Origin of the sequence: Heliomarina baculiformis, assembly GCF_019966545.1 — a bacterium.
Taxonomy (GTDB): domain Bacteria; phylum Pseudomonadota; class Alphaproteobacteria; order Rhodobacterales; family Rhodobacteraceae; genus Heliomarina; species Heliomarina baculiformis.
This window is the reverse complement of sequence record NZ_JAIMIC010000006.1, coordinates 341,035-398,098: the sequence shown is the minus strand read 5'-3', so window position 1 is coordinate 398,098 and position 57,064 is coordinate 341,035. Positions and strand designations below refer to the sequence as shown.

Annotated in this window: 51 protein-coding genes (1 of these 51 cut by a window edge); 35 read left to right on the top strand and 16 right to left on the bottom strand. The window is 62.8% G+C overall.

The genetic code is table 11. The annotated features are described in order from the left end of the window. Together MF268_RS16210 and rbfA are read right to left on the bottom strand one after the other, a co-directional pair. On the bottom strand, positions 1–26 hold the 5' end (the start) of the coding sequence (locus MF268_RS16210; protein ID WP_238371904.1) for a phosphodiester glycosidase family protein. 727 nt of this gene lie to the left of the window's left edge; 26 of the gene's 753 nt are visible here — the first part of the coding sequence; it begins with the start codon at positions 24–26; the stop codon falls past the left edge of the window. After that, complete coding sequence (gene rbfA, locus MF268_RS16205; RefSeq protein ID WP_238371903.1) at positions 26–421, bottom strand: 30S ribosome-binding factor RbfA; 396 nt, start codon at positions 419–421, stop codon at positions 26–28. Before rbfA ends, MF268_RS16210 begins: the two co-directional genes overlap by 1 nt. Positions 422–510: 89 nt before the next feature. On the opposite strand from rbfA, the gene dapB reads away from it, so the two are divergent. Together dapB and MF268_RS16195 are read left to right on the top strand one after the other, a co-directional pair. Beyond that, positions 511–1,320: a 4-hydroxy-tetrahydrodipicolinate reductase gene (dapB, locus tag MF268_RS16200; RefSeq protein WP_238371902.1), complete on the top strand. Its 810-nt coding sequence runs from the start codon at positions 511–513 to the stop codon at positions 1,318–1,320. Between the two features lie 127 nt (positions 1,321–1,447). Beyond that, positions 1,448–1,813, top strand: coding sequence for a dihydrodipicolinate reductase (locus MF268_RS16195; protein WP_238371901.1), 366 nt, complete (start codon positions 1,448–1,450; stop codon positions 1,811–1,813). A 145-nt stretch (positions 1,814–1,958) separates the two neighbouring features. On the opposite strand, the gene MF268_RS16190 is transcribed toward MF268_RS16195, so the two are convergent. After that, a complete protein-coding gene (locus MF268_RS16190) occupies positions 1,959–2,150 on the bottom strand; it encodes a DUF1674 domain-containing protein (RefSeq protein ID WP_238371900.1) in 192 nt (63 codons plus the stop codon). Positions 2,151–2,207: 57 nt separating this feature from the next. Here MF268_RS16190 and MF268_RS16185 point away from each other — a divergent pair, with 57 nt between their 5' ends. From MF268_RS16185 to MF268_RS16155, 7 genes are all read left to right on the top strand, one after another. Further along, a complete protein-coding gene (locus tag MF268_RS16185; protein ID WP_238371899.1) occupies positions 2,208–3,491 on the top strand; it encodes an RsmB/NOP family class I SAM-dependent RNA methyltransferase in 1,284 nt (427 codons plus the stop codon). 109 nt (positions 3,492–3,600) lie between these two features. Next, complete coding sequence (locus tag MF268_RS16180) at positions 3,601–5,343, top strand: heparinase II/III family protein (protein ID WP_238371898.1); 1,743 nt, start codon at positions 3,601–3,603, stop codon at positions 5,341–5,343. A 132-nt stretch (positions 5,344–5,475) separates the two neighbouring features. Further along, positions 5,476–7,065 carry a bifunctional phosphoribosylaminoimidazolecarboxamide formyltransferase/IMP cyclohydrolase gene (gene purH / locus MF268_RS16175; protein WP_238371897.1) on the top strand — a complete coding sequence of 530 codons (1,590 nt, stop codon included), beginning with the start codon at positions 5,476–5,478 and terminating at the stop codon, positions 7,063–7,065. Beyond that, positions 7,065–7,577: a signal peptidase II gene (gene lspA, locus MF268_RS16170; RefSeq protein WP_238371896.1), complete on the top strand. Its 513-nt coding sequence runs from the start codon at positions 7,065–7,067 to the stop codon at positions 7,575–7,577. The genes purH and lspA overlap by 1 nt, the downstream gene beginning before the upstream one ends. 86 nt (positions 7,578–7,663) lie before the next feature. Further along, positions 7,664–8,170 carry a DUF3035 domain-containing protein gene (locus tag MF268_RS16165; protein WP_238371895.1) on the top strand — a complete coding sequence of 169 codons (507 nt, stop codon included), beginning with the start codon at positions 7,664–7,666 and terminating at the stop codon, positions 8,168–8,170. Positions 8,171–8,284: 114 nt separating this feature from the next. Next, positions 8,285–9,628 carry a M16 family metallopeptidase gene (locus MF268_RS16160; RefSeq protein ID WP_238371894.1) on the top strand — a complete coding sequence of 448 codons (1,344 nt, stop codon included), beginning with the start codon at positions 8,285–8,287 and terminating at the stop codon, positions 9,626–9,628. Then, a complete protein-coding gene (locus tag MF268_RS16155) occupies positions 9,625–10,941 on the top strand; it encodes a M16 family metallopeptidase (RefSeq protein ID WP_238371893.1) in 1,317 nt (438 codons plus the stop codon). The genes MF268_RS16160 and MF268_RS16155 overlap by 4 nt, the downstream gene beginning before the upstream one ends. A gap of 30 nt (positions 10,942–10,971) precedes the next feature. Here the strand turns inward: MF268_RS16155 and MF268_RS16150 are convergent, their stop codons facing one another. Together MF268_RS16150 and deoC are read right to left on the bottom strand one after the other, a co-directional pair. Then, a complete protein-coding gene (locus tag MF268_RS16150; protein ID WP_238371892.1) occupies positions 10,972–13,305 on the bottom strand; it encodes an aldehyde dehydrogenase family protein in 2,334 nt (777 codons plus the stop codon). A 48-nt stretch (positions 13,306–13,353) separates the two neighbouring features. Then, entirely contained in the window at positions 13,354–14,343 is a 990-nt protein-coding gene (deoC, locus tag MF268_RS16145; protein WP_238371891.1) for a deoxyribose-phosphate aldolase, read from the bottom strand. Between the two features lie 130 nt (positions 14,344–14,473). Here deoC and mutL point away from each other — a divergent pair, with 130 nt between their 5' ends. Continuing rightward, a complete protein-coding gene (mutL, locus tag MF268_RS16140; RefSeq protein ID WP_238371890.1) occupies positions 14,474–16,348 on the top strand; it encodes a DNA mismatch repair endonuclease MutL in 1,875 nt (624 codons plus the stop codon). Beyond that, entirely contained in the window at positions 16,348–17,580 is a 1,233-nt protein-coding gene (locus MF268_RS16135; protein WP_238371889.1) for a DNA recombination protein RmuC, read from the top strand. Before mutL ends, MF268_RS16135 begins: the two co-directional genes overlap by 1 nt. 3 nt (positions 17,581–17,583) lie before the next feature. On the opposite strand, the gene MF268_RS16130 is transcribed toward MF268_RS16135, so the two are convergent. Together MF268_RS16130 and MF268_RS16125 are read right to left on the bottom strand one after the other, a co-directional pair. After that, positions 17,584–18,249, bottom strand: coding sequence for a ChrR family anti-sigma-E factor (locus MF268_RS16130; protein ID WP_238371888.1), 666 nt, complete (start codon positions 18,247–18,249; stop codon positions 17,584–17,586). 8 nt (positions 18,250–18,257) lie between these two features. Then, positions 18,258–18,770, bottom strand: a complete 513-nt coding sequence (locus tag MF268_RS16125; protein WP_238371927.1) for a sigma-70 family RNA polymerase sigma factor — start codon at positions 18,768–18,770, stop codon at positions 18,258–18,260. Positions 18,771–19,114: 344 nt separating this feature from the next. Here MF268_RS16125 and MF268_RS16120 point away from each other — a divergent pair, with 344 nt between their 5' ends. From MF268_RS16120 to MF268_RS16105, 4 genes are all read left to right on the top strand, one after another. Further along, positions 19,115–20,413 carry an NAD(P)/FAD-dependent oxidoreductase gene (locus MF268_RS16120; protein WP_238371887.1) on the top strand — a complete coding sequence of 433 codons (1,299 nt, stop codon included), beginning with the start codon at positions 19,115–19,117 and terminating at the stop codon, positions 20,411–20,413. A 12-nt stretch (positions 20,414–20,425) separates the two neighbouring features. Then, complete coding sequence (locus tag MF268_RS16115; protein ID WP_238371886.1) at positions 20,426–21,193, top strand: DUF1365 domain-containing protein; 768 nt, start codon at positions 20,426–20,428, stop codon at positions 21,191–21,193. Further along, positions 21,190–22,419: an MFS transporter gene (locus MF268_RS16110; RefSeq protein WP_238371885.1), complete on the top strand. Its 1,230-nt coding sequence runs from the start codon at positions 21,190–21,192 to the stop codon at positions 22,417–22,419. Before MF268_RS16115 ends, MF268_RS16110 begins: the two co-directional genes overlap by 4 nt. Before the next feature lie 70 nt (positions 22,420–22,489). Next, positions 22,490–23,221 (top strand): SDR family NAD(P)-dependent oxidoreductase, encoded by a 732-nt coding sequence (locus tag MF268_RS16105; RefSeq protein ID WP_238371884.1) that lies wholly within the window; start codon positions 22,490–22,492, stop codon positions 23,219–23,221. A gap of 142 nt (positions 23,222–23,363) precedes the next feature. On the opposite strand, the gene MF268_RS16100 is transcribed toward MF268_RS16105, so the two are convergent. Both MF268_RS16100 and MF268_RS16095 read right to left on the bottom strand, forming a co-directional pair. Continuing rightward, positions 23,364–23,978, bottom strand: a complete 615-nt coding sequence (locus MF268_RS16100; protein WP_238371883.1) for a glutathione S-transferase family protein — start codon at positions 23,976–23,978, stop codon at positions 23,364–23,366. Between the two features lie 31 nt (positions 23,979–24,009). Then, positions 24,010–24,663 carry a histidine phosphatase family protein gene (locus MF268_RS16095; protein ID WP_238371882.1) on the bottom strand — a complete coding sequence of 218 codons (654 nt, stop codon included), beginning with the start codon at positions 24,661–24,663 and terminating at the stop codon, positions 24,010–24,012. A gap of 228 nt (positions 24,664–24,891) precedes the next feature. Here MF268_RS16095 and fdhF point away from each other — a divergent pair, with 228 nt between their 5' ends. Together fdhF and MF268_RS16085 are read left to right on the top strand one after the other, a co-directional pair. Continuing rightward, positions 24,892–27,654 (top strand): formate dehydrogenase subunit alpha, encoded by a 2,763-nt coding sequence (fdhF, locus tag MF268_RS16090; protein WP_238371926.1) that lies wholly within the window; start codon positions 24,892–24,894, stop codon positions 27,652–27,654. Positions 27,655–27,791: 137 nt separating this feature from the next. Further along, a complete protein-coding gene (locus tag MF268_RS16085) occupies positions 27,792–28,988 on the top strand; it encodes a Zn-dependent hydrolase (protein WP_238371881.1) in 1,197 nt (398 codons plus the stop codon). A 152-nt stretch (positions 28,989–29,140) separates the two neighbouring features. Here MF268_RS16085 and MF268_RS16080 read toward each other — a convergent pair whose 3' ends face one another. Further along, positions 29,141–29,857: a response regulator transcription factor gene (locus MF268_RS16080; protein WP_088632861.1), complete on the bottom strand. Its 717-nt coding sequence runs from the start codon at positions 29,855–29,857 to the stop codon at positions 29,141–29,143. Next, complete coding sequence (locus tag MF268_RS16075) at positions 29,854–31,782, bottom strand: PAS-domain containing protein (protein ID WP_238371880.1); 1,929 nt, start codon at positions 31,780–31,782, stop codon at positions 29,854–29,856. Before MF268_RS16075 ends, MF268_RS16080 begins: the two co-directional genes overlap by 4 nt. Positions 31,783–32,019: 237 nt before the next feature. Here MF268_RS16075 and MF268_RS16070 point away from each other — a divergent pair, with 237 nt between their 5' ends. The 11 genes from MF268_RS16070 (at position 32,020) to MF268_RS16020 (ending at position 44,714) form a co-directional block, all read left to right on the top strand. Then, the gene (locus tag MF268_RS16070; protein ID WP_238371879.1) at positions 32,020–33,993 is read left to right on the top strand and encodes an AMP-binding protein; all 1,974 of its coding nucleotides are present in this window, start codon (positions 32,020–32,022) and stop codon (positions 33,991–33,993) included. A 91-nt stretch (positions 33,994–34,084) separates the two neighbouring features. Continuing rightward, positions 34,085–34,903 carry an ABC transporter ATP-binding protein gene (locus MF268_RS16065; protein WP_238371878.1) on the top strand — a complete coding sequence of 273 codons (819 nt, stop codon included), beginning with the start codon at positions 34,085–34,087 and terminating at the stop codon, positions 34,901–34,903. 77 nt (positions 34,904–34,980) lie between these two features. After that, a complete protein-coding gene (locus tag MF268_RS16060) occupies positions 34,981–35,967 on the top strand; it encodes a branched-chain amino acid ABC transporter permease (RefSeq protein ID WP_238371877.1) in 987 nt (328 codons plus the stop codon). Positions 35,968–35,969: 2 nt separating this feature from the next. Continuing rightward, positions 35,970–36,203: a hypothetical protein gene (locus MF268_RS16055; protein ID WP_238371876.1), complete on the top strand. Its 234-nt coding sequence runs from the start codon at positions 35,970–35,972 to the stop codon at positions 36,201–36,203. Continuing rightward, positions 36,200–37,276 carry a branched-chain amino acid ABC transporter permease gene (locus MF268_RS16050; protein WP_238371875.1) on the top strand — a complete coding sequence of 359 codons (1,077 nt, stop codon included), beginning with the start codon at positions 36,200–36,202 and terminating at the stop codon, positions 37,274–37,276. Before MF268_RS16055 ends, MF268_RS16050 begins: the two co-directional genes overlap by 4 nt. Before the next feature lie 127 nt (positions 37,277–37,403). After that, positions 37,404–38,687: an ABC transporter substrate-binding protein gene (locus MF268_RS16045; protein WP_238371874.1), complete on the top strand. Its 1,284-nt coding sequence runs from the start codon at positions 37,404–37,406 to the stop codon at positions 38,685–38,687. A 79-nt stretch (positions 38,688–38,766) separates the two neighbouring features. Beyond that, positions 38,767–39,603, top strand: a complete 837-nt coding sequence (locus tag MF268_RS16040; RefSeq protein ID WP_238371873.1) for an ABC transporter ATP-binding protein — start codon at positions 38,767–38,769, stop codon at positions 39,601–39,603. Positions 39,604–39,663: 60 nt separating this feature from the next. Further along, on the top strand, positions 39,664–40,881 hold the full coding sequence (locus MF268_RS16035; RefSeq protein ID WP_238371872.1) for a phenylacetate--CoA ligase family protein: 1,218 nt from the start codon (positions 39,664–39,666) through the stop codon (positions 40,879–40,881). 158 nt (positions 40,882–41,039) lie between these two features. Next, on the top strand, positions 41,040–41,762 hold the full coding sequence (locus tag MF268_RS16030) for an NAD(P)-binding domain-containing protein (RefSeq protein ID WP_238371871.1): 723 nt from the start codon (positions 41,040–41,042) through the stop codon (positions 41,760–41,762). 306 nt (positions 41,763–42,068) lie between these two features. Then, complete coding sequence (locus tag MF268_RS16025) at positions 42,069–42,956, top strand: sulfotransferase domain-containing protein (RefSeq protein WP_238371870.1); 888 nt, start codon at positions 42,069–42,071, stop codon at positions 42,954–42,956. 198 nt (positions 42,957–43,154) lie between these two features. Then, positions 43,155–44,714 carry an ABC transporter permease gene (locus tag MF268_RS16020; protein ID WP_238371925.1) on the top strand — a complete coding sequence of 520 codons (1,560 nt, stop codon included), beginning with the start codon at positions 43,155–43,157 and terminating at the stop codon, positions 44,712–44,714. Between the two features lie 249 nt (positions 44,715–44,963). Here MF268_RS16020 and MF268_RS16015 read toward each other — a convergent pair whose 3' ends face one another. The 5 genes from MF268_RS16015 to MF268_RS15995 form a co-directional block, all read right to left on the bottom strand. Continuing rightward, entirely contained in the window at positions 44,964–45,830 is an 867-nt protein-coding gene (locus MF268_RS16015; RefSeq protein ID WP_238371869.1) for a CobW family GTP-binding protein, read from the bottom strand. Between the two features lie 66 nt (positions 45,831–45,896). Then, positions 45,897–46,784, bottom strand: coding sequence for an adenylate/guanylate cyclase domain-containing protein (locus MF268_RS16010; RefSeq protein ID WP_238371868.1), 888 nt, complete (start codon positions 46,782–46,784; stop codon positions 45,897–45,899). A 228-nt stretch (positions 46,785–47,012) separates the two neighbouring features. Further along, positions 47,013–48,023, bottom strand: coding sequence for a Fe(3+) ABC transporter substrate-binding protein (locus tag MF268_RS16005; protein ID WP_238371867.1), 1,011 nt, complete (start codon positions 48,021–48,023; stop codon positions 47,013–47,015). 220 nt (positions 48,024–48,243) lie between these two features. Continuing rightward, positions 48,244–48,369, bottom strand: a complete 126-nt coding sequence (gene ykgO, locus MF268_RS16000) for a type B 50S ribosomal protein L36 (RefSeq protein WP_005850168.1) — start codon at positions 48,367–48,369, stop codon at positions 48,244–48,246. Between the two features lie 229 nt (positions 48,370–48,598). Further along, positions 48,599–49,105 carry an Lrp/AsnC family transcriptional regulator gene (locus MF268_RS15995; RefSeq protein WP_238371866.1) on the bottom strand — a complete coding sequence of 169 codons (507 nt, stop codon included), beginning with the start codon at positions 49,103–49,105 and terminating at the stop codon, positions 48,599–48,601. A 98-nt stretch (positions 49,106–49,203) separates the two neighbouring features. On the opposite strand from MF268_RS15995, the gene MF268_RS15990 reads away from it, so the two are divergent. The 7 genes from MF268_RS15990 (at position 49,204) to hglS (ending at position 57,024) form a co-directional block, all read left to right on the top strand. Further along, positions 49,204–49,431, top strand: coding sequence for a hypothetical protein (locus MF268_RS15990; RefSeq protein ID WP_238371865.1), 228 nt, complete (start codon positions 49,204–49,206; stop codon positions 49,429–49,431). Beyond that, positions 49,424–50,656 carry a thiamine pyrophosphate-dependent enzyme gene (locus MF268_RS15985; RefSeq protein ID WP_238371864.1) on the top strand — a complete coding sequence of 411 codons (1,233 nt, stop codon included), beginning with the start codon at positions 49,424–49,426 and terminating at the stop codon, positions 50,654–50,656. The genes MF268_RS15990 and MF268_RS15985 overlap by 8 nt, the downstream gene beginning before the upstream one ends. Position 50,657: 1 nt before the next feature. Beyond that, entirely contained in the window at positions 50,658–51,671 is a 1,014-nt protein-coding gene (locus tag MF268_RS15980) for an alpha-ketoacid dehydrogenase subunit beta (RefSeq protein WP_238371863.1), read from the top strand. A gap of 3 nt (positions 51,672–51,674) precedes the next feature. Continuing rightward, positions 51,675–52,970: a dihydrolipoamide acetyltransferase family protein gene (locus tag MF268_RS15975; RefSeq protein ID WP_238371862.1), complete on the top strand. Its 1,296-nt coding sequence runs from the start codon at positions 51,675–51,677 to the stop codon at positions 52,968–52,970. After that, positions 52,963–54,342 carry a dihydrolipoyl dehydrogenase gene (lpdA, locus tag MF268_RS15970; RefSeq protein ID WP_238371861.1) on the top strand — a complete coding sequence of 460 codons (1,380 nt, stop codon included), beginning with the start codon at positions 52,963–52,965 and terminating at the stop codon, positions 54,340–54,342. The genes MF268_RS15975 and lpdA overlap by 8 nt, the downstream gene beginning before the upstream one ends. 157 nt (positions 54,343–54,499) lie before the next feature. Next, positions 54,500–55,369: an NAD(P)-dependent oxidoreductase gene (locus tag MF268_RS15965; RefSeq protein ID WP_238371860.1), complete on the top strand. Its 870-nt coding sequence runs from the start codon at positions 54,500–54,502 to the stop codon at positions 55,367–55,369. A 269-nt stretch (positions 55,370–55,638) separates the two neighbouring features. Continuing rightward, positions 55,639–57,024: a 2-oxoadipate dioxygenase/decarboxylase HglS gene (hglS, locus tag MF268_RS15960; RefSeq protein WP_238371859.1), complete on the top strand. Its 1,386-nt coding sequence runs from the start codon at positions 55,639–55,641 to the stop codon at positions 57,022–57,024. Positions 57,025–57,064 lie beyond the last annotated feature (40 nt).

The following is a 57,064-nucleotide window of genomic DNA, read 5'->3' as shown; positions in this document are numbered from 1 at the left end:
AATAGCGCAGGCAGGGCGCGCGGCATCAGTCGTCGAGATCCCGGCGCACGGCGTCCTGCGCGAAGATGCGGCGCGTATCGTCCAGCCGGTCGAACGTCTCGTCCAGTTGGAAGCGCAGTTCCGGCGCGAATTTCAACGCGAGCTTCTTGGCCACGACCCGGCGCAGTTCGGCCTTGTTGCGGGCCAGCAGGCCGACGACCTCATCCTGTCCCCGTCCGCCAAGCGGCAGAACGTAGACCGTGGCCACCTTGAGATCGGGAGAGGCGCGCACCTCGCCCACCGTAATCGACAGCCGGTTCAGGTCCGGGTCGTGGATATCGCCACGGGCCAGCACCTCGGACAGGGTCCGGCGGATCAGCTCTCCGACGCGGAGCTGGCGTTGCGATGGTCCGGGACCGTCATGAAATTTGTTCTTGCCCATGATTGCTGATCTAAGGCGTCGGATCGGCTTTGCCAAGCGGGGCAAGAGCGGCTATCGAGCCTTTGGCGGCGAAAAGAAGGGAAATCATCATGTCAAACCTGCCTGGAATCGTTGTGACGGGGGCATCGGGCCGGATGGGGCAGATGCTTGTGCGCGTGGTCAGCGAAAGCGACCGGGCGCGTCTGGTCGGCGCGGTCGAGCGAAAGGGGCATGACTGGGTCGGGCGCGATATCGGGACGGCGATGGGCGGTGCCGAGCTGGGGGTGACGGTCACGGATGACCCGCTCGAAGCCTTTGCCAAGGCGCAGGCGGTGCTGGATTTCACCGCGCCGGAAGCCACTCTGGAATTTGCCGCGCTGGCCGCGCAGGCGCGGGCGGTGCACGTCATCGGCACCACCGGCATGAGCGAGGAACAGATCGCCAAGCTGGAACCGGCATCGCGCCACGCGGTGATCGTAAGGGCGGGCAACATGAGCCTTGGTGTCAACCTTCTTACCCAGCTGACCCGCCGCGTGGCCGAGGCGTTGGACGAGGAATTCGACATCGAAGTGGTCGAAGCGCATCATCACCACAAGGTCGATGCGCCCTCGGGCACCGCGCTGATGCTGGGCGAGGCTGCCGCCGAGGGGCGTGGCGTCAAGCTCTCGGACGTGTCCGACCGGGGCCGCGACGGAATCACCGGTGCACGCGAAAAAGGCCATATCGGGTTTTCGGCAATCCGGGGCGGTGACATCGTGGGCGAACATGACGTGATCTTTGCAGGCGCGGGCGAGCGTATCATCCTGCGTCACATCGCGACCGACCGGCTTGTTTTTGCCCGTGGCGCCTTGAAAGCCGCGCTTTGGGGGCAGGACAAGACACCTGGGCAGTATGACATGGCGGATGTGCTGGGCTTTTGATTCCGGCTTATCGTTAAAATCCTAGCGATTTCTTATCGTCCCGGTACGATCTCTTCCGTCCGAAAGTGATCCGATTGGCGCTTTCATGCGTTTACCTGACAGATCCCGGCGATTTCGGAGGTATGCCATGCGGATATTCAAAGAGTTTCTGCCAGCCCTGTTGCTGGGCGGCCTTGTCGCGGTTCCGGTACAGGCGGAATACGCCAAGATAGATAAATTGAGCGAATTCAACGAGGTGGTACAGGGAAAGACCCTGACCCGCCCGCTGATACGCCTTCAGGTTACGCCGTCGGGGGCGATCAAGGGGCGTGGCGCTGCATGGGACGTCACCGGCAGCTGGAGCTGGCGTGACGGGTATTTCTGCCGCGACCTGAACTGGGGCGGCGACGATCTTGGCTACAACTGTCAGGAGGTCCGGGTGAACGGAGAAAAGATCCGCTTCACATCGGACAAGGGCAGTGGCGATTCGGCGGAGTTTAATCTGAAACCGTGAATTTGGGGGGGTGTACAGGGGGTGATATCTGTACACCCCCTGTACACCCCCCGTGCATCGCAGGATGCGCCGAGACCGGGTGAGACACACGGATGTGCCACTGAGAGTTTCTGAAAAGTCTTGCCGCCCGTGGCTGGCGCAGCGATCAGAAATCGATGGCGAGGCCTTTTTTCTCCCAGTCGCCGTAGCGGACAGGTTCGGGACCGTCACGACCGCCAAGTTCCTTAGGGAGGTCAGGCTCGTAGGCGTCTGCTTTGCGGCGTTCCTCGGCTTCGGCGAGGGCGCGCAGCGCGGCGGGTGGCAGATCCTTGCGCGGGGATTCGGGGCTGTCGGTCATCGCTCTCTTCCTTTGCTCACCTGCTCTTGATATATGCGGGCCTTCGCCGGGGGCAAGATGCAGGAGTATGCAGGGTTGACCGATGCCACGACCGACGCGCGGCGCAGCGCGATCTATCTTCTCGATCAGATACTGGGTGACAATCGCCTGATGTCGGAATGTCTTTCGGCGGGGGCACTGGAACGTCTGTCGCCGCAGGATCGCGCCCGGGCGCAGCGGCTGGCCACGGAAACCCTGCGCGGGCTGGAACGGGCCGACCGGCTTTTGCAGAAACACCTGCGCAAGTACCCGCCGCTGACGGTGCGCAACGCGCTGCGGCTTGGCACGGTGGAGCTTGCCGGGGGCGAGGCCGCGCATGGGGTGGTCAACGCGATGGTCGAGATCGTGTCGCGGCACAAGCGGCACGGGGCGCTCAAGGGGCTGGTCAACGCGGTGCTGCGCAAGGTGGCCGATACTGCGCCCGAGGCTTGGGGCACGCTGCGCAACCCGCGCCTGCCCAAGTGGCTGCGCTCGCCGCTGGTTGCGGCCTGGGGCCCGGAAGCCGTGGCGGGCATGGAGCGCGCGCATTTCGCCGGGGCACCTTTGGACATTACTGTAAAGCCAGGCGCGAAGGTCGATCTGCCCGGCGCGGTCGAGCTGCCGACAGGGTCGCTGCGGTTAGCCGAGGCCGGGCAGGTGACGGCGCTGCCGGGATACGAGGCCGGAGACTGGTGGGTGCAGGACGCGGCGGCGGCCCTGCCCGCGCGGGTACTGGCGGCGCAGCCCGGTGAGAGCGTGCTCGACATGTGCGCCGCACCGGGGGGTAAAACGATGCAACTGGCCGCAACCGGGGCGACGGTCACCGCGCTCGACATCTCCGAGGGACGGATGCGCCGGGTAAGGGAAAACCTTGATCGCGCCGGTCTGGAGGCCGAGCTGGTGGTCGGCGACGCGCTTGAACACGAGGGCAGATACGACGCGATCCTGCTGGATGCGCCCTGTTCCGCGACGGGCACGATTCGCCGTCACCCTGATCTGCCCCATGCCAAGGACGGGGCGGAATTCGGCGGTCTGATCGAGCTTCAGGCGCAGATGCTGGCCCATGCCTGGAGCCTGCTGAAGCCCGGCGGGCGGATGGTGTTCTGTACCTGCTCGCTCTTGCCGGATGAGGGCGAGGTGCAGGTCGAAGGAGCGCTGGAAACCCGTAATGACATGAGCGTGGATCGCGAGGAGCTGATGCAGCCCGGAGTCGAATCGTCCTGGGTAACCGAAGAGGGCGGGTTGCGGCTGCGGCCAGATTTCTGGGCCGACAAGGGCGGGATGGATGGATTTTACATCGCCTGTCTGCGCAAGTCGGGCTGAACGCCACAGCAGCAGAGCGGTTTTGCAATTCCGGAAAAGATATCGGTGACTTGGGGCGTATGACGCTCTAACATGACTGCCAAACGCCATAGAGCGTGAGAGGCAGCGTATGTTCACCCCCGAGACCCTGACGGGCCGAAAAACACGGTTCATGAACCGGCTGTACGCCCGTCTGAGCCGGCGTCAGAAAAAGGCGCGGGGGTTTGTTTCGTCGCCGGAGCCGCGCACGGTCGGCAGTTTCGCCAAGGGGCGGCAGCTGATCGCGGGTAATATCCTCTTCGCTGGATACCTCGTCGAAAGCCCGGATACCGGGCTATGGGAGGTGGAGTCCCCCAGTGCCGGGTTCGACGATGAACGCCACGGGTTCGCATGGCTCGACGATCTGGCAGCGGTGGGCGACGGGCCCGCACGGGTCAAAGCCCAGCAATGGCTTTGGGGCTGGATCGACAATTACGGCAACGGGCAGGGGCCGGGCTGGACCCCGGCGCTGACCGGGCGGCGGGTCATCCGCTGGATCAACCACGCGATTTTCCTTTTGAGGGGGCAGGACAGTGCCGAAAGCGATGCGTTCTTTCGGGCGCTGGCGCAGCAGGTATGGTTCCTGTCGAAACGCTGGCATGCTTCGCCGCCGGGGTTGCCAAGGTTCGAAGCGCTGACCGGGCTGATCTATGCGGGGCTGGCGCTGGAGGGGCACGAGGATCTGGCCGATCCGGCGGTCAGAGCGCTGGCGCAGGAATGCAAGCTGCGCATCGATGAGCAGGGTGGGTTGCCGACGCGCAACCCCGAAGAACTGCTGGATGTTTTCACTCTGCTGACATGGGCGGCAGCCTCGCTACACGAGGCGGGACGCGGTACGCCGCAGCCCCATACGGCGGCAGTGGCGCGGATAGCCCCCACGCTGCGCGCGTTGCGCCATGCGGATGGCGGTCTTGCTCGGTTCCATGGCGGCGGTCGCGGGCTGGACGGGCGGCTGGATCACGCGCTGGCGGCCAGCCATATCAAGCCGGACCATCCCAAGAGCCTGTCGATGGGCTATGCGCGGCTGAGCGCCGGGCGCACCAGCCTGATCGTCGATGCAAGCCCGCCGCCAAAGGGCGATGCCTCGTATAATGCCCATGCCTCGACACTGGCGTTCGAGCTGACATCGGGGCGGCGGCCGCTGGTTGTCAGCTGCGGGTCCGGCGTGTCATTCGGTGCGGAATGGCGCCGCGCGGGTCGGGCGACTCCGTCGCATTCGACCCTCTGCCTCGAGGGCTATTCCAGCGGGCGGCTGATGCCCGTGGGCAAGACCGGGGCGGTCGAGAATCTGATCGAGACGCCAAGCCATGTGCCCTATGAGCTGGACGAAGATTCCGAGATGGTGCGGTTTCAGGGTGGGCATGATGGCTATCAGCGCAAGTTCGGGCTGACCCATGCGCGCACGCTTGAAATGTCGCACGACGGGCGCGGTCTGGTCGCCGAGGACATGCTGCTCGCGATGGAGCCTGCCGACAAGCGCAAGTTCGATCAGGCGATGGACAAGGTGGCGCTGGCCGGTCTGTCCTTTGCCATCCGGATGCATCTCCACCCGGATGTGGATGCGACCGTGGATCTGGGCGGCGCGGCGGTGTCGATGGCGCTCAAGAGCGGAGAAATCTGGGTGTTCCGGCACAACAGCAAATGCGAATTGTCGCTGGAGCCGAGCGTCTATCTGGAAAGCGGACGGCTGAAGCCGCGCGCCAGCCGTCAGATCGTGCTGACAGGGCGGGCGATGGACTATGCCACGCGGGTACGCTGGTCGCTGTCCAAGGCACATGACACGGCCATCGCGGTGCGCGATCTGGAACGCGACGAGTCGATGTACCAGCTCTGATCGCGGCTTTTCCGGGCATTTCGGGACAGATAGCGGCAAAGAGCCGCCAGATCGGTGCATTCGAGAGGTTCTATCCGGCGCAGAGATGTTCTATGCCCCGGCGCAACTGCTGCCAGATTCAGGAAAGTTGATATGAGCGATCTTCACCCCGTCAAACGTGCCCTTCTTTCGGTGTCGGACAAGACCGGCCTAGTTGAGCTTGGTCAGGCGCTTGCCGGGCGCGGCGTCGAACTGCTGAGCACCGGGGGTACGGCCAAGGCGTTGCGCGAGGCGGGGCTTGAGGTGAAAGACGTGGCCGAGATCACCGGTTTCCCAGAGATGATGGATGGCCGGGTGAAAACACTGCACCCCATGGTGCATGGCGGGCTGCTGGCGCTGCGCGACAATGACGACCACGTGGCGGCGATGAAGAAACACGGGATCGGCGGGATCGACCTGCTGGTGGTGAACCTCTACCCGTTCGAGGCGACCGTCGCCAAGGGTGCGGATTACGAGACCTGCATCGAGAATATCGACATCGGGGGCCCCGCGATGATCCGCGCGGCGGCAAAGAACCACGATTTCGTCACCACCATCGTCGATGTCGAGGATTACGACGCGCTGCTGACCGAACTTGACGCGCAGGACGGCGCGACGACCTATGCATTCCGTCAGAAGCAGGCGCAGATCGCCTATGCCCGCACGGCGGCCTATGATACGGCGGTCAGCACCTGGATGGCAGGCGCGCTGGGCGAGGCGACGCCGCGCCGCCGGTCCTTTACCGGCACCTTCAAGCAGGTCATGCGCTATGGTGAGAACAGCCACCAGTCGGCGGCGTTTTACACCGATGGCACCGGCCGTCCGGGCGTCGCGACGGCGACGCAGCATCAGGGCAAGGAACTGTCCTACAACAACATCAACGACACCGATGCGGCGTTTGAGCTGGTGGCCGAGTTCGATCCGGCCGAAGGGCCTGCGGTAGCGATCATCAAGCACGCCAACCCTTGTGGCGTGGCACGGGGCGAGACGCTGATCGAGGCCTATCGCAACGCGTTCGACTGCGACCGCACCAGCGCCTTTGGCGGTATCGTCGCGCTGAACCAGCCGCTGGACGAGGACACCGCCAAGGCCATCGTCGAGATCTTTACCGAGGTCGTGATCGCGCCCGGTGCCTCGGATGCGGCCAAGGCGGTGTTCGCGGCCAAGAAAAACCTGCGCCTGCTGACCACCGACGGTCTGCCCGACGTCAAGGCACCGATCACCACCTATCGGCAGGTGGCGGGCGGGATGCTCGTTCAGGACAAGGACACCGGCTATGTCGGGATGGATGATCTGAAGGTTGTCACCAAGAAAGCGCCGACAGATGAGCAGATGGCCGATCTGCTGTTTGCGTGGAAAGTCGCCAAACACGTCAAATCCAACGCCATCGTTTACGTCAAGGACAAGGCCACCGTGGGTGTGGGCGCAGGCCAGATGAGCCGTCTCGATTCTGCGCTGATCGCCGCGAAAAAGGCCGAGCGCATGGCCGAGGCGATGGATCTGCCGCAGCCGCTGACTATCGGGTCGGCTGTCGCGTCGGACGCGTTCTTTCCCTTTGCCGACGGGCTGATGGAGGCTGCCGCCGCAGGCGCGACCTGCGTGATCCAGCCGGGCGGGTCGATGCGCGATGACGAGGTGATCGCCGCCGCCGACGAGGCAGGCATCGCCATGGTCTTTACCGGCATGCGGCATTTCCGTCACTGATGGGCAGGCCCGCGCTGATCTGGGCCGCTCTGGTCGCCTTTCTGCTGGACCAGGGCAGCAAATACGCCGTCGTGCATGGCATGGAGCTGGCGCGGCGGCACTGGATCGAGGTTTTCCCGCCGCTTTTGACCTTTCGCTATGGCGAGAACCGGGGGATCAATTTCGGTCTGCTCGACGGCAATTCGGAACTCGCACGCTGGGTGCTGATCGTCTTTTCGCTGCTGGTGGTCGTGGCCGTCGGCTGGTGGGTGGTCCGCAACCATCGCGGCGTCTGGATGCAGGTCAGCGCGGGGCTGCTGATCGGCGGTGCGCTTGGGAATGTCGCCGACCGGCTGATTTATGGCTATGTGCTCGATTTCCTGAACATGTCCTGCTGTGGCATCAACAATCCCTTTGTTTTCAATGTCGCGGATGTGTTCATCTTTGCGGGTGCGGCGGGGTTGATCCTGTTCGACAATCGCGACAAACCGGGTGCGAGCCCGCGCCGGAAGCCGGTGAAAAAGGGATCGTAACGGAAAGAAGGGTCGCGAAAAACGTGTCGTGACCTGAGCGGCGGAATGGGGTAGAACCCCGACAAAGGACTGGCAGGAGAAGCGTCGTGCGGACAGCACTGGGGATCATTGTAGTGGCACTGGCGGTGTCGGGCTGCTCGCAGAAGGGTCTGATGAACCTGCGCTCGGACAGTTATGGGCCGGACGAATTCCTGATCCTGCCGAACAAGGAACTTGAGATCCCCGACAATCTGAACGCGCTGCCCGAACCGACTCCGGGCATGGGTAACCGTGTCGATCCCAATCCCAAGGCCGATGCGGTCGCCGCTCTCGGCGGCAATCCGGCGACGTTGGGCCAGACCGCCGTACCCTCGGGCGATGGCGCGCTGATTGCGCAGGCCAACCGCTATGGCACCCCGGGCAGCATCCGGACCGAACTGGCTGCCGCCGACGCGGAATTCCGCCGCCGCCAGTCGCGTGGCACGCGTATCCGCCTGTTCCCGGTGGACCGGTATCAGCAGGCCTATCGCCGCGAAGCCATCGACCCGTTCGAGATGAACAGCCGGTATCGCGCGTCGGGCTACATGACGCCGACCGCGCCGCCGGTCGAATAGGCCCGGGCGGATCATCACGATCCGACGAGAAAAGATTACAAAATCGCAAGGTGTCTTGAACCTTTCATCGCGATACACAGGTTCAGCCTACACCGCATGAAAGGACGTCCGAACATGTTGCGACATCTCGCGCCACTGGCTGCTGTCTTTGCGCTGGTTGCCCCTGCCTTTGGCGAAACCGCCGAAGAGCCGGTTACGACCTATACCCTTGATAACGGCATGGAAGTCGTCGTGGTCGAGGACCACCGCGCCCCCGTGGTGCAGCAGATGGTCTGGTACAGGGCCGGGTCCGCCGATGAAACGCGGGGCGTGTCCGGCGTGGCGCATTTCCTTGAACACCTGCTGTTCAAGGCGACGGACAATCTGGAATCTGGCGAGTTTTCCGAGGTTGTCGCGGCCAATGGCGGCGAAGACAACGCGTTCACCAGCTATGATTACACCGCCTATTACCAGCGCGTCGCCGCCGACCGGCTTGAGCTGATGATGGAGATGGAATCGGACCGGATGAAGAACCTCCGCCTGAGCGAGAGCGACATCCTGACCGAGCGTGACGTGATCCTCGAGGAACGCAACCAGCGGACCGACAACAACCCGCGTTCGCTGTTTGCTGAACAGATGAACGCGGCTCAGTTTCTGAACCATCGCTACGGCACGCCGGTGATCGGCTGGCGGCACGAGATGGAGACACTGTCGCTGGAGGACGCGCTGTCCTTTTATGGCACCTATTACTCGCCCAATAACGCGATCCTCGTGGTCTCGGGCGACGTGGTGCCCGAAGAGGTGCTGGAGCTGGCCAAGAAATACTATGGCGTGATTCCGGCGAATCCGGACCTGCCGGAGCGTATCCGAACGACCGAACCACCCCAGACCGCCGCGCGCCGCCTGACCTACAAGGATGCGCGGGTTGCGCAGCCCTATGTCTCGCGTTCGTACCTTGCGCCGGAACGTGACCCGGGCGATCAGGAACGCGCCGCCGCGCTGACCGTGCTGGCCGAGATGCTGGGCGGCGGGACGACGTCGTTCCTTGCCGAAAAACTGCAGTTCGATAACCCTACAGCGGTCTGGACCGGGGCTTTCTACAATGGCAAGTCGCTCGACAAGACCACATTCGACATGATCGTCGTGCCAAGCGACGGGGTCAGCCTGAGCGAGGCCGAGGCGGCGCTAGACGAGGCTCTCGCCGCCTTCATGGAGCGCGGCGTCGATATGGAGCAGCTTGAGAGGATCAAGATGCAGCTGCGTGCCTCGCAGATCTATGCCCGCGATAACGTGGATGGGATCGGCCAGCGCTATGGCAGCGCCCTTGCGATCGGCCTGACGGTGCAGGACGTTCAGGACTGGCCAGATGTGCTTCAGGCGGTGACGGCGGATGACATCATGCAGGCCGCGCGCGACCTGTTCCGCGAAGAATCCTCGGTCACCGGATGGTTGATGCGGGATACGGAGGTGACCCAATGAAACGTCTTTTTGTCTCGCTGATCCTGCTGATCGTCGCCGTCCCCGCATGGGCAGAGATCGACATTCAGAAAGTCACCTCGGAAAAGGGCATCACCGCTTGGCTGGTCGAGGAACATTCAATTCCTTTCACTGCGCTTGAGCTGCGCTTTCGCGGTGGTACCTCGCTGGATGAACCCGGCAAGCGCGGCGCGACGAACCTGATGGCCGCCCTTCTCGAAGAGGGCGCGGGCGATCTGGATGCGCGTGAGTTTGCCCGCCGCAAGGAAGAGCTCTCCGCCTCTTTCGGATATGGCGCAAGCGACGATTCCGTATCCGTCTCGGCCAAGTTCCTGAGCGAGAACCGCGACGAGGCGCTCGCCCTGCTGCGCACCACGCTGATGGAGCCGCGTTTCGACGAGGACGCGCTGGAACGGGTGCGGGCTCAGGTCATTTCCGGGCTCATGTCGGATGCGAAAGATCCCAACACCATCGCCGGGAACGCCTTTTCCGAGATCGCCTTTGGCGACCACCCCTATGGCTCTTCCGGCGACGGGACCATCAAAACGGTCACGGCGCTGACCCGCGAGGATATCCAGACCGCCTTCGACAATGTCTTTGCGCTGGACCGGATCTATGTCTCGGCGGTCGGGGATATCACCCCCGAGGAACTGTCGGCGCTGCTGGACGAGCTTGTTGGCGATCTGCCGGAAACCGGTGCGCCGATGCCCGGCCCTGCGGATGTCGCCATAGAGGGCGGGAATACGGTGATCGATTTCGATACGCCGCAGTCGGTGGCTGTCTTTGGCCAGAATGGCATGGCGCGCGAGGACGACGATTTCTTTGCCGCCTATGTGATGAACCAGATCCTGGGCGCAGGCGGTTTCGAGTCCCGGCTGATGACCGAGGTGCGCGAAAAGCGCGGGCTGACCTATGGCGTCTATTCCTACCTTTCGCCCAAGACATGGGGGCCGATCTATGTGGGCCGCGTGTCGTCGTCGAATGACCGCATTGCCGAGGCGGTGCAGGTGATCCGCGACGAATGGACCAAGCTGAAAGAACAAGGCGTGACCCAGAAGGAACTGGACGACGCCAAGACCTATCTGACCGGCGCCTACCCCCTGCAATTCGACGGCAACGGCCAGATCGCCAGCATCCTCGTGAGCATGCAGGTGAACGGTTTGCCCATCGACTATGTCACGACCCGGAATGCCAAGATGGAAGCGGTGACGCTTGACGACGTGAACCGCGTGGCGCGCGAGTTCCTCGACCCCGAGAACCTGCATGTCGTGGTTGTCGGCAAGCCCGAGGGTATGGAAGCGACCGCCGGGAACTGACATCGGCGGGGGCCGTCAAGGCCCCCGACCTTATTCGCCGTAGGGCACCCAGATATTCTGGATCTCGGTGGATTGCGCCAGCCATTCGGAACTGTCATTCGCGTACCAGTCACGCGCCTTGCCGTCATTCACCCACGTACGCTTGAGATTGCCGGCGCTGGCTTTTTCGATCACCGCCGATAGATCGGATGACGAAAAACTCCAGATCGCGTCAAGATTCAGATGCGCCGCCATCGGGGCCGCCAGATCCTCATGCGCGCCGGTCAGGATATTGACCACGCCGCCCGGCAAGTCCGATGTATCGAGGATCTGGTAGAAATCGGTCGCAGCCAGCGGATAGGGCTCGCTCGCGGTCAGCACCACCCGGTTGCCCATCGCAATCGCCGGGGCCATCACCGAAACAAGGCCCAGCAAGGGTGACTCGTCCGGGCAAAGCGCGCCGATCAGGCCCACCGGTTGCTTCATCGCCAGCGCCACGCCCCGGATCGGCACCCCGTGCACCTGCCCATCATACTTGTCGGCCCATGCCGCATAGGTGAACAGCCGCTCGATCGAGGCCTCGACTTCCTTCTCGCCCTTGCGTCCCGGCATCATCGCATCAATGCGGGCAGCGAATTCCGCTGCACGGGCCGATAGGTTCTCGGCGATGTAATAGAGGATCTGCGCCCGCAGATGGCCCGTGGTTTTCGCCCACCCGGCAGCACCGGCGGCGGCCTCGACCGCGTTGCGCACGTCCTTGCGGCTGCCCTGACCAACATGGCCGAGCAGCTTGCCCGACCGGTTGCGTACCGCCCGGGAATAGCCGGAATCGGGCCGCGCCTGCTTGCCGCCGATATACATCTTGGCGGTTCGGTCCAGTTCCCCGCCCGGCCCGCCTTCACCCTCGAATGGCGTCACATGTTTCAGCGCCGAAACCTTGCTTATGGATTTCGTGTAGGCCGCAAGCCCCTCCCAGCCCCCTTCGCGACCAAAGCCGCTTTCGCGCACGCCGCCGAATCCGGCGGCAGCGTCGAAGAGGTTGGTGGCATTGACCCAGACCACCCCGGCGGCCAGTTTCGGCGCGATGTCCAGCGCAAGGTTGAGGTTTTCGCTCCAGAGTGTCGCGGCCAGACCATAGCGCGTATTATTAGCCAGTTGCACGGCCTCCTCCGGCGTCCGGAAGGTGCAGGAAGCGAGAACCGGGCCGAAAATCTCCTCCTGCATCAGCGGGTCCGACGGGGCCAGCCCGGTGATAAGCGTTGGCGGGTAATAGCACCCGTTCTCAGGCACGTCGCCGGCCTGAAACACCTCGCCAGCCGTATTCGCGGCCACCATGTCGCGCACCCGGTGCAACTGTACCCGATCGACCAGCGCACCCACATCGATGGACTTGTCCAGCGGATCGCCGATGCGCAGCTTTTCCATCCGCGCGCGCAGCTTGGCATGGAACGCCTCGGCCACGCTCTCCTGCACCAGCAGCCGCGACCCCGCACAACAGACCTGCCCCTGATTGAACCAGATCGCATCGACCAGCCCTTCGACTGCGCTGTCGAGATCGGCGTCGTCGAACACGATATAGGGGCTCTTGCCGCCCAGCTCGAGCGTAAGTGCCTTACCCGACCCGGCAGTGACCTCGCGAATACGCCGCCCCACGGCGGTCGAACCGGTAAATGCGATTTTGTCCACGTCCGATCGTACGATCATCTCGCCGACACCGCCATCGCCGGTCACGATATTCACCACACCCTTGGGCAGTCCGGCCTGACGGCAGATGTCGGCAAACAACAGCGCGGTGAGCGAGGTGTATTCGGCCGGTTTTAACACCACCGTATTGCCCATCGCCAGCGCGGGCGCGACCTTCCATGCCAGCATCAAAAGCGGGAAATTCCACGGCACGATCTGCCCGCAGACCCCAAGGGCGGCGCGACCGGGCAGGACTTCTTCCATCAGCTGCGCCATGCCCGCGTGGTAATAGAAATGCCGCTGCACCAGCGGCAGGTCGATATCGCGCGATTCACGGATCGGCTTGCCGTTATCCAGCGTCTCCAGAACCGCGAACAGCCGCGCATGTTTCTGCAACAGCCGCGCCAGCGCATAGAGGTAACGCGCCCGCCCTGAACCACGCATCTTCTCCCATCCCGGCTGCGCCTTGCGCGCCGCTGCCACTGCTGCATCGACGTCGCCTTGCGTGGCCTGGCTGATCGTGGCCAGAACTTCGCCATTGGCCGGGTTGCGGCTTTCGAACCCGGCCCCGGGGGCGGTGAATGCGCCATCGATGAAATGGCCGAACCGGTCGCCCTGATCCACCAGCCAAGCCAATGCCTCGGCGGCGCTTTCCGGCGCGGGGCCATACTCCATACGCTCGAATCTTTCTTTAACGCTCATGGCTTCTTCTCGTCCCAAATACGGAATCTCCGACCTCTGCCGCAGGCGTCAGCCCATCGCATGGCGATACCCGGCGGAATAGGCGCCGCTCACATGGTGCTCAAGCTGCCGCTCGATATCGCCCAAAAGCGAAGACGCGCCAAAGCGGAACAGGTGCGGATCCAGCCAGTCGTCGCCCAGTTCTTCCTTGATCAGCGACAGGTAGACAAGCGCATCCTTTGCCTTGGAGATCCCTCCGGCAGGTTTGTAGCCCACCTTGATGCCTGTGCGTGTCTGGTAATCGCGGATCGCGCGGATCATCACCAGCGACACGGGCAAAGTGGCATTGACGCTTTCCTTGCCGGTCGAGGTCTTGATGAAATCCGTGCCCGCCATCATGCAGACCAGCGAGGCGCGAGCGACATTGCGCAAGGATCCAAGCTCTCCCGTGGCAAGGATCGCTTTCACATGGGCGTCGCCGCAGGCTTCGCGAAAGGCGCGCATCTCGTCATACAGCGCCTGCCAGTCGCCCGAGAGCACGTGGCGGCGCGAAATCACGATGTCGATCTCGGCGGCTCCGGCCTTCACGCTTTCGCCGATTTCGGCGAGCCGCAGGTGAAAGGGCGACAGACCGGCGGGAAACCCGGTGCTGACGGCGGCGACCGGGATGCCGGTCCCGTGCAGCGCCTCGGCGGCGGTTTCCACCATGTCGTGATAGACACAGACCGCGCCCACCGTGATCGGGTCCATGTCCATTGCCTCGAGCAGCGCAGGCGCCACCGGCTGGCGCGCCTTGGCACAAAGCCTGCGCACCCGTTCCGCGGTGTCATCGCCCGCCAGCGTCGTCAGGTCGATACAGGTGATCGCCTTGAGCAGCCAGGCGGCCTGATAGTCCTTCTTGACCGACCGTCGCCCCGGCAGGGTCGCGGCGCGCCGTTCGATGGCCGATGTATTGGCCTGCGCGGCCCGCACCCAGTCCATGTCGAGCGCCATGCCGGGATTGCGCGTTTCGGCGAGTTGCGGCAGATGCGCCGTGCTCTGCATCTCTTTGGTTTGCATCGATGGCTCTCGGCTGGTTTCTTGGGTGAGAGTCGCATGTGCCCGACCCCTTGGCAAGCAGTCGGAGAGGCGGGATTTTGCGCAGGAAGATTCTTTCAGAATCGCGGCATACCATGCTAGGTGTGGTAGTATGCAAAGCACGAACCCCAATATCAGCGAGATTCGCCCGGTCATTCGCCAGCTTGACGAAAGCGCGATCAATCGTATCGCGGCCGGTGAGGTTGTGGAACGCCCCGCCTCTGCCGTCAAGGAACTGGTGGAAAACGCGGTCGACGCGGGGGCGCGGCGCATCACCGTGGATATCGCCGATGGTGGCAAGACGCTGATCCGGGTGACGGATGACGGCTGCGGTATCGCGCCCGAGGATCTGCCGCTGGCGCTGGCGCGGCATGCGACCTCGAAAATTGACGGCTCGGACCTGTTGAATATCCACACCTTCGGCTTCCGGGGAGAGGCGCTGCCTTCGCTGGGGGCGGTCGGGCGGCTGTCGATCACCTCGCGCGCGTCGGGTCACGAGGCAGCGACGATCCGCGTGTCGGGCAGCCGGATGGAGCCGGTGAAACCCGCTGCGCTTCGCGCGGGCACCGTGGTCGAGCTGCGCGACCTGTTCTATGCCACGCCCGCCCGTCTGAAATTCATGCGCACCGACCGGGCCGAGACGCAGGCGATCACCGACGTGATCAAGCGGCTGGCGATGGCCGAACCGGCGATCAGCATCCACCTGAATGAGGTTTCGGACGGCAAGGAGGGGCGCAGCCTGTTCCGCTCGGATGCCGAGACCGGCGATCTTTTCGACGCGTTGCAGGGGCGGCTTGCCGGGGTTCTCGGCCGGGAATTCGCCGAGAACGCTCTGAAAATCGACGCCGAGCGCGAGGGACTGCGGCTGTTCGGCTATGCCGCGCTGCCCACCTATTCGCGCGGCGCGGCGGTGGCGCAGTTCCTCTTCGTCAATGGCCGTCCGGTGCGCGACAAGATGCTCTACGGGGCGCTGCGGGCGGCCTATTTCGATTTCCTCAGCCGCGACCGTCACCCGGCGGCGGCGCTGTTCATCGATTGCGACCCGACACTGGTCGACGTGAACGTGCACCCGGCGAAATCCGAGGTGCGTTTCCGCGATCCCGGTGTGGCGCGGGGGCTGATCGTTTCGGGCCTGCGCCATGCGCTCGCGAATGCGGGGCACCGGGCGTCTTCGACTGTCGCCTCGGCGACGCTGGGCGCGATGCGGCCCGAACCGGCCCCTGCCAGCGGCGGCGCGCGGATCTACCAGATGGATCGGCCCTCGCTTGGCGCGCGCGGGGCGTCCTATGCGGCGCAGGCACCGGCGCCTGCTCCGGCACCTGAACGGGGTTTCGCTGATCTGGGCGAAAGCTACAGCGCTCGGGTGGTCGAGCCTGAACCGGTGCGGACCGAAGAGCCGGTCGAGGCGCGTCCGCTGGGGGCGGCGCGTGGGCAAATGCATGAAAATTACATCATCGCCCAGACCGAAAACGGCATGGTCATTGTCGATCAGCACGCGGCGCATGAACGTCTGGTCTACGAAAAGCTGAAACGGCAGATGGCCGAAAACGGTGTCGCGGCGCAGGCGTTGCTGATCCCCGAGATCGTCGAAATGTCCGAGGGCGATTGCGCGCGGCTGATGGAAATTGCCGAAGACCTCACGCGCATGGGTCTCACCATCGAACCCTTTGGCGGCGGTGCGGTGGCGGTCCGCGAGACTCCGGCGATCCTTGGCGAGGTGAATGCCGAAGCGATGCTGAAAGACATTCTGGATGAGCTCGACGATCTTGGCTCGTCACAGATGGTGCAGGCAAAAATCGAGGCCATCCTGAGCCGCGTTGCCTGCCATGGCTCGATCCGTTCGGGCCGGCGGATGCGCGCCGAAGAGATGAACGCGCTGCTGCGCGAGATGGAGGCGACGCCTCATTCCGGACAGTGCAACCATGGTCGGCCTACTTACGTCGAACTGAAGCTGGCGGATATCGAACGGCTGTTCGGGCGGACCTGATGGAAAGCCTGAATGCGGTGATCGCCACGCTGAAAGAACAGGAGCCTGCCGTGCTGGCGGGCGGGGTCTTCGCGCTGCTGCTGGTGGTGCTTCTGATCTTTGCGATCCGCGCCTCGGGCCGGGCGGCGGCGGCTGTGGTGCCGCTGTCGCGGCAGATGGCCATGCTGGGGCAATCGGTGCAGCAGCTTGGGCAGGGGCAGGACCAGCTGCGCGGCGGTTTGCAGATGGTGTCGGACACGCAGGCCAATGCGCAGACGCAGGTGATCCAGACGATGGAGGCGCGGCTGGCCTCGGTCCAGCAGCAGATGAACGACCGGCTGGCCGAGAACGCGATGCGCTCGGCCCGGTCGCTGGCGGAAATGCAGGAGCGGATGCAGGAAAGCCTGCACGGCAACTCAAAGCGCACGGCGACCTCGCTGACGCAGTTGCAAGAGCGGCTTGCGACCATCGATAAGGCGCAGGACAATATCACCAAGCTGTCGGGCGATGTGCTGAGCCTTCAGGATATCCTGTCGAACAAGCAGACGCGCGGGGCCTTTGGCGAAATTCAATTGAACGACATTGTCTCCAAGGCGTTGCCCGCTGACAGCTATCGGTTGCAGGCAACGCTGTCTAACGGGCGGCGGGCCGATTGCCTGATCCACCTGCCGAATCCGCCGGGACCGATCGTGATCGACAGCAAGTTCCCGCTTGAGGCCTATGAGGCGCTACGACGGGCTGAGAACCCGCAGCAGGTCAAGGAAGCGCAGCAATTGCTGCGGAACACCGTGCGCAACCACATCAAGGCGATATCCGAGCGATACATCCTTGAAGGTGAGACCGCTGACGGGGCGCTGATGTTTCTGCCGTCCGAGGCCGTCTATGCAGAGCTGCACGCGAATTTCGCGGAGCTGGTACGGGAAGGCTTTGCCGCGCGGGTCTGGATCGTGTCACCGACCACCTGCATGGCAACGCTTAACACGATGCGGGCAATCCTCAAGGACGCGCGGATGCGCGAACAGGCAGGCGCGATCCGCCGGGAACTGGGCCTGCTGCACAAGGATGTGGACCGGTTGGGCGAACGGGTCGGCAACCTTGACCGGCATTTCTCGCAGGCGGCCAAGGACGTGTCTGAAATCCGCATCAGCGCCGAAAAAGCCGGTCGCCGGGCGCAACGTCTGGATAATTTCGATTTCGAGGAGGTCGAGCAGGACACGGGCAATATTGTGCCGCTCGGCCAGCTCGACCAGTAGGGTTTAGATCCGCAGGAACGGCTGAAGCATGCGGGGGATAACACCCTTGAATTTCAGAGGCGCGTCGGTGACGGCAAGGCAGATGCAATCCTCGGAAATATCCGCGACCGGCGTATGGGTCACATCCTGATCGGCGGTTTCCACGTCGCCGGGACCGAAACTGTCATATTCGTCCGAAAAGGCGCCCTTGAGCACCATGGTTAGCTCGGTTCCATTGTGGCTGTGGTCCGGCACGGCGGCGCCTGCGGGAATATAGAGCAGCCGCGCTGTGGCCCCTTTGGCGGTGGGCAGGATCGCCTGCTTGACGCCCATCCCGACCGGGCGCCATTTCACAGCGGCCAGATCGCCGCCGACGTAATCCTGCAGCGGCGCGGGAAGAACGTCATCCTTGCGGCGAGCGGCACGGGTTTCCTGCGCCGGGGCAAGGTCGATGGTGGCGAAAATCGCATCGATCGCGTCGGGAGACATGGCGACCTGCGGCACATCCGGCAGGCCGCTGCCTTCGAGGATGGCTCCGCCCACTGCGTCAAAGGATTCAAGTTGCGCCCGGCAGGTGTCGCAGAGCGAGACATGGGTGGCGACCATCAGAGAAAACGCCTCGTTCAGAAGGCCGGCGGAATAGGCGATCAGGAGGTCGTCGCTCAGGTGATGTTTTATCTTGTCTGTCATGGTTTCAATCACTTCATGGCGTGGCGCAAGCGATCCAGCGCCAGACGGATACGGGATTTGATCGTGCCAAGAGGCAGGCCGGTTTCGGCGGCAATCTCGCTATGCGAGAGATCGCCGAAAAAAGCGCGTTCGATCAGTTCTTTCTGTGCGTCAGGCAGATCGGTGATCGCCTGCCGCAGCTTTTCACTTTCCTCTTGAAGGGACAGGACGTCTTCCTGCGTCGGTTCCGCCTCGGGGCCCCATGTGAGCTCCTCCGGTTCCGGACGGCGCTGGCGGCGCAGCATGTCGATCCGGCGGTTCCGTGCGATGGTAAAGATCCAAGTGGCGACGGACGCGCGGGTGGGGTCGAACATATGCGCCTTGCGCCAGAGCGTCGTCATCACATCCTGCGCGCATTCCTCTGCCAGCGTGGCATCGGCACCGGATTTCATGAGAAACGCTTTGACCCTTGGCGCAAAGTGCTGGAACACGCGGGCGAAAGCCGCCCGGTCCTGATGGTCGCGGATGCGGGCGATCAGCATGACCCAGTCCGGCGCTTCGGGGTCGGTCTTTGGCGCAGAACTGGCGTTCTTCCTCTTCAATGCACGGTTTCCCACAGGCAACGGATGCACCACGCGGAAGGCCGGCATCGGGACCGGCACGCGCAGCGCGCTGCTTTCAGAATTATGTTCTCGTACATTCAGCATAGTCCTGTTACGCCGCTTTTGAAGGTTTGGATCACGGCGCAGAGAATTTTTTTTTACCTTCGTGATGAAGGGCAGCGTGGCTTGCAGGTGCCTGATCAACAAAAATTTCTTTCTTTTACATCCAAATTCATCCTGGCGTCGTAAGCCTTATGACGCAGTGCTTTGGAGCAAAACTGAATATGCCGTTTGAGACTGGTGCCGGTGCACCCAAGAGAGTAGCCGTAATCGGTGCAGGAATTTCCGGGATGGGTGCCGCCTATGAGCTGGCCAATTCCCATGCGGTCACGCTTTTCGAGGCCGAGCCCCGTCTGGGCGGACATGCCAGAACCATCATGGCCGGCCGCAACGGCGACCAGCCGGTCGATACCGGGTTCATTGTGTTCAACAAGGTCAACTATCCGCGCCTTGTTTCCCTGTTCGAAGAACTGGAAGTGCCGATCGCCAAAAGCAATATGAGCTTTGGGGTGTCGATCAACGACGGGGCGCTGGAATATGCGCTGACAACGCTTGATACGCTTTACGCGCAGCGCCGCAATTTCCTGAAACCGGCTTTTCAGCGTATGGTGCGCGATATCGTCCGGTTTAATAGCACCGCGCTTGAAGTATCGGAAGATCGCAGCCTGAGCGCTGGCGACCTGCTCGACGTGCTCAAGATGGGTCCGTGGTTCCGCTCCTATTATCTCGAACCCTTCTCGGGTGCGATCTGGTCGACGCCCAAAGACAAGATCCTTGATTTTCCGGCATGGGCGATGATGCGGTTTTTCGACAACCACAACCTGCTGAGCGCCTCCGGCCAGCACCAGTGGTACACGGTTCAGGGCGGCTCGGTCGCCTATGTGTCGCGACTTGAAGACGCAATGCGCCGCAGGGGAGTCGACCTGCGTCCGGGTGCGCCGGTCCAATCCGTGCGCAGGTACCCGACCGGGGTGGAGGTCAAGGCTTGGGGCGGCGAGTGGGAGGTCTTTGACGAGGTGATCTTTGCCACCCATTCGGATGACAGTCTGCGCCTGCTTTCCGATCCGACCCAGCAGGAGGCCGAGATCCTTGGTGCGGTGGCCTATCAGCCGAACGAGATCACCCTGCACGCGGATGACAGCGTCATGCCAAAACGGCGCAAGGTCTGGTCAAGCTGGAACTATAGCGAAAGCGCGCGCTGCCCGTCGGACAATATCGATCTGACCTACTGGATGAACTCGCTTCAGCCGATCCCGAAAGACGATCCGCATTTCGTGACTCTGAATACCCGACGTCCGATCCGCGAGGATCTGATCTATGACAGCGTGACACTGCGCCACCCGGTCTATGATGCGGCCGCTCTGGAAGCTCAGGCAGCTCTTAAAAAGGTGAACGGCTCGAACAATACATGGTTCTGCGGGGCCTGGGTCAAGAACGGGTTCCACGAGGATGGATTGTCGAGCGCGATGGATGTGGTGGCGGGGTTGACCAAGATCAACGCCATGCGCATTGCGGCGGAATAGGAGCGTTCCTTCTTGACTGGCATGGTCGAACATATCGAAGGCCACACCTGGCACGGTCGCAAGGGCGCGATTGAAAACGGATTCCGATACGCGATCGACTACCTGTTGCTGGATGCCGAGGCCGAGGTCTCTGGGCCGGGCCTTTTTTCACGTAAGGGGCGCAACCTGCTGACGCTGAAAGACAGCGATCATGGCGGTGCGCCCGGCGAAGGCACCGGCGCGAAATGGGTGCGGGAGGTTCTGGCGGAATTTCAATTGCCACAGCCCGGGCGCATCCTGCTTTTGGCGCAACCGCGCAGCTTTGGATACGTGTTCAACCCGGTGAGTTTCTGGTTGTGTCATGATGAAAACGACGCGCTGAACATCGTTATCGCTGAGGTCACGAATACCTACGGCGACCGGCATTCCTATATCTGCCACAAGTCCGACCTGTCGCCCATCGTGCATGGCGACACGCTTGAGGCGAGCAAGGCGATGCATGTGTCGCCCTTTCAGCCGGTCGAAGGCGGCTACAAGTTCCAGTTCGACATACGGCCCGAGCGGATCGGCATCCGCATTGATTATGCCCGCGAAGGTGGCGACGGCGGGGTGATCGCGACGTTGACCGGGACGCGGCAGCCGCTTGGAAACCTGTCGATCCTGCGCATGATGCTGCGCCGCCCGCTGGGCGCACGGAGGGTCATGGGGCTGATACACTGGCAGGCGCTGAAACTCTGGTGGAAGGGCGCGAACTTCCGTGACCGGCCGGAGGCGCCGACGCGGGAAGCCTCGCGCGGATGACGCATACAGGGCATCGGCTCTGGGCCTATGCGATCTTTGCGGCCCTTCTCTCGGCAGCGGGTCTGCCGATCTACATCCATGCGCCGAAATTCTACGTGGATGCCTATGGGGTCAGCCTGACGAGCCTTGGGGGAATTTTGTTTCTCCTGCGCATGCTCGACGTGGTGCAGGACCCGATGCTGGGGCAGCTGGCGGGGTGGCTGCGACGCTGGCGCGCGCTCTCGGTCGGGCTGGCCGTCGGGGTTCTGGCGCTGTCGATGTGGGGGCTTTTCGCCGTTGAGCCGCTGTTTGCGCCGTTGATCTGGTTCGCCGTCATGCTGGCGCTGGTGTTTTCGGCTTTCAGCTATCTCACCATCGTTTTCTATGCGCAGGGCGTGACCAAGGCCGGATCGCTCGGCACGCATGGACATTTGCAGACCGCGCGCTGGCGCGAGACCGGCGCCTTGCTTGGGGTCTGCGTTGCGGCCGTGGCGCCGGTGATGCTCGGCTACTGGATGGATGCACCCTTTACCGGTTTCGCTCTGGGCTTTGCCGTTTTGGCGCTGGTGGCGGCACTGGCGATGCGGTCGGAATGGGCAAGCGGTGCGGTGAGCCTGCCGGTTGGCTTTGGACCGGTGATGCGGGATGGGCTGGCGCGACGTCTGCTGGTGGTGGCCTTTCTGAATGCCGCACCGGTGGCGGTCTCCTCGACCCTGTTCCTGTTCTACGTCGAAAGCCGCCTGGGGTCGCCTGATGCGGCTGGGCCGCTTTTGGTGCTGTTTTTTCTTGCGGCGGCGGTTTCGGCACCTGTCTGGGGTCGATTGGCCGAGCGCCATGGGGAAAAGCGCGTTCTGCTGTCGGCCATGGCGCTGGCGGTCGTGGCCTTTCTCTGTGTCCTGCCGCTGGGTACCGGGGACGTGTTGGGCTTTGGCGTCATCTGCGTCGTGACCGGTTTTACACTAGGCGCGGATATGACGCTCTTGCCGGCGCTGTTTGCGCGGCGCATGGCGCGGGTCGCGCCCTCGGGAAGCGAGGGGTTCGGGCTCTGGTCCTTCATGACCAAATTCACGCTGGCCTTTGCCGCCGTGTCGCTGTTGCCGGTGCTGGAGGACAGCGGCTTTCGTCCCGGGGAGGCAAATGGCGAAGAGGTGCTCTGGCTTTTGACCCTTGCCTATGCGGCAGTGCCTTGCGCGTTGAAACTGGTGGCGATGCTTCTGCTGTCGCGCCTTGATCTGAGCCGGGTGTGAAATACCTGAATGAAGGGCGCGGGCATTGCTGCTGCCGCGTCGGAACCCGAGGCAAACCAAGGTAGGAACGATGAAAGACTGGCAAGGCAAACGGTATTGGTTGATCGGGGCAAGCGAAGGGCTGGGGCGGGCGCTCGCGTATCAGCTGAGCCGCGTCGGGGTGTCACTGGTGCTGTCGGCACGTTCAGCTGACCGGCTTGAGGCGCTGGCCGAGGAATTGCCGGGCCGGGCCGAGATCCAGACCATCGATGTGACCGACATGGACAGCGTCACAGCCGCCGTCGATGCCGTGGGCGAGGTCGACGGGGTGGTGTTCCTTGCCGGGGCCTATTGGCCGATGAAGGCGAAAGAATGGGATGTCGACAAGGGCGTGACCATGGCGGATGTGAATTTTACCGGGCTGATGCGGGTGATGGGCGCGGTGGTGCCGGACATGCTGGCGCGGGACGCGGGCCATATCGTCATCACCGGATCGCTGTCGGGCTATCGCGGTCTGCCCGGGTCAATCGGGTATTCGGCGTCCAAGGCCGGGGTAATGTCGCTGGCCGAATGCATGCATGCGGATCTGCGCCGAACCAATGTCGAGGTGCAGCTGGTCAACCCCGGTTTCATCAAAACCCGGCTGACCGACAAAAACGATTTCCACATGCCCTCGCTGATGGAGCCGGAAGATGCGGCGCGGGTCGTGTTCGAGCATATGAATTCGGACGGGTTCAAGAAGGGTTTTCCCAAGGGCATATCCTCGGTCCTGCGGCTGGCGCAGTTCCTGCCGGACGGTATTTATTATCGCTTATTTTCCTGATCGCCGAGCGCGATTTCGACCCGGCAGTGTCTTTGGAAACCTCGGGATGCCTCCGGCGGGAGTATTTCAGGCAAGAGGAAAAAGGACGCCTGAAAAGGGCGGCGCGGTACCGAGACCCGTCGGGGGGCAGATTGGCGAGGTGTCAGATCATGCCGAGCTGACGGGCCTGCTGGACGCTGTCGCGGGTTTCCATCATCGACATGAAACGCGTGAGCGCGGGGAACTGGTCGAGATCGACGCCGTCCTTTGGGAACCAGGAGGCGGCGGTGAAGAGATAGGGATCGGCGAGGCTGAACCTGTCGCCTAGGACGAAAGGCCCGGTCAGGTAATGGGTCTCGATCAGGTCGGCGCAGGCTGACATGTTTTCCTGCACCTTTTCGGCCATGTCCCTGAAAGAGGCGGGTTTGGTGGCCCAGCGCGGGCCGCGCATCTTGTGGGCATGGGCCACGTGCAGTGTCGAGGCGATGTAGTACATCAGCTCGCGCATCCGCGCAGCCTGAAACGGATCGCCGGGGATCAGCTCGGCGCGGGGGTGCAGCGCGGCGATATAGTCGAGGATGGCGCCGGTTTCCGTCAGCACGCCGCGGCTTGTGACCAGCGCGGGGACCCGGCCCTTGGGGTTGATGGCGTGGAAGGCGGGCTTGGTCTGGGCTGCATTGGGGAAATCCACCTCGACTGGTTCGAAATCGATTCCTGCGTCGAACAGGGTGATGGCGACGGCGATGGCGATGGTTCCCTTGGCGTAATGCAGCTGCATGGGCTTCCTCTGGTCGTTACATATGGGGTCGTTACATATGGGTCTGGGCGAAATGTCTCTTTGGGTGGTCGAGATGGGGCACCGCGTTGAACAGCACCGGGCTGAGCTGGTCCCCGATTGGATGCAGACGATGCATCGACGTGTTCATGATCGCAAGGGCCATTCTTGCCATGGCCGGAATGTCGAGCCCCATCATCAGGCGCATGACCATCGCGATCAACCCGCCGGAGGTGACCACCAGCGCCGGTCCGTCGCCCTTGCCGATCTCTTCGATCGCCGAGCGGACCCGGGTTTCGAAATCGGTGAAGGTTTCGGGCGGATCGGTGATTTCACCGTTCTGCCATGCGGTGAAAACACGGGGCATGTGCTGGGCAAAGCCTTCGCGTTCGGCCGGCGGGGCGATGCCGTGCTGTTCTTCAAGAAGGCGCGACAGGGTGAAATATTCCAGCTCGTTCAGGCGCGGGTCCTGGGTGATGTCGTCGCCCAGCCCCATGGAGGTGGCGGTTTCGCGGTGCCGGACCAGGGATCCGCAATAGAGCCTTGGGTGGAACTGGTCGGAATCGCGCAGATGTTCGCCGAGCCATGCGGCCTGCTGATGGCCGAGGGGGCTGAGCCGGTCATAGGAGATTTCGTCGCGGGCCTCGGTATTGGCCTGGCCATGACGGACAAGGGTAATGTGGGACATGTTATTGAGCCTGTATCTTACCGCACTGTCATAGGCCCATGTTGACGGGGTGGAAAGACTTGGCCGTGTGCTGGGAGGCAGGTTTCATCCGGTTTGTCGCGTTTGCATCAAGAAACCGGGGTTCCGATGGGAAACAGAGGACGCAAAACGAGAGACCAATGTCGGGATTGATCCTCTGTGCGGGTGCATTCCATGCTCTATACTCGGCAGAATACGGAGGATGCCATCATGTCGGACAAGGTGCGGTTCACGCTGGACGGTCAGGAGGTCGAGGCCGAGCAGGGTCTGACGATCTGGGAAATCGCCAACGGGCGCGGCCTTGTGATTCCGCATCTCTGCCACAAGCCGGCGCCGGGCTATCGCCCCGATGGCAACTGCCGTGCCTGTATGGTCGAGATCGAGGGTGAGCGTACGCTGGCGGCGTCCTGCATCCGCGAACCTGCCGAGGGCATGGTGGTCACCACCGATTCCGCCCGTGCGGCGAGTGCGCGCAAGATGGTGGTTGAAATGCTGCTGGCCGACCAGCCCGAGCGCGAGGAGGCGCATGACCGTTCTGCGCATCTCTGGGACATGGCCGAGGCGAATGGTGTGTCAGAGAGCCGCTTTCCCAAACTGGAGAAAGAGCGCATTCCGCTGCTGGATGACAGCCACGTGGCGATGCGGGTCAACCTTGATGCCTGTATCCAGTGCGGGCTTTGTGTGCGGGCCTGCCGCGAGGTTCAGGTCAATGACGTGATCGGCATGTCGGGCCGCGGGCATGATACCTTTCCGACCTTCGATATGGCCGACCCTATGGGCGCCTCGACCTGCGTGGCCTGCGGCGAATGCGTGCAGGCCTGCCCGACCGGTGCGCTGATGGAGGCCTCCGTGCTGGATGCCGATCAGCAGGGCGACAGCGCCGATTACGACAGCGAGGTTGCCAGCGTCTGCCCGTTCTGCGGGGTCGGTTGCCAGGTCTCGCTCAAGGTCAAGGATGGCCGGGTCAAATATGTCGACGGGATCGACGGGCCCGCAAACGAGGGCCGGCTCTGCGTCAAGGGTCGGTTCGGTTTCGATTATATCCACCACGACCACCGCCTGACCAAACCGTTGATCCGGCGCGAAGATGCGCCCGCCAAGGGGCTGAACGTCGATCCGGCGAACTGGCAGACCCATTTCCGCGAGGCAAGCTGGGACGAGGCGCTGGATTTCGCAGCCAATAGTCTGCGCGATCGTGGCCGCGAAGTGGCCGGGTTCGGCAGCGCCAAATGCACCAACGAGGAAGCCTACCTTTTCCAGAAGATCATCCGTCAGGGCTTTGGCCATAACAACGTCGACCACTGCACCCGGCTGTGCCATGCTTCCTCGGTTGCGGCGCTGATGGAGAACGTCGGCAGCGGGGCAGTGACGGCGACCTTCAACGAGATCGAGAAGGCTGATGTGGCCATTGTGATCGGGGCCAACCCGATCGAGAACCACCCCGTCGCGGCAACCTATTTCAAGCAGTTCACCAAGCGCGGCGGCAAGCTGATCGTGATGGACCCGCGTGGGCAGGCGCTCAAGCGGTTTGCCTCGCATATGCTGCAATTCCGGCCCGGCGCGGATGTGTCGATGCTGAACGCGATCATGCATGTGATCGTCGAAGAGGGTCTTTATGATCGTCAGTATATTGAGGCCTATACCGAGAACTGGGAGGCTGAAAAGAATCATCTGAGCGGGTTCACCCCCGAAAAGATGAGCGAAATCTGCGGCATTGAGCCAGAAGTCCTGCGCGATGTGGCGCGGACTTTTGCGGGCGCGCGGGCCGGCATGATTTTCTGGGGTATGGGGGTAAGCCAGCATATCCACGGTACCGACAATTCCCGCTGCCTGATCTCGCTTGCGCTGATGACCGGGCAGGTCGGGCGCCCGGGCACCGGGCTGCATCCGCTGCGTGGTCAGAACAACGTGCAGGGCGCCTCGGATGCGGGGATGATCCCGATGTTCATGCCCGATTACAAGGATGTGACGAACGATGGCGTGCGCAGCGCCTTTACCGAGGTCTGGGGCTCGGCTGACTTTTCCAGTGAAAAGGGCCTGACCGTAACCGAGATCATGGATGCGATCCATGAGGGCGACATCAAGGCGATGTATATTCTGGGCGAAAACCCGGCCATGTCCGACCCGGATGTGGACCATGCCCGCGCCGCGCTGGCCAAGCTCGATCATCTCGTGGTACAGGATATCTTCATCACCGAAACCGCGAACTATGCGGACGTGATCCTGCCTGCCAGCGCCTTTGCCGAAAAGACCGGCACCGTGACCAATACGAACCGGCAGGTCCAGATGGGCCGCGCCGCCGTCTCTCCGCCGGGCGAGGCACGTGAGGACTGGTGGATCGAGGTCGAGCTGGCGAAACGTCTGGGTCTGGGATGGACCTACACCAGCCCCGCCGAGGTCTTTGCCGAGATGAAGCTGAACATGGAAAGCCTCGACAATATCACCTGGGAGCGGCTCGAGCGCGAAAACGCGGTGACCTACCCGTCGCTCTCGCCCGAAGATCCGGGGCAGGCGATCGTATTTGGCGATGGGTTCCCACGCGCAGGCCGCCGGGCAAAGTTCACCCCCGCCAATGTGATCGCGCCGGATGAGGCGCCGGATGCGGAATACCCGATGATCCTGACCACGGGGCGGCAGCTCGAACACTGGCACACCGGGTCGATGACCCGCCGCGCTTCGGTTCTGGACGCGGTCGAACCCGAGGCGAACTGTTCCCTGCACCCGAAAACCCTGCGCCGTCTTGGCGTCGCGCCGGGCGGCATGCTGCGCCTGACCACGCGGCGCGGCAGTATCGAGGTCATGGCCCGCGCCGACCGCGCGGTTTCCGAGGACATGGTGTTCCTGCCCTTCGCCTATGTCGAAGCGGCGGCTAACATCCTGACCAACCCGGCCATCGACCCATACGGCAAGATTCCCGAGTTCAAATTCTCGGCGGTCAAGGTCGAACCGGCGGAGACGATGGCGGCGGAGTAAACGCCGCATCATTCAGCTTGTAACGATTGCGCCCTGCCACTCAGGCGGGGCACCATTCGTGGTAGCGTTGGCCCGGCGCGGTCGACAGATGCGCATTTCCAACCTATCAGGGAGGGGCGCATCCCAAAGGAGTTCCGATGATCCCCGTCAATGCCGACCGCTTCCTCGCCGACCTTCACCACCTGCGCAGTATCGGTGCCGCCGGCGTTGGCAAAGGCGTCGTGCGCCCGGCTTATACCGAGGCGGATATCGAGGCGCGGAAATGGCTGGCCGAGCAGATGCGCGCCGCCGGGCTGACACCGCATTTCGACCCGGTGGGCAATCTATTTGGCCTGACGGATGGTCCCTCGCTTCTGATGGGGTCGCATTCCGACAGCCAGCCTGAAGGCGGATGGCTCGACGGGGCGCTGGGCGTGATCGCCGCACTCGAAGTCGCCCGCGCCAGTCTCGAGGCAGGCGGACCACCGATCTCCGTCGTCAGCTTCGAGGATGAGGAAGGCCGGTTCGGCGTCACCACCGGCAGCGCCATCTGGTCCGGCAACCTCGCGCTGGACAAGGCCGATACGCTCGTCGATCACGGCGGCCTGAACTTCGCCGAGGCCCGCGCCGCCTTCGCCGATCTGGCGGGCGATTTCGTCGATCCGTCCCGCTTCACCGGCTTCGTCGAGATGCATATCGAGCAGGGCCCGACACTCGATACCAGCGGCGAACAGATCGGCGTGGTGACCGATATCGTCGGCATCCGTGATATGCGCATCACCATGGAAGGCCAGCAGAACCACGCGGGCACCACCCCCATGCAATTGCGCAAGGATGCCTTTCAGGCGCTTTCCGCGTTCAGCACCGCGATCAACGACCGCTTCCGCAACGTGGTCACCCCGTCGACTGTCTGGACCATCGGCCATGTGAGCCTGCACCCGAATGCCTCGTCCATCGTCCCGGGCAAGGTCACATTTTCGATGCAATGGCGCGATGGGGAAATCGACCGGCTCGGCCGAATGGAACAGATCATCCGCGACACCGCCGAGGAAATAGCGAAAGAACGCGGGATGACGCTGTCCTATGGCCCCATGCTTGGGCTTGAACCGGTAAAGATGGATGAAACACTGCGCGCGGCCCTGTCGAAAGGAGCGGAAACCGTGGCCCCCGGGAACTGGCGCGACATGCCCTCAAGCGCGCTGCACGATGCCACCAATGTGTCCAGACTGATGCCCGTCGCAATGCTCTTCGTCCCCTCGATCAACGGCATCAGCCACGACTTTGCCGAGGATACCGCCGAGAGCGATCTTGTCGCCGGGCTGAAGGTGCTCGCAAATGCGGCGGCGCAGCAATAGACCCGGTCAAAGGGAAGCACGAGCAGTACAGCACATGTGCACAACCTGTACACCGCCGCGCTGCGGCATCGATGGTGCGCAACCATCCCTCTTCTTTGGGTCTTAAAATATCCAAAATCCGTCAGCCGCCCCAGACGCTGCCGCCGGTTATGTCACCGCCAGTGCACATCCCCGAGAAAGATATACCCCGCGCCGTAGATCGTCTTGATCAGTCGCGGGTTCTTGGGGTCTTCGCGCAGCTTGGTGCGCAGGCGCGAGATGCGGACGTCCATCGCCCGGTCGAAACTCTCGCCCGCCGCGCCGCCAAGGCTTTCCTGCATCTGCGCCCGTGAGATCAGCCGTTTCGGGCTTTCGAGGAACATGCGCAGCACCTCGGCCTCGGCATGGGAAAACGGGGTTTCCGCGCCGGTCTCGTCCTCGAGAACGTAGCTGTCGAAATGCGCGGTCCAGCCGTTGAACCCGGCGGTATTGCCAGTGGGCGCGGCAGGACGCGCGGTGCGGATGCGGGCGCGGATGCGGGCAATGACTTCGGCAGGCTCGAAGGGCTTGGTGATATAATCGTCGGCGCCAAGCTCCAGCCCGGTCACCCGGTCCTGTACCTGCGCCCGGCCCGAGATGATGATCACCGCCGCGCCGCGTTCCAGCGCCAGCCGATGAACCAGCGCCAGCCCGTCGCTGTCGGGCAGCGACAGGTCCACAAGGCAGACATCAGGGGTGACATGTTTCAGCGCCGCTTCAAAGGCGCGGGCGCGCGCAAAGCTCTGGGTGCGGAAACCGGCCTCTTCCAGAACCTCGGTCAGCATCTGGCGGATCTCGGCCTCGTCATCGAGGATTGTGACAAGCGGGGCGGTGTCGGAAGGCGTGGTCATTTTCGGTCGGCTTTCGGCAGGACAAGGGCGGCCAGCTGGTCCGCGTCAAAGGGTTTGCGCAGCACGGGCGCGCGCAGCCTTGCGGCTTCGTGCAGCGGATCGTCGGGCGGGAGCGAAGTCATCAGCACGGTGGGCAGGCCTGTGCCCTGCACCCGGTCGAGCAGGTCGATACCGGTGCCCGATCCCTGAAGTTGTATATCAGAGAGCATCAGCACGATATCGGGCAGATCGGCGGCAAGGGCGGCGGCCTCGTCTGCCGAGGTGGCCTCGATCACCGAGAACCCCAGACCCATCAGCATGTCGCGGAACAGGGGCCTCAGATCCTCGCCATCCTCGACCAGCAACGCCAGCCCGCCGGTGCCCGAGGGCGCGGCGTGATAGGGCAGGCGCATGGTCACTTCGGCCCCGTCATCGGTGTTGTTCAAGGTCAGGTCCCCGCCCGCCAGTTTCACCATGTCATAGACCATCGGCAGCCCCAGCCCCGAGCCTTCGCCGCCCTTGGTGGTAAAGAAGGGTTCGACCGCCTTTTCCAGCGCTTCGGGGGCAAAGCCGGGGCCGGTGTCGCTGATCTTGATCTCAAGCCAAGTCCGTCCGACCACATGGGCGGAGAGCGTGATCCTGCCCGTGTTGCCACAGGCGTCGCGGGCGTTCAGGATCAGGTTCAGCAGCGCATCCTGCAACATGCCGGGATCGAGCATCATCAGCGCGTCGGGGCTGTGATCTAGGATCGTGAGCGAGACCGGACCGGGCAGGCTGGGCGTTGCCAGCACGCGCAACTCCTGCAGTAGCGCGCCAAGATCGGTGGCCTGCGGGCGCAAGGTGCGCGACACGGTCATGTCGGCGATGCGGTTCAAAAGCTGGCCGCCGCGATTGGCCGCCGTGCGGGTGGCGGCAATCAGCTCGGCGGCCTGATCGGGCAGGTCCATGCGGGCGAGCTTTTCCTGCATGCCGAGGATGATCGTCAGAAGGTTCGAAAAGTCATGCGCCAGCCCGCTGGTGACCTGTGCCGCGATGGCGCGGCGGCGGGTCTGTTGCAGGGCGGCTCGGGCCTGTGTTTCCTCGGTCACGTCCATCGAGAGGATGAACAGCCCGCCGGTCGTATCGGCTGTGAGCGCCACACGGATGCGTCGGGAATCGCGATTTTCAGTGAATTCGAAGGTCAGGTTCTCACCGCCATAGGCGATATCGAGCTTGGGGCCGATTCGCTGATAGTTCGCAGGTCCGACCACTGCGGCGATATGCTGGCCGATGATGTCCGAGGGGCAGCCCGGAATGACCGAACTGAGCCGCCGGTTGGAATAGGTATAGAACCCCTCGGGATCGACATGGGCGATATGCGCGGGCATCATCTCCATCGTCGTGCGGGTGCGGGCCTCGATCTCGGTCAGCTGGCGCTTGGTTTCCTCAAGCGCGGTATTGGTCGCGGCGAGTTCGCGGTTGGTGGCGGAAAGTTCTTCGGCATGGGCGAGAAGCTGGCCCGAGAGCGCCTCGGACCGGGTGCGCAGCAGGGTTTCGATCTGCTTGGTCCGGGTGATGTCGGTATAGACGGTGATCCAGCCGCCCTGCGGCAGGGGCGAGCCTTCGACCGAGATGGTGCGCCCGTTGGCGCGGGTGCGTTCCATGTAATGCGGGGTAAAGGCGCGGGCCTGTTCGACCCGGCGGCGGACCGCTTCTTCGATGTCATCGACGGGGCCGTATTCGCCCGAGACCACCTGATGGCGGATCGTATCCTCGAAACGCGCGCCGGGGGTGACGAGATGGTCCGGCAGGTTGAACATGGTTCGGAAGGGCTGATTGCAGATCGCCAGCCGCAGGTCGCTGTCATAGATCGAGAGCGCCTGGGCGATCAGGTTCAGCCCGGCGGTCATCATCCATTTGTTGGTCTGCTCGCTCAGATGCGTCGGCATGATCTCCCCTTGGGTCATGGCTAGCACCGGGATCGACCGGGGCAAAGAGGCAGGACGCAGGGGCAAGCGCGAGAGGGCGGAAATGCCGCCCAGAAGAGCGATGAATTAGCCGGGGCTTGTTACAATTCGTAAGGATTGGGTAAATTTCAGGTAAAACTTGGGGGTAAGGGTGACTTTCGCCGCATCCGGGGGAGGAGACCCGGGCGTGGCGGGACGGAGACCGGTACCAACAAGACCGGTGAGGGAGGAAATATCTTGTCGCAGACGCAAGCAGGTGTCGGTGGGCTGTTGTCCGTGCCGGCGCTTCTTCACCGCAATGCTTCCGAATTCGGACAGGCCCCGGCCTATCGCGAGAAGGAATTCGGAATCTGGCAGACGTGGAACTGGTCTCAGACCGAAGAGGAAATCGAAGCGCTGGCGCTGGGGTTCCTGAAACTCGGTGTGAAAGAAGGCGATTTCATCGCGATCATCGGGCGCAACCGGCCGTATCTATACTGGTCGATGGTGGCGGCCCAGATGGTGGGCGCGGTGCCGGTGCCGCTTTACCAGGATTCGGTCGCCGAAGAGATGGCCTATGTGATGGATCACTGCGGCGCGCGCTTCGCGGTGGTCGGCGATCAGGAGCAGGTCGACAAGATCATCGAGATCCAGGACCAGCTGACCCAGTTCGAGCATATGATCTATCTCGACCCGCGGGGCTTGCGGAAATACGACCATACCAATCTGCACGCCTATCGGTCGGTGCAGGAGGAGGGCCGCGAGAACCGGGCGACCTTTGAGGCCGACCTGCGGGCGCGCGAGGAAAAGCTGGATTACGACAGCCGCTGCGTGATGCTTTACACCTCGGGGACGACCGGAAAGCCCAAGGGTGTGGTGCTGAGCAACCGAAACGTGATCGAAAGCGCGCGCGCCTCGGTCGAATTCGACAGTCTTGTGCGGAGCGACGATGTGCTGGCCTATCTGCCGATGGCATGGGTCGGGGATTTCATATTCTCGGTGGGGCAGAGTTACTGGACCGGCTTCTGCGTGAACTGCCCGGAGAATGCCGAGACGATGATGCAGGATCTGCGCGAGATCGGGCCGACCTATTTCTTTGCGCCGCCGCGGGTCTTCGAGAACCTGCTGACCACGGTGATGATCCGCATGGAGGATGCGACCAAGTTCAAGAAGCGCCTTTTCGACCGCTGCATGGCGCATGCGCGCAAGGTCGGTCCGGCGATCCTTGACGGCAAGCCGGTGAGCGGCATGGACCGGTTCAAGTACTGGCTGGGCGATCTTCTGATTTATGGTCCGCTGAAGAACACCATGGGGTTCAGCCGGGTGCGCATCGGCTATACCGCCGGGGAGGCGATCGGGCCGGAGATTTTCGACTTTTACCGCTCGCTGGGGATCAACCTGAAGCAGCTATATGGCCAGACCGAGGCGACGGTGTTCATCACCGCGCAGCCCGATGGCGAGGTGCGCTCGGACACGGTGGGGGTTCCCTGCCCGGGGGTCGAGCTGAAGATGGACGAGAAGGGCGAGGTTTTCTACCGCTCGCCCGGGGTGTTCGTGGAGTATTACAAGAACGCCGAGAGCACGGCGGGAACCAAGGATGCCGAGGGCTGGGTGGCCACCGGCGATGCCGGGTTCATCGAGGAGGATACCGGGCATCTGCGGATCATCGACCGGGCCAAGGACGTGGGCAAGATGGCCGACGGCAGCCTGTTCGCGCCGAAATATGTTGAAAACAAGCTGAAGTTCTATCCGAACATCCTTGAGGCCGTCGTGTTTGGCAATGGGCGCGAGGAATGCACAGCCTTCATCAATATCGATCTGAGCGCGGTGGGGAACTGGGCCGAGCGCAATAATATCGGCTACGGGTCCTACCAGGAACTGGCGCGCCATCCGCAGGTGATGGATACGATCCAGGGCCATGTGGAGGAGGTCAACCGCTCGGTCGCGGAAGACCCGATGCTGGCGGGCTGCCAGGTGCATCGCTTTGTGGTGCTGCACAAGGAGCTGGATGCGGATGACGGCGAGCTGACCCGGACCCGAAAGGTGCGTCGCCGCGTCATCGAGGAGAAATTCGCCGATATCATCGCCGCGCTTTACGACGGGTCGGACAAGATCAGCACCGAGACCGAGGTGACCTATGAGGACGGGCGCAAGGGGGCGATCCGGGCCACGCTCGAGATCCGCGAAGCGTCGGTGGTGCCGGTCAAGACCCGGTCGATGGCCGCGGAATGAGAGGTTTCATGCCAGTTGAATGTCGCATCGCGCGGCGGGCCGGGGAGCCTCCGGCGGCCGTATTTGGAACGAGAAGAAGGGCAGGGCGCGCGTGAAGGATACGGCGGACAGTTACGTGACGGCGGATGGGCGCACCATCGGCGGCGTGGTGATGGAGATGAAGAACATCACCCTGCGGTTCGGCGGGGTGGTCGCGATCCAGGATATTTCCTTTGACATCCGCGAGGGCGAGATCCGCGCGATCATCGGGCCGAACGGGGCCGGGAAATCCTCTATGCTGAACGTGATTTCCGGGTTCTATACGCCCTCTGAGGGCGAGGTCTGGTACAAGGGCGCGCGGCGGCCGCAGATGAAACCCTATGAGGTGGCGCGGCAGGGCATTGCCCGGACCTTTCAGAACATCGCGCTGTTCGAGGGGATGAGCGTTCTGGACAACGTGATGTGTGGTCGGCTGACCCATATGAAGCCGTCGATCCTGTCGCAGATGCTGTGGAAAGGGAAGGCGGAGCATGAGGAGGTGGCCAACCGGGAGGTGGCAGAACGTGTCATCGATTTCCTCGAGATCCAGCATATCCGCAAGACACCTGTGGCGCGGTTGCCCTACGGGTTGAAGAAACGGGTCGAGCTGGCGCGGGCCTTAGCGGCGGAGCCGACGATCCTGTTGCTCGACGAGCCGATGGCGGGGATGAATGTCGAGGAGAAGGAGGACATGAGCCGCTTTATCCTTGATGTGAACGACGAGTTCGGCACGACGATCGCGTTGATCGAACATGACATGGGCGTGGTGATGGATCTGTCCGACCGGGTGGTGGTGATGGATTACGGCAAGAAGATCGGCGATGGCCCGCCGGACGAGGTGCGCAACAATCAGGATGTGATCGACGCCTATCTGGGGGTGGCGCATGACTGATCGGGGCAGGGTGGCAAAAATTTTCCATAATTTTTGGGAAATTTCTGTGAAGAAATTTGGCGGCGGGGGAGGGTGTGATGCCTGATCAGCTTTTATTCGCGATGGAGGTCACGCTGAACGGGCTTATGGCCGGCGTGCTTTACGCGCTGGTCGCCCTTGGCTTTGTGCTGATCTTCAAGGCAAGCGGGATTTTCAACTATGCCCAAGGGGTTATGGCCCTGTTCGCGGCGGCCACGCTGGTCGGGATCATGGACGGGCAGGTGCCGTTCAGCCATCTGATCAACGCCACTTTGGGCACGGATCTACATCATTTCGGCTGGCATGTGCCCGCGCTGCTCGCGATCCTGGTGACCGTGGTGGTGATGATCGTGCTGGCCTGGCTGGTGCAGCGTCTGGTCATGCGGCATCTGGTCAACCAGGAGCCGATCATCCTGTTCATGGCGACCATCGGGCTTGCCTATTTCCTTGAAGGCTTGTCGGATCTGATGTGGGGGTCGGAGATCAAGACCCTCGACGTCGGGCTGCCCCAAGGGATCAACGAGACCATCGACCAGATCACCTATGACATGTTCGGTTATGGCTTCTTCATCGACAATCTCGATATCGTGGCGACGGTAATTGCCGGGATTCTGGTGATCGCGCTGATGGCCTTCAACCAGTACACCCGCGAGGGGCGGGCCTTGCGCGCGGTAGCGGATGACCACCAGGCGGCGCTGTCGGTCGGCATCTCGCTCAACTTCGTCTGGGTGCTGGTCTGGTCGTTGGCCGGGTTCGTAGCGCTGGTCGCAGGGGTCATGTGGGGCGCGAAGTCGGGGGTGCAGTTCTCGCTTTCGCTGATCGCGCTCAAGGCGCTGCCTGTCTTGATGCTGGGCGGGTTCACCTCGATCCCCGGGGCCATTGTCGGCGGGCTGATCATCGGAGTGGGCGAGAAACTGTTCGAATTCCTGCTGGGGCCTGCGCTGGGCGGGGCAACGGAGAACTGGTTTGCCTATGTGCTGGCGCTGGTCTTCCTTGTGTTCCGGCCGCAGGGGCTGTTCGGCGAAAAGATCATCGAGAGGGTATGAGCATGGCCAAACTGATAGCAATCGTGAACGTGGTGGCCTGGTCGGGGTTCTGGGTCTTTGGCTATCTCGCGCTGACGGCGGGTGAGGGGCAGGTGCTGACGGCGGCAGTTCTGGCGGCCTTTGGCGCCGGGCTGGGCGTGCTGGCGTGGATCTGGCTGGCGCGGCACAGCGAGGAGATCGGATTTGCCCGTGCGCCCAACCGGGGCGCCATGCCGATGCAGGAGGCTGACAGATGATCTATCGCGAAGCGGGTGATTTCAGCTCTACCTATGTCGAGGACAGCCAGACCTTTCCGATCAAGTTCGACCGGTATCGGTATTACCTTGTGCTGGCGGTGGCCTTTCTGGTCGTGCCCTTTGTCATCAACGATTACTGGGCCAACGCGATCCTGCTGCCGTTCCTGATCTACGCAATCGCGGCGATCGGGCTGAACATTCTGACGGGGTATTGCGGGCAGGTGAGCCTTGGCACCGGCGGGTTCATGGCGGTGGGGGCTTATGCCTGCTACAAGCTGATGACCGCCTTTCCGGATGTGAACATCTTTTTCCACGTCATCCTGTCGGGGCTGATCACCGCCGGGGTCGGGGTGCTGTTCGGGTTGCCGAGCCTGCGGATCAAGGGGTTCTACCTTGCGGTGGCGACGCTGGCGGCGCAGTTCTTTCTCGTCTGGCTGTTCAACCGGGTGCCGTGGTTTTACAACTATTCCGCCTCGGGCCAGATTTCCGCACCGGAACGCACGCTGTTCGGCATCGAGGTGACCGGTCCGAATACCGAGGCCTGGGCGACCTATCTTTTCTGTCTCGTTTTCCTTACCGGATCGGCGATCATCGCGCGCAACCTGACGCGGGGCACGCTGGGGCGGACATGGATGGCGATCCGCGACATGGACATTGCCGCCGAGATCATCGGGGTGAACCCGCTGCGGGCCAAGCTGACCGCCTTTGCGATTTCGTCCTTTTTCGTCGGAATTTCCGGGGCGCTGTTCTTTGCGGTTTACCTTGGCGCGGTCGAGGTCGGTGAGGCATTCGGCATCCAGAAATCCTTCCTTGTGCTGTTCATGGTGATCATCGGGGGGCTGGGCTCGATTTTCGGCTCTTTTGCGGGGGCGGCGTTCCTCGTGCTTTTGCCGGTCGTGCTCAAGGTCGTGGGGGCGGATATGCTGGGATGGCCGACCGACATCGTGGCGCATCTGCAATTGCTGATCGTGGGCGGGCTGATCATCACGTTCCTGATCCTCGAGCCGCACGGGCTGGCGCAGCTTTGGCGCGTGGCCAAGGAGAAACTGAGATTGTGGCCCTTCCCCCACTAGGGGGCGGGCGCGGGGTGAAAGGAGCGAGCCCCGCACCACATGCCGACCCCGGATCGGGGCGGCGAAGGACAAACGGGGGTCAACCCCGTGAACCATCGGACAAAACCACATGGGAGGAAAAGACCCGATGAAACTTAGACTGACGACGCTGGCGCTGGGCGCCGTGATGGCCGCGGGGCCAGTGATGGCGGACCTCGTGTTCCCGTCGCTGAGCTATCGTACCGGGGCCTATGCCGCGAACGGTATTCCCTTTGCGGACGGCTACGAGGATTACTTTACCCTGCTGAATGAGCGCGACGGCGGGATCGGCGGTGTGCCGGTACGGGTGATCGAATGCGAAACCGGTTATAACACCGAAAAAGGCGTGGAATGCTACGAGTCCACCAAGGGCGAAGGCTCGCTGGTGTATCAGCCGCTTTCGACGGGCATCACCTATCAGCTGATCCCAAAGGCGACGGCGGATGGTATCCCGGTCCACTCCATGGGCTACGGCCGCACCTCGGCCAAGAACGGCGAAGTGTTCCGCAATATCTTCAACTACCCGGCCAACTACTGGGATGGGGCCTCGGTCGCGATCAAGCATCTGCTTGAGCAGAACGGCGGCGACCTGTCCGGCAAGAAGATCGCGCTGGTCTATCACAACTCGGCTTACGGCAAAGAGCCGATCCGCACGCTGGAAGAGCTTGGCAAGAAACATGGCTATGAGCTGATGCTGCTGCCGGTGGATCACCCGGGTCAGGAGCAGAAGTCACAGTGGCTTCAGGTGCGTCGTGAGCGTCCGGATTACGTGATCATGTACGGCTGGGGCGTGATGAACTCGGTCGCGATTCAGGAGGCGGTGAACATCCGGTTCCCGATGGAGAATTTCATCGGCATCTGGTGGTCCGGGTCCGAGAATGACGTGCTGCCTGCGGGCGCCGGTGCCGATGGCTACAAGGCGCTGACCTTCCATAACCTTGGCGACGATTACCCGCTTTACGATGACCTGCGCAAATATGTGGTCGATGCGGGCAAGGCCGCGGGTGCGGGCGATCAGCTTGGCACCGCGCTTTACAACCGTGGCATGTATGCGGCGATGCTGGCTGCAGAGGCTGCCAAGACCGCTCAGGAGATCCACGGCACCAAGGACATCACGCCCGCGATGATGCGCGACGGGATGGAGGCGCTGGTGATCGACGAAGCCAAGATGGAATCGCTGGGCTTGCCGAATTTCGGCCCGGAATTCGCGGCGTCCTGTGAAAATCATGGTGGCGATGGCCGTGGTGCGGTGGCGCAATGGGATGCAGAAGCCGGTGAGTGGAACATGATCACCGACTATATCGACACCGATCAAGAAGTGATCAGCGCGCTGATCGAGGAAGATTCCTCGGCCTATGCGTCGGAAAACAACATCACACCTGGGTGCGATTGATCTGACTGGTGCGGCGGCCCCGTGTCGCCGCACCTTTTTGGCCCCGGCGAGGGGCTTGGAATTTTGAGGATCTGTGAGAATGCTCGATACGACGAATGCGCAAGAGACGCTTCAGGATACCCTGCTGGAGATCAACAATATCGAGGTGATCTACAACCACGTGATCCTCGTGTTGAAAGGCGTTAGCCTGAAGGTGCCCAAAGGCGGCATCACGGCGCTGCTGGGCGGGAATGGCGCGGGCAAGACGACGACGCTCAAGGCGGTGTCGGGATTGTTGGCGTCGGAACGGGGCGAGGTGACCAAGGGGTCGATCCGTTACCGTGGAGAGCCGATGCAGCACGCGGACCCGGCGCAGATCGTGCGCAAGGGGGTGATCCAGGTGATGGAGGGTCGGCATTGTTTCGAGCACCTGACCATCGAGGAGAACCTGCTGACCGGATCCTATACCCGCAAGGACAGCAAGGCCGAGCAGAATGCCTCGCTGGAAAAGGTTTACGCCTATTTCCCGCGTCTCAAGGAACGCCGCAAGAGTCAGGCGGGTTATACCTCGGGCGGGGAACAGCAGATGTGTGCCATCGGACGGGCGATGATGGCCAACCCCGAAACGATCCTGCTGGACGAGCCGAGCATGGGGCTGGCGCCGCAGCTGGTCGAGGAAATCTTTGGCATCGTCAAGGACTTGAACGAGCAGGAAGGGGTGACGTTTCTTTTGGCAGAGCAGAACACGAATGTGGCACTTCGCTTTGCACATTACGGTTATATTCTGGAATCCGGTCGCGTAGTGATGGATGGTGCGGCCAAGGCCCTGCGCGAGAATCCCGACGTCAAGGAGTTTTACCTTGGCATGTCGGACGAAGGACGCAAGTCGTTCCGCGACGTGCGATCCTATCGTAGACGCAAGAGATGGCTGAGCTGAGTTATGTCGAGTGACCCGGGGTCCGGGTCGTAACAGGTATATTGACACGGAAGAGATGCCATGACGGGGTATTATGATACGCTTGAGACGCGGTCCAGGGATGAGCGCGCGGCGGATATCGGCGGCGCGTTGCAGGTGCAGATCGGGCAGGCTCAAAGCCTCCCCGGCTATGCCAAGACGCTGAAGGATGTCGATGCAAGCGAGATCACCTCGGTTAAGGAGCTGTCGAAACTGCCGGTGCTGCGCAAGTCGGACCTGACCAAAGCGCAGGCCAAGACGCCGCCGTTTGGCGGGTTCGCGATGCACGCCGTGAACAAATACTCGCATATCTTCCAGTCGCCCGGCCCGATCTATGAACCGGGGATGATCGGGAAGGACTGGTGGGGCTTTGGCCGCGCGCTTTTTGCCGCCGGGATCGGCAAGAAAGACATCGTGCACAACTGTTTCGGCTATCACCTTACCCCGGCGGGCATGATGTTCGAAAACGGCGCGCGGGCGGTCGGGGCGGCGGTGCTGCCCGCCGGGACCGGTCAGACGGAACTGCAGGTGACCGCGGCGCGGGACGTGGGTACGACCGCCTATGCCGGGACGCCCGATTACCTGAAGGTGATCCTCGACAAGGCCGAGGAGATGGGCGTCAAGCTGAAGATCAGCAAGGCGGCGGTAGGGGGCGGCGCACTTTTCCCGTCGCTGCGGCAGGAATACGCGGATCGCGGGATCAGCTGCCTGCAATCCTATGCCACCGCCGATCTTGGCAATGTCGCTTATGAAAGCGAGGCGATGGAGGGGCTGATCGTCGATGAGCGGGTGATCGTCGAGATCGTGACCCCGGGCACCGGCAAGCCGGTGAAGCCGGGAGAAGTGGGCGAGGTCGTCGTGACGACGCTGAACTACGACTATCCGCTGATCCGTTTCGCCACGGGTGATCTGAGCGCCGTAATGCCGGGGGTTTCGCCCTGCGGGCGGACCAATATGCGCATCAAGGGTTGGATGGGCCGGGCCGATCAGACCACCAAGGTGAAGGGCATGTTCATCCGCCCCGAACAGGTTGCCGCACTGGTCGCCAAACACGCCGAAGTGTCCAAGGCGCGGGTGATCGCCCGACGCGTGGGTGAGATGGATACCCTGACGGTTCAGATCGAATCCAGCGACAAGCGGACCAATTACGACGAATCCGTCGCCTCTGTGCTGAAGATGCGCGGCATCGTCGAGGTGGTCGCGCCGGGCAGCCTGCCGAATGACGGTCTGGTGATCGAGGATCAGCGGAAATACGATTAGGGGGACCGCGCCGGGGACCGTGCCCGTCGCATCGGTTCCTTCGATCCTTTTTCGGACCCTCTTTCCGGGATGGCGAGAGGCTCGCGCCGCGCCCGTTGTGACGAATGTTACGATCCGCGCAAGGGTCGATTTCGGGTGAGGTCACTAGGAGGGAAGGCATGCGTATTGGCGTGATCGGGTGTGGAACGATCGCCCGTGCGGCGGTGGAAGGTATCGTCGAGGATGGGCACGACATCACTGTTTCCGAGCGCAGCGTTCATCATTCCTCTTCTCTCGCTGAAGCCCATGGTAATGTTCGGATCGCTGACAACCAGGGGGTTGTCGATGCAAGCGACGTTCTGTTTCTGGGTTTGATGGCCGATGTCGCACCAGATGTTCTTGGCCCATTGGCGTTTCGAGAAGGACAGGTCGCGATAAGTTTCATGGCCGGTGCGTCGCTTGAGGAGGCAGACGCCTTGGTTCGACCGGCGCGCGTGGTTGCCCAGATGATGCCGTTTCCCGGTATTGCACGGGGCGGGACGCCTATCATGATGTGCGGGGATACCAAGATCGTCACGGAGATTTTCGGAGCTCGCAACAGTATTTATCCCGTGCGGGATGCCGATGAAATGGCCGCCTATCTTTGCGCGCAGGCTGTTCTGTCTCCCGTCGCGCGTATGGTCAGCGATGCAGCGGTCTGGCTTGGGGAAAGCGTCGCGGACGAATCCCAGGGCGAAGCATTTCTCAGAGAGTTGGTGGCATCAAACCTGTCGACGACCGCGTGTGGTCCGCTCATCGAGGCGCTCAATACGCCGGGTGGCTTTAATCAGAGACTTCGGCTTCATATGGAGGCTCAGGGGATGACAAAGGCGCTCAGGGACGGTCTTAGCAAGATGGCTTGAGCCTTTTTTCGCCGTGGCAGAAGTTTAATTTTGTTGAACGCAGCGGCGGTGAAATCCGCATGGCGGCCATGGTTTGATTGGAGTTGAGCTGTCGTCTGTGCTGTCGGCCCAAACCGGGCTGTCTGTCGCCCGATGCTGTTGAGGAAACTCGATGGCATTGGCTGTCGGCAGCCTCATCTGCCACGTCCTGCGCGTGTTGCCTGCGCATATAGCTTGCGGTGTTTCGTGATCACGGGCGCTGTTTTGTGTTGCCTTGCGGAGTCGCTCCGTTTTTCCTGATCGCGCTCCGTGCAATTGAGGTCGGAAATGACGCAGCGAAAGCTTTACCTCGGCCCGCTTACCGATAACCGCCGCTGGGACAGGGTAGCGATCCGGCCGGATGATGTCATCGTGGTGACCCCGCCGAAATGCGGCACCACGTGGATGCAGACGATCATTGCCCTCTTGTTTTCCGGCGACCCCGAAGTTGAGACAGAGCTTTCGATCCGGATGCCCTGGGTCGATATCCGGCTGCGTGAGTTGTCGGAGGTAGCCGAACGGCTGGAGGGGATGACCCATCGACGCAGCATGAAGAGCCACACGCCGATGGATGGGCTGCCGCTGGACGATCACGCGCGGTATATCTGCGTGTTCCGCCACCCGCTTGACGCGCATCTTTCTTATCGCCGGCATGTCCACAACATGCCGATGACCTTCTATTCCCATTGGTTTCCGGAGGACGATCCGGACGGGATCGCCTTTCGCCGGTTTATGGATGGTGGGGCAGAGGGGTTCGATATGGATGCGATGCCGCTTGCCCATATCCTGCGTCACTACAGGGCCGCTATCGCGCTGGCCGACCGGCCCAACGTCACCCTGTTTCATTTTGCTGATATGAGGCGCGATCTGGAGGGGACTCTCGCTAAGGTGGCCCGACTCTTGGACATATCGCATAGTGCCGAGACCATGGCGCAGCTTGTCCGGGCGGCGACATTCGACAACATGAAGGCCAACGCCGAGCGGTTTGCACCATCGGGCGGCAAGGGGTTCTTCAAATCGGACAGGGCGTTTTTTCATAGCGGCAGCAATGGCCAGTGGGCGGATGTGCTGAGCGGTGATGAGATCGCGCGTTACGACGCGATGATGGCGGCAAGCCTCACGCCCGAGGAGCGGGCATGGCTGGAATATGGCTCGGCAGGCGTGCCGACCGGCTGAGGCTGGCCTCTGACCCTTGCCTAACCGGGGCTGTCTGCTACACGCTGTGCCTTGCTTGCATTGACACCATCTGCCTCGGGGGGCTGTTTGAGCGATACGCGATCATATGCCGACCATGGCAGCCACCACCGGCGCGAAACCGGGCCCAGGCTGCTGGGCTGGGCGTCCTGCGTGGTGGCGGGGGCCTGCCTCTTGCCAATGCTGGCGGTGGCGCTGGCGGCGCTGACGGGCGGGACCGATACGGTTCAACATCTGATCGACACTGTTCTGGGGCGCTATGCGCTGAACACGCTGGTGCTGGTGCTGCTGGTGGCGGTAGGCACGTTCTGCCTTGGGGTGGGGTCGGCGTGGCTGGTGACGATGACGCGCTTTCCCGGCGTGCGGCTGTTCGAGGTCGCGCTGGTGCTGCCATTGGCGTTTCCGGCCTATGTGATGGCCTATGCCTATACCTATCTGCTGGATCATCCGGGCATAGTGCAATCGACCCTGCGGGATGTGACCGGCTGGGGGCCGCGCGATTACTGGTTCCCCGAGATCCGGAGCATGGGCGGCGCGGCAACCATGCTGGTGCTGGTGCTTTATCCCTATGTCTACCTGCTGGCGCGGGCCGCGTTCCTGCAACAAAGCTCGGCCGCGTTTCTGGCGGCGCGGACGCTGGGGCATTCGTCGCTCTCGGCTTTTCTGCGGGTCAGCCTGCCGATGGCGCGGCCCGCGATTGCAGGGGGCGTGCTGCTGGCGGTGATGGAGACCATCGCTGATTTCGGCACTGTGGCCTATTTCAGCGTGCAGACCTTTGCCACCGGCATCTACACAAGCTGGTTTTCCATGGCGGACCGCGCCGGAGCGGCGCAGCTCGCGCTTTGTTTGCTGAGCTTTGCGCTGCTGCTGGCGCTGAGCGAGCGCATCCAGCGCGGGCGCGCACGCTATCACCACGCTGGCAAGGCCCATGTGACCATGCCGCCCGAGGCGCTGACCGGCTGGCGGGCTGTGGCGTCGGTGGTGATCTGCGCATTTCCGGTGGTGTTTGGCTTTCTGGTGCCGACGGTGGCGCTCTTTGCGATGGGAATCGATTCCGAGCAGGATCTGCTGTCGAGGCGCTATATCGGGTTCATCTCCAATTCGCTTACGCTGGCGAGCGTGGCGGCGGCGGTGACCGTGGGAGCGGCGGTGATCGTCGGGTTCTATCAGCGGCTGCGGCCGGGCAAGATTTCTTCGGTTGCGGGCTATATCGCGCGGCTGGGTTATGCGGTGCCGGGGGGCGTGATCGCGGTGGGGCTGATGGTGCCCTTTGCCGCCTTTGACAATGCGCTGGATGCCTGGATGCGGGCGCGGTTCGACTATTCGACCGGGTTGCTGGTGACCGGGTCGATCTGGCTGCTGGTCGGGGCCTATATGGTACGTTTTCTTGCGGCGGCGCTGGGGGCCTATGAGGGCGGGCAGAGCACGGTGCATGTGAACATGGACGCGGCGGCGCGGTCGCTGGGGCAGACGCCGATGGGCACGCTGCGCCGGGTGCATCTGCCGATCCTGACGCCGAGCCTGCTGACGGCGCTGCTGATCGTCTTCGTCGATGTGATGAAGGAATTGCCAGCGACGCTGATCATGCGGCCGTTCAACTATGACACGCTGGCGGTGCAGGCCTATCGGCTGGCCAGCGACGAGCGGCTGGAGGGCGCGGCGGTGCCGTCGCTGGTGATCGTCGCGATGGGATTGCTACCGGTGATCCTGATCTGCCGTCAGGTGGGGCGGCGGCGGTAGGGCTGGTTGAGTAGGGCTGCACGACCCTAGAGTAGGGGCGCGCCCGAGCCTGGGTGGGCGCATGATGCCATTCGTTAAGCAGGGCCGGTTTGCAATCAAGCATGTCAGTGTGCAGGTCGTAACGCTGCAAATGCGCCCTCCCGGGGGGAGGGTCGGGCGCGGCCCGGGCTTTCAGCCCGCGCCAAGGGGAGCTTGTTGACCGGTAGGAGAGCTTGCTTCAGCCGTAGGGGGAATGGTCAGGGAACCCCCTCAGACGGTCTCTCCCTGCCACCACGCCTCAATCTCTGCCGCATCGATCCGGCTGGCGAGGCCGAGGCCGACGAGGTTTGTGCGCTCGGCGCGGGTGCGTTTTGCCTCGACATGCTGACCGGTGACGTGGATCCGGTAGGCGCCGTCGTCCGTCAGCACCGTCCCCTTGAGCCGGTAGAGGCCCTCGGGCCGGGTGGCGAGGCGGTCGCCCATTTTGGCGCGGCTGATTGGCGTGTCGCTGTCGTGGTGCCAAGCGGCATAGGCCGGGTGCGGCGCGGGGCGTTGGCTGCGCGGCAGGGGCACCATATCGAACAGCAGCGGCGCGAGCGGTACGTCGCCGAGCGGCGCGGGGTTGCGTGCACCAAGGGCTTTCAGACGGGCGATCAACTGGGGGTCGGCGCTGTTGGTCTTGGTGATCAGGGTCAGATCCCCGGCGGCGATCTGCTGGCTGATCTGGGGGGCGAGTTCCGGATCGGCAAGCTGGGCGTCGATGTTCAGCGCATCGACCAGCGTCAGGATCCCGCCATAGGCGATTTCGGGCTCGGCAATCGCGGCGGCGGCGATGGCGGCGGGATCGGCGATGCCGCTGGCTTCGACGATGAGGTGATCGGGGCGCGGGTTACGGTCCAGCGCCGCGTTCAGGGCCATGAAGAGATCGGCCTCCATCGAGCAGCAGACGCAGCCGTTAGTGAGCGCGATGGTCTGGTCCGTCGCCTCGGCGATCAGCGCGGCGTCGATATTCACCGATCCGAAATCATTGACGATCACCATCAGGTTCAGCCCGTGGTCCTCGGCCAGAAGCCGGTTGATCAGGGTCGTCTTTCCCGCGCCGAGATAGCCGCTGAGAATGGTAAGGGGGAGACGCATGCGAAATCCGTTTTCAAGGTGCCGGAGGTGCTTGTGCCGGGAAAGCGGCGGCTTCGCAATGGGGGCTTAGGTATTGGCGGCGAGGATCGACATATCATGCGCGACAAAGCCGATGGTGCAGGAGTCGTCCACCATGCCATGCGCGCCGAGCATGATCGTCCCGGCCCCGTTCAGCATGGTCGAGCGGCGGTGGACGGACATCTCACCACCATCGGCCCCTTTGACGATGCTGCCGGCCGAGCTGTGATCGGCATATTCAAGCTGCCACTGGCGGATCGAGATTTCACCGTGGCGCCGGGACACCCAAGCGCAGTCGACGACGATATCGCAGTCCGAAGAACGTCCGATGGTGAGCTTTTCGCCCTCGTTGATCTGCCAGCTTTGCCCGCCATAAGTGAGCTCGACCAGTTCGGTGCGGCTGGGGCGTTCCATCTGGCGTTTGGCAAAGACCATAGTCGTCGCTGCCATGGAATGAACCGATGCGGCAAAGACCTGTGTGGGCTCTTCCTTGCCCTTGAGGTGCAGATCGCCGATCGGCAGGACGCGGGCGCGGTTGTCGTCGCTTAGGCCGTCGATGCAATTGGCGCCGACGAGTACCTCGCTGGGTTTGGCGAGCGAGGCGAGCCGGGCAGCGGTGTTCACGGCGCTGCCGTAAAGCCCCGCGTCCTGTCGAAGAACCTCGCCAAAATAGATGCCCGCGTGAACCGACATGCCGAGATGCCATTCCTCGTTGATCATTGCCCATGCGGCGTTGAAGGCGTTTTCCGACGTGGGGAAAAAGCTGATCGTATCATCGCCCTTGGATTTGACGCAGATGCCGTCGTTGCTGGAGATCAACTCGCGCATACGTTCGAGGACGGGCAGCATGTAGCCGAGCGCGGTCTCGTTATCCTCGCGCTCGTAGATTTGAGTGCTGCCGGTGATGTCCGAAATCAGAACGCAGGCGAGCGGCATCGTTTCAATTCATCCAGTCTATGCAGGTCGTCAAAGTTGAAGTGGCGGGCGTCGGGGCGGCAATAGGGCCCGTTAACTGCTAACGCGCGAACATGTTATGCGAAAAATTGACCCAAGGTAAAAGAAAATCGCGCCCGGACGGAGTGTTGTGTCGGCAGCGCGGGGCGCCGCGCAAAAAATGACGCGAACCTTTCGGTCCGCGTCACCTGTCGCCTTTAGGGGCGTGAGTTACTTCCAGCCGACCTCATTAAAGATTTTCTGGGCTTCGGGGATGTTCTTGGCGACATCTGAGAGGCTGACCTCATCCGCCTTGAACTCGCCCAGTTCCTTGACCGAATCCGACATTTCGACGCCGGGGACCACGGGGTATTCATCGTTCCCGCCCGAGAAATAGACCTGCGCCGAATCGCTGGTCAGGTACTCGAGGAACTTGACCGCGTTTTCCGGGTGCGGCGCATGGGCCGCGACACCGCCGCCCGAGAGATTCATATGCGCGCCGGTCGTGTCCTGGTTCGGGAAGACCCAGCCGATCATGTCGCGGCTGTCACTGACGCCTTCGACATCGGTGCGGATCGCGCGGGCAAAGTAATAAGTGTTGGAAACCGCGATATCGCATTCGCCGGAAACGATGCCACGCAACTGGTCGGTGTCACCGCCCTGCGGATCGCGGGCCATGTTCTCGACGACGCCCGCGGCCCATTCACGTGCGGCCTCGGCGCCCTGGTTGGTAATGATCGAGGCCAGCAGGGTCTGGTTGTAGGTGTTCGATGAGGAACGGATGCAGACCAGCCCCTTGTATTTCGGGTCGGCCAGATCGGCGTAGGTCTGCGGCGGATCGGTCAGTTCGTTCTTGTCGTAAAAGATGATCCGGCCGCGCTGGGAGAAACCGAACCATTCGTTGTCGGAGTCCTGAAGGCTGGCGGGGATGCGCTCTTCGAGCACGTCGCTGTCCGTTGCCTGAAGAACGCCTGCATTCTTGGCGCGTTCGAGCCGCGAGGTATCCACGGTCAGCAGCACGTCAGCGGGGGAATTTGCGCCTTCGGCTTCCATCCGGGCGATCAGCTCGTCGGCGTTGCCTTCGATGCGGTTGATGGTGATTCCGGTCTGTTCCTCGAAATCGGAATAGAGCCTTTCATCGGTGTCGTAGTGACGCGAAGAGTAGAGATTGAGTTCATCCGCGACGGCGTTCGTGCCGATGGCGGAGAGGGTGAGGGCGGCCAGCAGGGCGGTGCGTTGCATGGTTCGGTCGTCCTTTCGTTTGGTGGATTATTTCCGACTTTTTTGATCAGTAACCGAGGGGTGATCAATTTCCAAGCGTTTCAGTCAGAAATTATTCACCGTTTCGTGACCCGGTATGCGGGCGCGTCTGACTGAGGGTTTAAGACCCCGTCCGGTTCAGTCTGAACGCAAAGAAAAAGGCCGCCCAAGAGGCGGCCCGTTCCAAATCAGATTGTCCGGTTCAGCCCTGACGAGCTTTGAACCGGCGCTGCGTTTTGTTGATCACGTAAACGCGGCCTTTGCGACGCACAACGCGGCAATCACGGTGCCGATTCTTGAGCGAGCGGAGCGAGTTTCTGACCTTCATGGCCTTTCTCCTGTCCTGCGGCGCGCGTGAAAGCGCCTTGGTTGCGGGTACCCGATAGTGTTTTCGGGTGGTGAATCATGGGAAGGATTTACAGGTGTTGAGCCTGAGACCCTTAATATCAGGGCCGCTCTCTCTCAATTTCAGCGGGGAGCGTCAAGGGTGAAAAGGCCTTGGGGCGGAGAAATATTGTTTCGTGGGCCGCGTTTCGACCTGCTCGCGCGTGGCAGGGTCAGTCTGACGCGGGCAGGTAGGCCTGCACGTTCTTGAGGGAACGCAGAACGAAACTGGAGCGTGAATGGCGGATTCCGGGCACGCGGTACAGCTTTTTACGCAGAAACTGTTCGTAGCCGCGCGTTCCCTGCACCGCGACCTTGATCAGGTAGTCGTATTCGCCGCTGGTCAGGTGAACCTCGAGCACTTCCGGCATGCGTTCCATGGTGCGTTCGAAGACATCGAGGGTCGAATCGTCGTGATGGTCCAGAACAACCTCGATCATCACGATTTCCGGGGCGCCCAGCTGTTCGTGATCGAGAATCGCCCGGTAGCCGGCGATGATTCCCTGTTGCTCGAGCCGCCGGACTCTTTGCCAGCAGGGGCTGGGAGACAAGCCGACCTGTTGCGCGAGCTGCGTGTTCGAGATGCGCCCGTCCTCGGCCAGTGCCTTGAGGATGCGGCGGTCGATCTGGTCGATTTGTGGCAGTGGGTTGGCGGGTCGCATCGTTTCGGGAATGATCATTCTGCAGAAGATTATTTTGCGTTTACGTGTAAAGAGCAAAGAAATCAAAGGCTCATTCTGTCACGGCCCAACTATCGTCTGCCGAAGGAGGGCCGGGGATGGATTTGAATTATTCCTGCCGCGATCCACTTTGTACCGTAACGCACGTGATGGCTACGGCGCGGCGTATGGGGCTGGAGATGGCGGAAATGTCGCTGAAGCCGCAGGAAAACGGGCGTTACGCCCTTGGATTCGCGTTGGCCCCGGCGGAGCCGGCGCGGCGTGCCACATTCCTTGCACGGCTGGCCCAGTACATCGACCTTCAGAAGGAGTGTCAGGATGGATAAGGAAACCGATCCGCAGCTACATGTGCCGGAACCGGCGATCCGACCCGGGGACACGCCGGATTTTTCGCATGTGGAGATACCGCGTGCGGGGGAGGTGCGGCGTCCCGATCCCGGTGAAAACCCCCAGGAGATGCGCGATCTGGCGTTTTCGATCATTCGGGTGCTGAACCGAAAGGGCGAGGCGGTTGGCCCTTGGGCCGATTCGCTGAGCGATGAGGCTCTGCAGGAGGGGCTGCGCCACATGATGACCCTGCGGGCCTATGATGCACGGATGCTGAAAGCGCAGCGGCAGGGCAAGACGTCCTTCTACATGCAGCACCTTGGTGAAGAGGCGATCGCCTGCGCTTTCCAGAAAGCGCTGCGCAAAGGTGACATGAATTTCCCGACCTACCGGCAGGCGGGGCTGCTCATCGCCTCGGGCTATCCGATGTCGGACATGATGAATCAGGTCTATTCGAATGAGGCGGACCCGGTGCGGGGGCGGCAGCTTCCGGTGTTTTACAGCTCGAAGGAACACGGATTCTTTTCGATTTCGGGAAACCTTGCGACGCAATACGTGCAGGCTGTCGGCTGGGCAATGGCCGCCGCGATCAAGGGGGAGCGCAAGTTATCGGTGGGCTGGATCGGCGACGGGTCGACCGCCGAGAGCGATTTTCACGGGGCGCTGGTGTTTGCCTCGACCTACAAGCCGCCGGTGATCCTGAACATCGTCAATAACCAGTGGGCGATTTCGACCTTTCAGGGCATTGCGCGGGGCGGTGCCGGGACATTCGCGGCGCGGGGACACGGGTTTGGGCTGCCCGCGCTGCGGGTCGACGGGAACGATTATCTTGCGGTGCATGCGGCTGCCGCATGGGCGGTGGAGCGGGCGCGGCGCGATCTGGGCCCGACGCTAATCGAATACGTGACCTACCGCGCCGGGGGGCATTCGACCTCGGACGATCCGGCGGCCTACCGGCCAAAGGAGGAGGGCGCGGCATGGCCTTTGGGCGATCCGATCCTGCGGCTCAAGACACATCTGATCCAGAAGGGGTTGTGGAGCGAGGAACGTCACACACAGGCCGAGGCAGAGGTGATGGACGGGGTGATCGCGGCGCAGAAAGAAGCCGAGGCCATCGGCACGCTGCATTCCGGCAACCGGCCCAGTCCGCGCGAAATGTTCGAGGATGTCTATGCCGAGATGCCGCCGCATCTGGTGCGGCAGCGTCACGAGGTGGGGTACTGACATGGCGCGGATGACGATGATCGAAGCGATCCGCGACGCGCATACGCTGGCAATGGAAGCGGATGACGATGTCGTGGTGATGGGCGAGGATGTGGGCTATTTCGGCGGGGTGTTCCGTTGCACCGCGGGGCTGCAGAAACGGTTCGGCGTGCAGCGCTGTTTCGACACGCCGATTTCCGAACTGGGGATCGTGGGAACGGCGGTGGGCATGGCGGCGTTCGGGCTGAAACCCGTGGTCGAGATCCAGTTCGCCGATTACATGTACCCGGCCTATGACCAGATCGTGAGCGAGGCGGCGCGTCTGCGGTACCGCTCGGCCGGTGAGTTTACCTGTCCGATGGTGGTGCGGATGCCGACCGGAGGCGGCATATTCGGCGCGCAGACCCACAGCCAGAGTCCCGAGGCGCTGTTTACCCACGTGGCGGGGCTGAAGACCGTGGTGCCGTCAAACCCGCAGGACGCCAAGGGGTTGCTGCTGGCGGCGATCAACGACCCGGACCCGGTGATCTTTCTGGAGCCGAAGCGGCTCTATAACGGGCCGTTTGACGGGCATTTCGACCGGCCCTCGCAAAGCTGGGGCAAGCATCCGCTCGGCGAGGTCGAGACCGGGTATTACGAGACGCCGCTAGGCACGGCGAATATCGTGCGCGAAGGGTCGGCGGCGACGTTGCTGGCTTATGGCACGATGGTGCATGTTGCGCTGGCGGCGGTGGAAGAGAGTGGCGTCGATGTCGAGGTGATCGACCTGCGGACTCTCTTGCCGCTGGATCTTGAGACCATCGCGGAGTCGGTGAGCCGGACGGGGCGCTGCATCGTGCTGCATGAGGCGACGCTGACCTCGGGATACGGGGCTGAGGTGACGGCGCTGATTCAGGGGGAGTGTTTCTATTCGCTCGAAGCGCCGGTGTTGCGGGTGGCGGGTTGGGACACGCCCTATCCCCATGCTCAGGAATGGGATTACTTCCCCGGTCCAGAGCGGGTGAAGCGCGCCATCGCAACGGTCATGGAGGGCTGAGACATGGCGGAGCAGGTATTCAAGCTGCCCGATATCGGCGAAGGCATTGCCGAGGCGGAAATCGCGGAATGGCTGGTTAAGGTCGGCGACGTCATCCGCGAGGATGACGTGATTTGCGAGGTGACAACCGACAAGGCGACGGTAGAAATTCCGGCGGCGGTGAGCGGGCGCGTGACCTGGCTCGGTGGCAAGACCGGCGAGGTCATGGCCATCGGCAGCGAGCTGATCCGGATCGAAACCGACGCTTCGGTCGAGGTCGTCCCGGCGTCGGAGGAAAAAGAGCCCGAGCCCGAAACAGCCGAAGAGCAGGCGGAAGAATCCACGCCGGAAGGGCCTGAGCCGAAAGAGGAAAGCCCGGCACCCAAGCCCCGGCGGAATGGTGGCGGATCGGTGGCGCCGGTCGCGGCGCGCAATGCGTCGGGCCGTCCGCTGGCGGCGCCCTCGGTACGGGGACGCGCGCGAGAGCTGGGCGTCGATCTGCGGCAGCTGCGCGGAACCGGCCCGGCGGGGCGTATCCTGCATGAGGATCTGGACGATTTCGTCGCCCATGGCCCGGATATGCGGCAGGGTGGCGGGCTGGTGCGGCGCCACGGCACGGAGGAGATCCGCGTTACCGGCGTGCGCCGCAAGATTGCCGAACGCATGGCGCTGGCCAAGCGGCGCATCCCGCATTTCTCGATCATCGAAGAGGTGGATGTCGAAGCGCTGGAGCAGCTTCGTCGTTCGCTCAACGACCGATTCGGTGCGGATCGCGGTCGGTTGACGGTTTTACCTTTCCTGCTGCGTGCGCTGAGCGAGGCGGTAGTGGATCACCCCGAGATCAACGCGCATTACGACGACGAGGCCGATGTCATCACCCGGTTCGAGGCGTTGCATTGCGGGATCGCGACGCAGACGGACAGCGGGCTGATGGTGCCGGTTCTGACCCATGCCGAGGCCCGCGGCCTCTGGGATATGGCGCGCGAGATCAAACGGCTCTCCGAGGCGGCGCGGGACCGGCGGATCGGGCCGAAGAACCTGTCGGGATCGAGCCTGACGGTGACATCGCTGGGACCTCTCGGTGCGCTGGCGACGACACCGATCATCAATCACCCCGAGGTGGCTATCGTCGGGGTGAACAAGATGGTGGTGCGCCCGGTCTGGGACGGGCAGAGCTTTCAGCCGCGCCGGATGATGAACATGTCGTGCAGTTTCGATCACCGGGTTGTCGATGGCTATGTGGCGGCGGAATTCGTGGCAAAGATCAAGAGCCTGCTGGAAACACCCGCGATGCTGTTCATGGAGTGGCGCGATGACTGAACTCAGATGTTCCCTTCTGGTAATCGGCGGCGGACCGGGCGGTTATGTCTGCGCGTCGCGGGCGGCGCGGCTGGGTGTCGATACGATCCTTGTCGAGGGACGGCGCGTCGGCGGCACCTGCCTGAACGTTGGCTGTATCCCCTCCAAGGCGCTGATCCACGCAGCCGAGCTGTACCATGACGCTGTGCGCCAGGCGGGCGAGGGCATGCAGGGCATCAGCGTTTCGGCACCAACCCTCGACTTCGGCCAGACGCAGGACTGGAAGCAGGGCGTGGTGGACCGGCTTTGTTCCGGTGTGGACGGTTTGCTGGAAAAGTCGGGCGTCAAGACGCTGACCGGTTGGGCGCGGTTCCGTGATGGCAAGACCGTCGAGGTCGAAGGCGAAATCGGTCCGGTGATCGTGCGGGCCGAAAACATCGTGATCGCGACGGGGTCGCGTCCGGTCGAGCTGCCGGGGCTTCCCTTTGGCGGGCGCATTCTCGATTCGACCGGGGCGCTGGCGTTGGAGGAACCGCCGAAGCGGCTGGCCGTGATCGGCGCGGGCTATATCGGGCTGGAACTTGGCACGGCATTTGCCAAGCTGGGCAGCGAGGTCACGATGATCGAGGCGGCGGATGCGATCCTGCCGCAATACGATGAAAAGCTGACCCGGCCGGTACGGCGACAGCTTGATGCACTGGGTATCGCGCTGAAGCTGGAAACCAAGGTTAGCGGATGGGATGAATTGGACGGCAAGCTCACGCTGGAAAGCGGCGAGACGAGCGATACGCTGGAGGCCGACCGGGTGCTGGTCACCGTCGGGCGGCAACCTGCCGTGGATGGTCTGGGTCTTGGCGAACTCAGTCTCCGGCGGCAGGGGGACTTTGTCGAGATTGATGACCGCTGCCAGACCTCGATGCGCGGCGTCTATGCGATTGGCGATGTGACGCCGGGGCTAATGCTGGCACACCGGGCGATGGCGCAGGGCGAGATCGTCGCCGATGTGGTTGCCGGAGAGCCGAACGCATGGGATCGCGCTTGTGTCCCGGCGGTCTGTTTCACCGATCCGGAAATTGTCAGTGTCGGCTTGTTGCCTTCCGAGGCCGAAGGCGCGCGGGTCAGCGAGTTTTCCTTTCGTGCCAACGGCCGGGCGCTGACACTGGACCGGGCCGAAGGTTTCGTCCGGCTGGTGGCGCGGGAAAGTGATCATGTGATTTTGGGCGTTCAAGCGGTCGGGCCTGGCGTGTCCGAGCTTGTTTCGGGCTTTGCGCTGGCGATCGAGGCGGGTCTGCGGGCCGAGGATGTGGCGGGGACGATCCATGCGCATCCGACCCTGAGCGAGGCGTTTCAGGAATCCGCCCTGGCGGTGGCAAGCATGGCCAACCACGGCTGAGTGCTTGGGATTATGGGTTCGAAAAATATCGATGCCGCTGGCGCGGCCTCCCTTTCCTCCGCGTCCGGCTTTCGCTAGGTCTGCCGCATCACGGAATTCCCGGCGGGTAGGATACCGCCGGACGGGTGGCCGGCTGCGCCACTGAGGGAGAACAGGCATGAAGACAGGACTTATCGGCGTCGGGCTCATGGGCCACGGAATCGCGCGCAACGTGTTGAAGGGCGGTTTCGCGCTTTCTTTCCTCGACCATCCGGGCAACCAGCCTGTGGACGAGATCACCGGCCTTGGCGCGCAGTCCTGCGCCAGCTCTGCGGAGGTCGCGGCTGCATCTGACGTGGTGATCCTCTGCGTGACAGGCTCACCGCAGGTCGAAGCGATTATAACCGGCCCCGGTGGAGTGCTTGAAGGTCTGCGTCCGGGGACAGTGGTTGTCGATTGCTCGACCGCGCTGCCGGAATCGACCTTGCGCATGGCGGAAATGGTCCGCGAGGCGGGCGGTGCGTTCCTCGACGCGCCGATGACGCGCACCGCGCAGCATGCGCATGAAGGCACGCTGAACCTGCTTGTGGGCGGCGATGCAGAGGTTCTGGACAAGGTTCGGCCGGTGCTCGATTCTTTTACTGAAGCGGTGGAACATGTGGGCGCGCTGGGCAATGGACATCGTCTGAAACTGCTGCACAACTACGTCTCGGTCGGATTCATGACCCTTCTCGCCGAAGCGGCGGCACAGGCGGCGGATGCCGATGTGGATCCGCAGCGTTTCGTGGATATTCTTGCCAATGGCGGCGGTGCCAGCGTCGCGCTGCAGCGCATGGGGCCCTTCATCACCGATGGCAATCGCGACGCGCTGCCGTTCTTTGTCAGCAACGCGCTGAAGGATATCGATTATTACCGCACCATGTCGGAACAGGCGGGCGCACAGCACCTGATCGCGGATGGCGTGCATCAGGCGATTTCCACTGCGGTCGAGGCTGGCGAAGGGTCGGCCTATGTGCCGGAGCTGTCGCGTATCTTTCGGCGCGGCTGAGGCGCGCTGTCCGTCACCATTTTGACATGAGGCATGCCGCCTGTTGGGCGGTATGCCTGTGGCATCCGCGAAACGGTTCTGATTGCTGCACCATCACCTCTGGCGGAACGCTCTAAAAAGCACCGCCGGGTCGCGGGGTGACCAGATAACAGTCGTTCGGCAAGCTGTGATGCGCGAAGCGCATGGGAATAGTTCCATCGGGCATTTCATTTCGGTCCCGATCCCTGATACCGCAGGCGCAATCAGAATCGACAAGATGGAATGCCGCGATGTCCGAATCCAAGATTTTCCGGGATGCGATCCGCACCCTGTTTTCCCGTGCAATGTCCGCCATGTACAAGGAAGAGGTGCCCGCCTATGGCACGCTTCTCGACCTTGTGCGTGAGGTGAACGACGAGACTCTGGCCGCCGACCCGGCCGAGAAATCCCGCCTGCAGGATCTTGGCGAGCTCGATCGGATCAGCGAGGAACGTCACGGGGCGATCCGTCTGGGCACGGCGTCGGAACTTGCGATGATGCGGCGGCTTTTTGCGGTCATGGGCATGTATCCGGTCGGCTATTACGATCTGAGCGTTGCCGGTGTGCCGGTGCATTCGACCGCGTTCCGCCCGCTTGAAGACGCGGCGCTGCGCCACAATCCGTTTCGGGTTTTTACCTCGCTTTTGCGGCTTGACCTCATTGAGGACGAAGACCTGCGGGCCGAGGCGCAGGGCGTTCTGGATACGCGCCGGATCTACACGGATCGTTGCGTGGCGCTGATCGAAAAGGCCGAGGCTGACGGCGGGCTGACCGAGGCCGACGCGGAGGCGTTCGTTGCCGAGGCACTCGAGACTTTCCGCTGGCATTCGGAGGCCAATGTGGGCCATGCGATGTATCGCCGGCTGCATGATGCGCACCGGCTGGTGGCTGATGTGGTGGCCTTCAAGGGACCGCATATCAATCACCTGACGCCGCGCACGCTGGACATCGACAAGGTGCAGGGGCTGATGCCGGAATGGAATATCACGCCCAAGGCGGTGATCGAAGGTCCGCCGCCACGCAAGGTGGCGATCCTGCTGCGCCAAACCTCGTTCAAGGCGCTGGAAGAGCCGGTGACTTATGCGGATGGCGAAACCACCGTCGAGGGCAGCCATACGGCGCGTTTCGGTGAGATCGAACAGCGCGGCATGGCGCTGACATCGAAAGGGCAGGCGCTTTACGACCAGCTTCTGGCCGACACCCGTGCGGTTATTACGCCCAAGGCGGATGGTTCGAACGCAGCGGAATACATGGCGAAACTGTCCGAGGTCTTTGCGGCCTTCCCGGATGACCTTGACGGAATCCGTAAAGAAGGGCTGGGCTATTTCCGCTATTCGGTGACGGGTAAACCGCTGGCCGAAGGCGATGCGACGCTGGATGCGGCGGTATTGGTCGAAAAGGGCGTTCTGCGGGCCGATCCGATCATTTACGAAGACTTCCTGCCGGTGAGTGCGGCGGGCATCTTCCAATCGAACCTTGGCGACGAAGCACAGCAGGCGTTCAGCGGCAATCCGAACCGGGACATGTTCGAGCGCGACCTTGGTGCGTCGGTGGTGGATCTGCACCAGCGGTATGCCGAGGCGGAAGCCGCTTCGCTGACCCGTGCCCTTGCCGATCTGACACGCGAAGACGCCTGATACCGGTTGATGCCCCGCGCCGGCCCTGATCCGAGGGCCG

What these genes read in the sequence shown, in the direction of transcription:
- rbfA (WP_238371903.1), bottom strand. Translation starts at nt 421, where the DNA reads ATGGGCAAGAACAAATTTCATGACGGTCCCGGACCATCGCAACGCCAG.
- dapB (WP_238371902.1), top strand. Translation starts at nt 511, where the DNA reads ATGTCAAACCTGCCTGGAATCGTTGTGACGGGGGCATCGGGCCGGATG.
- MF268_RS16195 (WP_238371901.1), top strand. Translation starts at nt 1,448, where the DNA reads ATGCGGATATTCAAAGAGTTTCTGCCAGCCCTGTTGCTGGGCGGCCTT.
- MF268_RS16190 (WP_238371900.1), bottom strand. Translation starts at nt 2,150, where the DNA reads ATGACCGACAGCCCCGAATCCCCGCGCAAGGATCTGCCACCCGCCGCG.
- MF268_RS16185 (WP_238371899.1), top strand. Translation starts at nt 2,208, where the DNA reads ATGCAGGAGTATGCAGGGTTGACCGATGCCACGACCGACGCGCGGCGC.
- MF268_RS16180 (WP_238371898.1), top strand. Translation starts at nt 3,601, where the DNA reads ATGTTCACCCCCGAGACCCTGACGGGCCGAAAAACACGGTTCATGAAC.
- purH (WP_238371897.1), top strand. Translation starts at nt 5,476, where the DNA reads ATGAGCGATCTTCACCCCGTCAAACGTGCCCTTCTTTCGGTGTCGGAC.
- lspA (WP_238371896.1), top strand. Translation starts at nt 7,065, where the DNA reads ATGGGCAGGCCCGCGCTGATCTGGGCCGCTCTGGTCGCCTTTCTGCTG.
- MF268_RS16160 (WP_238371894.1), top strand. Translation starts at nt 8,285, where the DNA reads ATGTTGCGACATCTCGCGCCACTGGCTGCTGTCTTTGCGCTGGTTGCC.
- MF268_RS16155 (WP_238371893.1), top strand. Translation starts at nt 9,625, where the DNA reads ATGAAACGTCTTTTTGTCTCGCTGATCCTGCTGATCGTCGCCGTCCCC.
- MF268_RS16150 (WP_238371892.1), bottom strand. Translation starts at nt 13,305, where the DNA reads ATGAGCGTTAAAGAAAGATTCGAGCGTATGGAGTATGGCCCCGCGCCG.
- deoC (WP_238371891.1), bottom strand. Translation starts at nt 14,343, where the DNA reads ATGCAAACCAAAGAGATGCAGAGCACGGCGCATCTGCCGCAACTCGCC.
- mutL (WP_238371890.1), top strand. Translation starts at nt 14,474, where the DNA reads ATGCAAAGCACGAACCCCAATATCAGCGAGATTCGCCCGGTCATTCGC.
- MF268_RS16135 (WP_238371889.1), top strand. Translation starts at nt 16,348, where the DNA reads ATGGAAAGCCTGAATGCGGTGATCGCCACGCTGAAAGAACAGGAGCCT.
- MF268_RS16130 (WP_238371888.1), bottom strand. Translation starts at nt 18,249, where the DNA reads ATGACAGACAAGATAAAACATCACCTGAGCGACGACCTCCTGATCGCC.
- MF268_RS16125 (WP_238371927.1), bottom strand. Translation starts at nt 18,770, where the DNA reads ATGCTGATCGCCCGCATCCGCGACCATCAGGACCGGGCGGCTTTCGCC.
- MF268_RS16120 (WP_238371887.1), top strand. Translation starts at nt 19,115, where the DNA reads ATGCCGTTTGAGACTGGTGCCGGTGCACCCAAGAGAGTAGCCGTAATC.
- MF268_RS16110 (WP_238371885.1), top strand. Translation starts at nt 21,190, where the DNA reads ATGACGCATACAGGGCATCGGCTCTGGGCCTATGCGATCTTTGCGGCC.
- MF268_RS16105 (WP_238371884.1), top strand. Translation starts at nt 22,490, where the DNA reads ATGAAAGACTGGCAAGGCAAACGGTATTGGTTGATCGGGGCAAGCGAA.
- MF268_RS16100 (WP_238371883.1), bottom strand. Translation starts at nt 23,978, where the DNA reads ATGCAGCTGCATTACGCCAAGGGAACCATCGCCATCGCCGTCGCCATC.
- MF268_RS16095 (WP_238371882.1), bottom strand. Translation starts at nt 24,663, where the DNA reads ATGTCCCACATTACCCTTGTCCGTCATGGCCAGGCCAATACCGAGGCC.
- fdhF (WP_238371926.1), top strand. Translation starts at nt 24,892, where the DNA reads ATGTCGGACAAGGTGCGGTTCACGCTGGACGGTCAGGAGGTCGAGGCC.
- MF268_RS16085 (WP_238371881.1), top strand. Translation starts at nt 27,792, where the DNA reads ATGATCCCCGTCAATGCCGACCGCTTCCTCGCCGACCTTCACCACCTG.
- MF268_RS16080 (WP_088632861.1), bottom strand. Translation starts at nt 29,857, where the DNA reads ATGACCACGCCTTCCGACACCGCCCCGCTTGTCACAATCCTCGATGAC.
- MF268_RS16075 (WP_238371880.1), bottom strand. Translation starts at nt 31,782, where the DNA reads ATGACCCAAGGGGAGATCATGCCGACGCATCTGAGCGAGCAGACCAAC.
- MF268_RS16060 (WP_238371877.1), top strand. Translation starts at nt 34,981, where the DNA reads ATGCCTGATCAGCTTTTATTCGCGATGGAGGTCACGCTGAACGGGCTT.
- MF268_RS16055 (WP_238371876.1), top strand. Translation starts at nt 35,970, where the DNA reads ATGGCCAAACTGATAGCAATCGTGAACGTGGTGGCCTGGTCGGGGTTC.
- MF268_RS16050 (WP_238371875.1), top strand. Translation starts at nt 36,200, where the DNA reads ATGATCTATCGCGAAGCGGGTGATTTCAGCTCTACCTATGTCGAGGAC.
- MF268_RS16045 (WP_238371874.1), top strand. Translation starts at nt 37,404, where the DNA reads ATGAAACTTAGACTGACGACGCTGGCGCTGGGCGCCGTGATGGCCGCG.
- MF268_RS16040 (WP_238371873.1), top strand. Translation starts at nt 38,767, where the DNA reads ATGCTCGATACGACGAATGCGCAAGAGACGCTTCAGGATACCCTGCTG.
- MF268_RS16035 (WP_238371872.1), top strand. Translation starts at nt 39,664, where the DNA reads ATGACGGGGTATTATGATACGCTTGAGACGCGGTCCAGGGATGAGCGC.
- MF268_RS16030 (WP_238371871.1), top strand. Translation starts at nt 41,040, where the DNA reads ATGCGTATTGGCGTGATCGGGTGTGGAACGATCGCCCGTGCGGCGGTG.
- MF268_RS16025 (WP_238371870.1), top strand. Translation starts at nt 42,069, where the DNA reads ATGACGCAGCGAAAGCTTTACCTCGGCCCGCTTACCGATAACCGCCGC.
- MF268_RS16020 (WP_238371925.1), top strand. Translation starts at nt 43,155, where the DNA reads ATGCTGGCGGTGGCGCTGGCGGCGCTGACGGGCGGGACCGATACGGTT.
- MF268_RS16015 (WP_238371869.1), bottom strand. Translation starts at nt 45,830, where the DNA reads ATGCGTCTCCCCCTTACCATTCTCAGCGGCTATCTCGGCGCGGGAAAG.
- MF268_RS16010 (WP_238371868.1), bottom strand. Translation starts at nt 46,784, where the DNA reads ATGCCGCTCGCCTGCGTTCTGATTTCGGACATCACCGGCAGCACTCAA.
- MF268_RS16005 (WP_238371867.1), bottom strand. Translation starts at nt 48,023, where the DNA reads ATGCAACGCACCGCCCTGCTGGCCGCCCTCACCCTCTCCGCCATCGGC.
- ykgO (WP_005850168.1), bottom strand. Translation starts at nt 48,369, where the DNA reads ATGAAGGTCAGAAACTCGCTCCGCTCGCTCAAGAATCGGCACCGTGAT.
- MF268_RS15995 (WP_238371866.1), bottom strand. Translation starts at nt 49,105, where the DNA reads ATGATCATTCCCGAAACGATGCGACCCGCCAACCCACTGCCACAAATC.
- MF268_RS15990 (WP_238371865.1), top strand. Translation starts at nt 49,204, where the DNA reads ATGGATTTGAATTATTCCTGCCGCGATCCACTTTGTACCGTAACGCAC.
- MF268_RS15985 (WP_238371864.1), top strand. Translation starts at nt 49,424, where the DNA reads ATGGATAAGGAAACCGATCCGCAGCTACATGTGCCGGAACCGGCGATC.
- MF268_RS15980 (WP_238371863.1), top strand. Translation starts at nt 50,658, where the DNA reads ATGGCGCGGATGACGATGATCGAAGCGATCCGCGACGCGCATACGCTG.
- MF268_RS15975 (WP_238371862.1), top strand. Translation starts at nt 51,675, where the DNA reads ATGGCGGAGCAGGTATTCAAGCTGCCCGATATCGGCGAAGGCATTGCC.
- lpdA (WP_238371861.1), top strand. Translation starts at nt 52,963, where the DNA reads ATGACTGAACTCAGATGTTCCCTTCTGGTAATCGGCGGCGGACCGGGC.
- MF268_RS15965 (WP_238371860.1), top strand. Translation starts at nt 54,500, where the DNA reads ATGAAGACAGGACTTATCGGCGTCGGGCTCATGGGCCACGGAATCGCG.
- hglS (WP_238371859.1), top strand. Translation starts at nt 55,639, where the DNA reads ATGTCCGAATCCAAGATTTTCCGGGATGCGATCCGCACCCTGTTTTCC.